The sequence below is a fragment of the Pseudoalteromonas sp. C2R02 genome (genome assembly GCF_018860845.1).
In the GTDB taxonomy this organism is placed as follows: Bacteria; Pseudomonadota; Gammaproteobacteria; order Enterobacterales; family Alteromonadaceae; genus Pseudoalteromonas.
The window spans coordinates 57672-115342 of record NZ_JAHKQC010000013.1 but is presented as its reverse complement, the minus strand read 5'-3'; the positions used below and the strand labels follow the sequence as shown (position 1 = coordinate 115342).

Below are 57671 nucleotides of genomic sequence, written 5' to 3'. Positions count from 1 at the left end.
ATATGCGCAATTGGGAAATGGCATAGTACTGTCGCAACAATTTGATGAGTATAATCGCCTAAGTGAGCAAAAATGGCAAAAACATCAGGCAACTTTTAAGCAAAGGAATTATCAATACGATAGTTTAAATCGCTTAACAAAATTGGCCGAATATAAAGAGAATGATGAACAGCTCAATCATGCCTTTAATTATAATAATTTACATCAGCTCATATGCCACGATAAAACTCATAAAGATGATAACAGCAACAGTGAACTTCATTACCAATCAAAATCATTAAATAATTTTGATACGACTTTTGATAAGGCTTTTGATAATAATACGGCTGATACAACAGTTAATGTAACAAACAAGCAAATAAAACAGCAATATTGTTGGGATGCTTTTGGCAATCCATTAAATACAGATGCATTAAAACACGCCCTGAGACCTAAAGCAGACAAATTTACTGAACAAAGTAATGCGGGCATAACCGAAGTTGAAAAAGATAGATTAAAACAATACCAAGGTGTTGATTATTTTTATGACGGCAGCGGTAATCAAACACGTGCTTGGGGCAATAGTTTAGATCAAAACCGTGTATTTGATGGTTTAAATCAGCTTCGACAAATCACCCATAATAATCAGCTAACGAAATATGAATACGATGCCCTTGGTCGCAGAAGTGCCAAAATTACCGAATCAAACCGTACAGATTTTATTTGGGACGGTGATCAATTAATTGGTGAATCAACCAATGGCGAGTTTATATGGTACGTGTATATACCAGATACATTTGAACCCGTTGCTTTAATCAAAAACAACCAGATATTTTATTACCATTTAGATCAGTTAAGTACGCCGCAGTATTTAACTAATGATCAAGCACAATTAGTTTGGCAAAACAACAGTGATGCATTTGGCAGAGAATTAGGTAAAGGCACTGTAGGTATTGAAAGTAGAGAAGAATATTATCAACCAATTCGTTTTCAAGGCCAGTATTTTGATACTGAGTCAGGTTTGCATTACAATCGCTACCGCTATTATTGCCCACAACAACAAAGGTTTATACATCAAGACCCTATTGGCTTAATAGGTGGTATTAATCATTACCAATATGCGCCAAATCCGGTCAATTGGGTAGATCCTTTAGGGTTGAGTTGTAAAGAAGGAGATATAGATGTTAGTGATGTTGCTATTGGCAGTGCTGATCTTATAGCTACAGGTGTAGTAAATACTGCGATCGATGTTGTGGCTGGTGGCGCTGGCTTAGTTACACTGGCTATATCAGGAGGGAATATAGATGCGGCCACACACACAATAGAGAGTGTTCAAAAAAATCAAATAGGGCCACTTACAGATTCAGGGCTTAAAATATCTAAAAAAATAGCGCCAATAGTGCAAGAATATTATGAAGATAATATGGCAGCTTTAGGTGACACAACTCTTGAAGTTACAGGCTCTCCAACTCTTGCAACCCTTGCACATAAATCAGTTGAAATTGTAGGGACTATGGCTGGTGGAAAAACTATATTAAACAGTGCAAAGGGAGGGGTTTTAAAATCTAAGAAAAAGTTTAATCGCAGACCACCACCAAAATCATTAGATGAGGCAATTTCACGCTTAAAAGAAGCGAGAGAAAGTATCATTAGAAACGGTTACCAACCTAAATACAGTGATGAAGAATTATTAACTATGGCAAAATCTGGGGATGTTGCTAATGAACGTTTTCATGTTAGATTTATGGATGCTGATTATCTTACATATAATGGAAAGCCTGGTAATCTAGGGCAGCCTTTTGAAGGCAAAAGTGGTTATGGCGCGAAATATTGGTCTACAACATTTGATCAATTAGAAGATGCTGACAGTGATCCTAAAATAATAAGTGAAAAATTGGGGCTAGATTACGATCCAAATAAAAAGTTTGTTATGGCTGTTATTGATACTGACCAAACTAAAGAACTTGCAGATACGCACAGTATTATTCCTACTTTTGAAAATCTATCTACCTTTACTAAGGCTGAGCTGCCTGATAATTTTACAAAATCTGAAGTAGATAAGTTAATGACTCCTGAGTTTCAGTCACACTATGCAAAAGAATATCAAGCTGCTTTAGATTCAGGCGTAATGGACAGTGAATGGGATACTGCAGGAGCTTTAAAATATTTCAATAAAACTTCCAATACAACCCAAATGGCAAAATTAATGAAGAAGCGGTTAGAAATGCAAAAAAGTTTAGGCAATAACCAACACTTTTTAGGCAATGGAGTCACCAAAACATTATTGGCTGATGACGGTAAGTTTGGTGCTGTAGAAACTTTTAACTTTGAAAGAAAATTAGTGAACTTAGAAGAGTTTGGCTCAGCACTTAAAATATCAGACACTCTGACACCAATAGGCAAATAATCATGACGGAAATATATTTACAACCTTTAATTGAGATTACTAACCCAGACTCTCCGCCACAAGGCGTTAAACAATTAGCAAGGATTAATGATTCATTAAACTACCCCAAAAGGTTTTATTCATTTTATCGACAAGGTGATTATTTATCGGTTGTTCACCACTGGATAATTACCCCAAAAGGTAAACCTCCCTATTTGACTACAGAGCAATTTGATGCACCACTTGCGTTATTATCTTGGTTTGTGCAGAAACTAGAGTTTTTTATTAAACCTTCTTTTCAAGGAGGCCTACCAGCAAATAAAATTGCAACGGATAAAGAAAGGGTTAATGGGGAATATATAATCTTAGGGCGAGCAATGGATGCTGGTAACAATCGTCGTGAGGGTGGATACACAATAAGTAATTTGAATCGCGATATATATTTAAACAAATATTCGTCGTTTCAAGATATCACTTTTTCAGATAGTTTTTTGTTTCAAGGCGGTTTATTAGAGTTATTTAAAGAACTTGCAACAGAATACGACAAAGGCACTTTATAAATAAATATCATGATAACTCAATATTTATCTCCTGTAATAAACTTTATAAGAGAAGTCTATTCTTTCAATTTTGAAAAAGAAGGTTGGAATGAGAACACATCTAAGAACTCCTGATAAATCCATAGATCTAAAAGGTTAAAACCAAAGAAGAATCATGATAACTATATCTCAAATAAAGCAGTTAATTAACCTAAGCAAAAATAAAAATAGACACTTAAAAATAAAAATAGACACTCATAAATTTTAACCGTCTAAACATTAATGAACTAAGCTTAAATAGTGAGTTCATTAATGTTTGAGGTTAATAATGGCCAGAGCAAGAGAGTCTTTAATTGATTTAGATGCAACCTCTTATTACCACTGCATAAATCGCTGTATTCGTAGAAGTTACTTATGTGGCGATGATAAATACTCGGGTAATAACTTTGACCATCGTAGAGGTTGGTTAGTCGAGCGGATAAAATTACTCGCGACCATTTTCTCCATTGATATTGCTGCTTATGCGATTCTGTCTAATCATTATCATCTTGTGTTAAAGGTAAATCGTGATGAAGCATTAGCTTGCAGTGATGATGAGGTGATTGCCCGTTGGTATCAGCTTTATCATGGCTGTGTACTCATCGACCGCTACTTAGCAGGTGAAGTGCTAGATGAAGCATGCTTACTTAGAATAAGTGAGGTGGTAAGTAAATGGCGAGCGAGATTGTATGACATCAGTTGGTTTATGCGTAACCTCAATGAATTTATTGCGCGTAAAGCCAATTTAGAAGACAACTGTACAGGCCGGTTCTGGGAAGGGCGGTTTAAATCACAAGCCTTATTAGATGAAACCGCGGTATTAAGTTGCATGATGTATGTTGATTTAAACCCTATTCGCGCCAAAATGGCGGATTCATTACAAAGTAGTGATTTCACTTCGATCCAAGAACGTATCAAGCAATATAAATCATTTCAAAAACAACAGATTAAACTGAATGAAGACGTTACAGTTTTACCGCAACCAAATTCATTATTACCGTTTGGCAAGAATAAAGATAAAGACAGTATTCCTTTCACCTTATTTGATTATTTAGAACTCGCCGAGTTTAGCGGTAAACTCATTTTACCTAATAAGCGAGGTAGCATAGATAGCAATAGGCCTGCGCTATTAAAAATACTCGACATTGAGTCCGATAGTTGGATAAATACTATTAAGCACTTTAGGCGACAATATGCGAATTTTGCGGGTTCAAAAACATCATTAATAAAATGTGCACACGCTCATCATCACAGCTGGTATAAGGGTTGTGCTTAGTTATTAAAATAAAATTTTAAAAGAAAGCAGCTGTTGATAAGTAGCTGACTTTTCATCATGCCTGAAATTTAGTTAAAGTATTTATTCCTGTACATATCAAATAATGGCCAATTAAAAGACATAAAAATGTTTATAACTTGCTAAAATTAACTCCTTATAAGAGTAGGGGTGTTTAAATTCAATAAGATAGGTATGGCTGTCCAATTTTGGTCGGTAGAAAACAACGACAAAGTGATTGGTGGTAAATTACAATCGCTCCCCAAAGGATAATAAACAATGTTAAAACTAAACGAATATAATTTTAAATTTGAAAAGTTATTTAAAAAAGCTCCTATTACCATAGCTATAAGACTAGAGGACATGGCTGACGCATCTATTGCTGTAGAGGATAAGGTAGACGCAGTATGGATCCTGACAGGAAAATACCAACAACTCGCTTACGCTAATTATGTATTAGAAAATAATGATGAAGTTAAACCTTACCTAGAAAAAGCAGCACCCTTTGCCTTTTTAAGTGGCTTTGATCCAGAGCTTAAAGCACAGAATAACGAATGGACTATTCAAAATGAATTAACTCTGACTTTGCTTTTTGGAGATAAATCAATAATTGGCCAATTGAATGAGTTCAAGTTGAAATTATTAACTTTCCACCCCCAGATTCGATGACTCAATATGTAGCACCTCATGGTTATCCTGGTAATTGGTTTGATCCTTTGTCAAATCAAAGTCCTGATATGTTAGGCATTAGTGTCGAAGGAAGGACATTGAAATCATTTAAAGTTGTAGAGGGAACTGGTTTAAAATCAATAGCGAAACCTGTAATCGATACTTGGACTACTCCGGAAAAACCAATACTTACGAACGGTAGCGGTACACAAGTTTTAGTTAATGATGCAACTAAAAATATGATATCAAAAATAAATTTTAAAGGTCTTTAAATGAACTTCAATAAACTAACAAAAACTGCAAACTTTGCTAAAAATAAAATAACATCAAGCAGAGTTCTAGACCAAAAAAATCCGATCATAATATCGATAATTCAACAACTATCTTTTATAACTAAACACTCATGCCAAGGAGTCGATCCTAGAACTCGATTAAGAAATGGTCAGACGTTTACTTACAGTGTACTTGCATCTAGAGAGCTTTGTAGTCCAGAAGAGCTAAAGATTAAACAACTTTTAGATGCTGTATCTCATGTGATGTATAGCGATGATTATTAAAAAAGGAAATTACACTATTGTGCTTATCTCTGTTAAAAGTATGTAAAACAAGTATTATCAGTTATTGGTGAACGCGGAAAAGATAGATTATTTGATAATATTGCCATTGCGCTAGGTGATAGTAATAAAAAAATCGCTAATGAGCTCTATTACCCAGAGATTTACCAAACATTAAGTGATGCTTGGAGTGCGCCTCATGTAAACAAAGCTACCTTTCTTGACCAGTTCGTTAAACTATGGTATGAAAGTCTAATAGAAGCAGATTGGCATTAAAGCCATGATTGTGACTGTAAATTCGAATACACAGATTACTATATAGGTTATTGGTGTTTTGAACATGCTTTAGTTGCTAACTTGTTAAACATACCCAGAACGCAATTGGGACATAACTCAATGATAGCAGTAGATGGTTTGTAACATTCTCTGATGAATAGTTTTTATGAGTGTGTTAGTAGAAACTAAAAAAACTATTTTGGCTTTGATTACTCTGATTTTGGGTTAATGTTTTTATACCTTATCAACATGCCCACATGCATTATTCAATTTTCACTTTATTACCACATGTTTGGTTAATAGATAATAGTAGCCAAGGTTGGAAAAAAGCTTTTACCTTGATACGGGTAAATTATTAATCCAAGGAAGTCAATGTGTTTTTATTTAGGGTAATAATCGTTATTTTTTGTTTGAATGTTAACTCTGTATTTGCTGATTCGTTTGAAAGCAAACTTGTTTATGCAGCCATCGAGCGTACATTACATAATATAAAATACGATGGTTCTTATTTTTCTATTGATTATCCAAATGGAGACGTACCTAATCATATCGGTGTATGTACCGATGTCGTAATTAGAGCTTACAGAGCATTAGGAGTTGATTTACAAAACAAGTACACGAAGATATGAGTTTGAACTTTTCAGCCTACCCATCAAAACGTATTTGGGGATTGTCTAAACCAGATAAAAACATTGATCACCGAAGAGTTCCTAATTTACGTGTCTTTTTTAGTCGTCATGGCCAAGAGTTACCGGTTAGTACTACGAAACAAAATTATCTACCGGGAGATATTGTAACTTGGTTATTGCCTGGGAACTTACCTCATATAGGTATTGTTGTTGAAGGGCCTTTACCAAATAATAAAAGCCCTTTTATAGTCCATAATATAGGTGCAGGTCCGAAAAAAGAAAATGTAATTTTTGATTATAAAATTACAGGTCATTATCGTTATCATCCTGATAAATGAACTATTGATAATGCGATACAAATAAAATAAGTGCTAATTTTATTTATTCAAAGTTTACTGAAGTAAGTTGTACTTAAAGGCATAATAGGTACAATTTGCAAACTATAATAATTTAGGAAGCTTCTATGGGTCTTATAATTGGGCCAATTTTTTTATTTTGGTTGGCAATGACAATTTATTCATCTGTAATTGGGTATAAGTTATTAAATTCTGCATCTAATTTGATGAATGGCAGCATATTCGTTTTAGTTGCATTATTTTTTGCTACAAGTTTTTTAATTTATGGTTTTTCTACTTTTAAGTCACATAAAACTTTGGGTAGTTTTGATATTGTTTTTTATTTCATTTTAAATAAGTTCACTTTTATACTGTTTGTGATAGCGCTAGTGCTACATTGGTTTGGTGGTAATGTTCTCGATTCATTTATGTTAAAAACCATTCCATTCATTGTTATGTTTTCTATCTCATCAAGCGCTGTTACAGGTGTAATATTATCTGAACTTTTTATGGATAAATATAATATCAAACGCACTTATTAATATTTATAAATAAGAGATTTTTATATTTTCATTGTCAATCTAAAATAGGTACTGTAAAATTTGTTCATATTTTAGAAACTATTAAGTCATTTAATAATTAGTATCTAGCAAAATGAGTAATCAATATCGCTAGAGTAACGGATGCTTAAATTATTCAACGGATGAATATGATCTTTTCTCACTTAAACAATAAAAAACGAATAATCTTGTCATTGTTATTTATTGTCACTTCATGTTCATTTCTTCTAACAACACAGGTAGCTGCTGATATGTTTGGTATTTTTAAAAAATATGATGTTCATTTAAGTCCTGAGGTACGTGGACAAATTTTATTAAATGGTGAACCTATCAGTAATCAAGAAGTGCTTAGAGGTTTAACATATGGTGATGATAAAGAAATTATAGATAAAACTTTAACAGACGCAGATGGTAACTTTTATTTACCAGAAAAAATAATTCGTTCAAGAAAACCAGGCTCTATGTTCGACGAATCGAGAACTCGGCAAGTTATAGTGACCCACCATAATGAGAAAGACTTAATGCTTTGGTATACGCAGAGTATTGGCATTGAACCAAATAAAGCGCTTTCTGAAAAATTAAACAAACTCAATTGTGATCTGACTAATTCTGAAGAAGAACTTGAATTTAAAAGTTATGAATATCCACAGTCAGGTTATCTATTACATAGTATTTGCCGTTGGTAATTTCACATAACACTCTAACAATATTAACAGATTAAAAGGATTTGATTTATGTCGACTATCACCCCTAGGATTGCTTCTCTTGCGGCTGAAACTGCTTATGATATTCAAGAAAAATCTTCTTTGGGTGGATTTCGATTAGGAAAAAATGCCAAAGAACTTGAGCGTTTCTTTGATTTTAATTTGTCACAAGGTCCTATTAAAGGTGTATCTGGTGGCTTTTTTTCGCATCTTTTTAATAAAACCACTGGCTTTGCTTTAATAGGTGAAGGTAAAGGACCTTACAAAAATGACTATGTGGTTGCTGTAAGAGGCACAGCGTCATTGCAGGATGGTTTAACTGATGCACATTTTGGCTTAACAGGTTCAGAGACGGGCGCCATAGTGCATGCTGGCTTTAATAAAACCTTTAATACTATGAAACCAGCTTTAAAAGAATATTTTTCAAGTCGATTAACAAATATGGCTGGTGGCACAATACATTGTGTTGGTCACAGTTTAGGCGGCGCACTTGCCGGATTAACAGCTGATTGGCTTAAGAGTAGTTATTCATTGCCTGTTAATTTATACACTTTTGGCGCACCTAGAGTTGGTTTAAAAGGCTTTTCATCTAAAACAACAGCAAGAGTAGATAATATTTTTCGGTGTACACATGGCGCTGATCCAGTTCCAAAAGTACCGCTTTGGCCATTCACACATGCGCCATATAACGGTATGGAGTATAGATTAAACAGTGGTCAAGGTTTTAGTCCAAGCGCACACAAAATGGGTGCGAATGGCAACCCCGGTTATGTTAACTCTGCTAACAGCCAAGACTGGCATGCGTTACAGAAAAAATCTAATAGCTTTTTAAATAATGCTGTTCGTCTAAAATATGAAGCACGTCATCAAGCATCATATAGTGGTTATTGGGCTGACAAAATTAGTGCCGCTTTAATTACTTTATTAAAAGATGCAGGTTATTACAGTGCAATCATGGCGCAAGCAACAATAGGCACAGCATTAACTTTTTATGATTTAGTTGCTAGAACACTGGTCAAGGTAGTACAAGCCTCAGCTAAATTTGCAGACCAAACTGCTGGATTGTTAGGGCATATGTTAGTTTTTGCTGGACAAAGTGCGGTAAAGGTAGCTGAGTTAACTTATGAATTTATTAAGTGGGTTTTTGATAAAACGTTAGGTGTTTTATACCGTTCAGTTAAATCTGCAATCAATGGTGCCATTTAATATATTGATATCACATAACTAGGTTATGTATTAAATATTTATAAACATTTTAAATTATTAGTAAACAAGGACAACAAATGAAAATAGCTTACGCGGCAATTACTTTTTTACTACTAGGTTGTGCTGCAAGTCAACAAGAGCAGCAAGAACCGGTAGAAGTTAACGAGCCAACGCCTGTAGTAGAGAATATTGAAACAGAATTGCCTAATGGTGATGTTAAATTAACTGTTTTAGTTTCACAAAATGATGCTCGCATTAGAATTATGAACATTAAGCCTAAATACCAGCAAGGAATAGAGCTTAAAAAAGGCAAGTACGATGTAGAAGTTACAAAAGATAACCATAAAACATTTCGTAAATGGGTATCAATTGAGAAGCACACAACGTTAAACGTCAACCTTGAGCAGATCCTGTAACAAATCTCATGTTTAATTATATATAAAATAATTAAGCTAAATGAATGAGCCTACAATAAGTTATATTTATTGTGGGCTTTTTTATCTACTAAATTGAAGATAGTTAAATATTCGCCAAAATAAACAAAATTTCATATCTCACGTTACTGAGTCTGTGATTTAATGAGTAGCTGCGCTATAATATGCCGCAAATTATTTTGAGTATCTTTAATACTTAAATAATCATTAATTAATAAATAGGACTTCATGTGATTCAAGCTAATAACATCACCATGCAATTTGGCGCTAAGCCTTTGTTTGAAAATATATCAGTTAAATTTGGCGAAGGTAACCGCTATGGTTTAATTGGTGCTAATGGCTGTGGTAAATCTACATTCATGAAAATTTTAAGTGGTGAATTAGAGCCATCATCAGGCAATGTAAGCACAGATCCTAATGAAAGAGTTGCAAAACTAAATCAGGATCAATTCGCTTATGAAGAATATAGTGTAATTGATACTGTGATCATGGGTCATAAAGAGCTTTGGGAAATAAAACAAGAGCGTGATCGTATCTATTCTTTACCAGAAATGAGTGAAGAAGACGGTATGAAAGTAGCTGACCTTGAAACCGAATTTGCTGAAATGGATGGCTATTCTGCAGAATCAAAAGCTGCTGAATTATTATCTGGTGTTGGTATTCCTGAATCAATGCATTACGGCTTAATGTCTGAAGTGGCTCCTGGTCGTAAACTTCGAGTGCTATTAACACAAGTTCTGTTCTCTGATCCTGATATTATGTTACTGGATGAGCCAACAAATAACTTAGATATTCACTCTATCAGTTGGTTAGAAGAAGTTTTAAAACAACGTAACTGTACTATGATTATCATCTCGCATGATCGCCATTTCCTAAACTCAGTTTGTACACATATGGCTGATATAGATTACGGTGAGTTACGTTTATTTCCTGGTAACTACGATGAGTACATGTTTGCAGCTAACCAAGCTCGTGAGCAATTATTAGCTGATAACGCTAAAAAGAAAACACAAATTGCTGATTTACAGCAATTCGTAGCACGGTTTTCTGCAAATGCTTCAAAAGCTAAACAAGCGACATCTCGTGCTAAACAGCTAGATAAAATTGAATTAGCAGAAGTTAAAGCGTCAAGTCGTCAAAATCCTTTCTTACGTTTCGAGCAAGAAAAACCTCTATTTAGAAATGCGTTAGAGCTTGATAATCTAGCACAAGGCTATGATCAACAATTATTCTCAGGACTTGATGGCCTAGTAGAAGTGGGTGAACGTATTGCAATTATCGGTGAGAATGGGGCTGGTAAAACAACATTATTAAATACACTTGCAAGTAAAAAAGCACCGACTTCTGGTGAATTTAAATGGTCTGAAAATGCTAATATTGGCTATTACGCACAAGATCATGCAGAAGATTTTGAAAAAGACCAAAACTTATTTCAGTGGATGGAACAATGGCAGCAAGAAGGTGACGATGAACAAGTTGTTCGTGGTTACTTAGGTCGTTTATTATTCTCTCAAAATGATATTTCAAAGTCAGTAAATGTCATATCTGGTGGTGAACAAGGTCGTATGTTGTTTGGTAAGCTAATGATGCATAAACACAATATATTACTAATGGATGAGCCAACAAACCACATGGATATGGAATCTATTGAGTCTTTAAACACTGCACTTGAAAAATATGAAGGCACATTATTTTTTGTAAGTCATGACAGAATATTTGTATCATCACTTGCAACGCGTATTTGGGAAATCAAAGACGGAAAGATTATTGACTTTAGAGGCAACTATGAAGAGTACTTAGCTTCACAAGGCCTTGAAGGTTAATAAGTCAAATAGTGTAAATAATATTTGCACGCTGAACATCACAATGTAGTACTAAAATAGAACCATAATTTAAATAAAAGTTATATCAAATACTCACTTTTGGGTATTTGATGGTTGAGTATTTTTGAGGAGCATAGAATGACAGTAGGTATTATAATGGGGTCAAAATCAGATTGGCCAACAATGCAACATGCAGCAGATATGTTAGAAAGTTTTGGCATTGCTTACGAAACTAAAGTTGTGTCTGCTCACCGTACACCTCAATTATTATGTGATTATGCAAGTTCTGCTGCAGAACGTGGTATTAAAGTAATTATCGCGGGTGCGGGTGGTGCTGCACATTTACCAGGTATGGCTGCTGCTTTTACAAGTCTTCCAGTACTGGGTGTTCCAGTTAAATCAAAAGCGTTAAATGGTGTCGATTCACTACTATCAATCTGTCAAATGCCTAAAGGTGTTGCTGTGGGTACTTTAGCGATAGGTGATCCTGGTGCTGCAAATGCAGGTTTGCTTGCTGCTCAAATTTTAGGTTGTCAAAATCCTGAAATCTTTGAGAAAATTGAAGCTTTCCGCAAAAAACAAACTGATACTATTTTAGATAATCCAAATCCTCAAGGCGAATAGCATGAAGATACTGGTTTTAGGATCAGGCCAATTAGCTAGAATGATGAGCTTGGCAGGTGCACCACTCGATCTAAATGTAACTGCATATGATGTAGGTACAAAAAATATAATTCATCCTTTAACGGGTGAGATATATGCTCAAGATTTACAGGCAAGCATTGCTGAAGTTGACGTGATCACAGCTGAATTCGAACACATTCCTCATGACGTTTTAGAACTATGTTGCCAAAGCGGTAAGTTTTACCCAGGTAAACAAGCGATTAAAACAGGTGGCGATCGTGCGATTGAAAAAGCTTTATTAGATGAATCTAATGTACCTTGTGCACCTTATAAACTTATTACAGAAAAGTCACATTTGATTGAAGCTGTTGCTTTACTAGGCAAACCTCTAGTTATTAAAACTTGCCAGGCTGGTTATGATGGTAAAGGTCAGTGGCGATTAAAATCAGATGATCAAATCGAACAAATTTGGTCAGAAATGGCTGACTTTATTGCTACAGGCACTGACAGCTTACCTCATACAATTATTGCTGAAAAGATGATCCCATTTTGTCGTGAAGTATCGGTTATTGGTGCTCGTGACAAACAAGGTAATATGGCTATTTATCCGGTAACTGAAAATGAACATACCAATGGGGTATTAACATTATCAATTGCCAGTGAGATTTGCGAAAAAATTCAGTTGCAAGGTGAATCAGCTTTTAAAAAACTTGCAACAAAAATGGATTATGTTGGTGTTTTAGCGATAGAGTTTTTCGATGTTGATGGCACACTAATGGTTAACGAAATTGCACCTCGTGTACATAATTCAGGACATTGGACACAACAAGGGTGTGCTTCAAGTCAGTTTGAAAATCATATGCGTGCAGTTTGTGGATTGCCATTAGGTAGTGCAGAGTTATTGCGCCCTTCAGCGATGATAAATGTCTTAGGCCAATCATCTATACCAACACAAGTATTAACTACACCTGATGTATTAAGTCATTGGTATGGTAAAAGTCAAAAACCAGGTCGTAAGATGGGTCATATTAATATTTCAGCTCCGACCAATGAAGCACTAGCTCAAAAACTTGAATCATTAGCTAAAGTATTACCTGAAGAAGACTATCCTGGAATTTTAAAAGCAGCAACTTTATTAAGAAGTTAACACTACAAAAGTAAATTCCATTTAAAGACCGGAGATTTCTCCGGTTTTTTGTTTCTAAAAGATTAAATAATCCGCATTTTTAATAAACATGCAGATAAAACACCTAATTAATCACCTTAACCTGCATAATTTAACGATGAAAGTATATTTTTGTGAGCAAATTGAAAAATGTTCATATTATTTCCTATCAACACAGTGTTATAGTATTTGACCAAGTCATTAACAAATATTTTAAGATGAAAAATAACAAAACGATAGTCGTAAAACTAGGTACAAGTGTTTTAACGGGCAATGGCTATCATCTAGATACGCGTCATATGGTAGAACTGGTAAGACAGTGTGCTTTAATGATGGAACAAGGACATAAAATAATATTAGTCTCCAGTGGCGCAATAGCTGCTGGTAGATCACAGCTAGTAAACCACAAATCAGATTTAGAATATGATAAAGACGTGCTAGCAGCTGTAGGGCAAAGTAACCTCATACAAACATGGCAAACCTTATTTAATCTTTATAATATCCCCGTAGGGCAAATGCTACTAACTCGCGCAGATTTAGAAGATAGGGAAAGATATTTGCGCGCTAAACATACCTTAAACTCTCTTATAAATCATAACATTTTACCGATAGTGAATGAAAATGACGCTGTATGTATTGAAGAAATCAAAGTGGGTGATAACGATAACTTATCAGCTTTGACAGCTATTTTAGCTAAAGCTGACGAACTGTATTTACTCACAGATCAATCAGGCTTATTCTCATGTGATCCAAGAAAAAATAAAGATGCTGAATTAATTTCTACAGTTAGTAAAATCGATAACAAGTTAAAATCTATTGCAGGTGGCAGTGGCAGTGATGTTGGTACTGGAGGTATGGCGACTAAATTACAAGCTGCAGAAATCGCTACACGCTCAGGTGTTGAAGTAATTATAGCCAAAGGTAGAGAGCCTAATATTATTACAGATTTAGTGAATGAAAAAACTGTTGGCACACGTTTTAAAGTGATGGATGACATTGTTGAAGGACGTAAACAATGGATTTTGGCCGGTCCAACTGCTTTAGGTAGTGTAATTGTTGATGATGGTGCTCAAAATGCGCTTTTAAATAAAGGATCAAGCCTATTAGCTAAAGGAGTATTGAGTATTAAAGGCGAATTTAATTCTTCATCTTTAATTGAAATTAAAAATTTGAATGATAAAACTATTGCTAAAGGTATCACAAGCTATAATTCAGTTGAACTTCAAAAAATCAAAGGCTTGCATTCAGAAGATATAAAAAAAGAGCTGGGTTTTATAAACGGAACAACCATCATTCATAGAGATGACCTTGTAGTCATTGAAAATTAAAGTTTTAAATAGAATCACTCAACGGGAATGAATAATGTTAACAAATATCGCTGAAGCTGCAAAACTGGCAAGTTTTGATTTATTACAGGCTTCAACTATTCAAAAAAATGCTGCTTTGACAGCAATCAAAAATCATATTTTAGATAATAAAGAAACAATATTATCTTCAAATGAATTAGATATGAATGCAGGAAGAACTAATGGTTTAAATGAATCTTTATTAGATAGGTTATTACTCACATCTGAGCGCTTAGATGCAATTTGTGCTGATATAGACACTGTTATAAACCTTGATGACCCTGTCGGTGCTGAATTTGATGGTAAACAACTTGAAAATGGATTATTTCTTAAAAAACGTACGGTACCTTTAGGTGTAATTGGTGTTATTTATGAAGCGCGACCCAATGTGACAATAGATATTGCAAGCCTTACTTTAAAGACAGGGAATGCATGTATTTTACGTGGTGGTAAAGAGACGCTTAATTCAAATATCACTTTAATAAAAATTATAAAACAAGCACTTGTATCAGTTGGTTTTAATGAAAATTGTGTACAATTAATTGAAGATCCCGATCGCGCGCTGATACTTGAACTACTTAAAATGGACAAGTACATCGATATGATCATTCCACGTGGTGGTCAAAAATTACAACAAGTATGTACTGAAAACAGCACAATTCCAGTGATCACTGGCGGTATTGGTATATGCCATCTATTTGTTGATTCTGATGTCGATCAATCTAAAGCGTTAGCTGTTATTGAAAATGCAAAAATACAACGACCAAGTGTATGTAATGCTTTGGATACACTATTAGTACATAAAGAAGTTGCACACACTTTTATCCCTAAATTAGTTGCTAGCCTTGGAAAAAAGGATGTGTTCTTAAAAGGGTGCCCAGAAAGCATTACTATTGATAAGCGTATTGCTCCGATTGAGATTGATGGTTACGATACTGAATGGTTGAGTCTTACTCTAGGTATAAAAGTGGTTGATAGCGTACAAGACGCTATTTTACATATTAGAGCACATTCAACAGCGCACTCTGACGGTATATTAACGAAAAATATAAAAAATGCAGATTTATTTGTAATGGCTGTTAATTCTGCAGCTGTTTATGTTAATGCCAGTACACGTTTTAGTGATGGCTCTCAATTTGGCCTAGGAGCTGAAGTTGCGGTTTCTACACAAAAATTACATGCGAGGGGTCCAATGGGCTTAGGTGCACTCACGACATACAAATGGATTGGTCAAGGTGATAATCTTATACGCAGTTAGTCATTACAATTGAGAAATGATTAGTGATATCATTTCGAAAAGAATATTGATATAAAGGTAGTGAAAACTGCCTTTTTTATTACCTAAAATTAAACTGATTAGTGATGCCTGAAAAGAAAAAAATTCACAACTTTTATATTAATGAAGAACAATCCATATATTTGTTGTCTCATACGGACGCAAAAAAACATAAACAATGGTTAAAAATTTGTATTAAACAGCTTGAACTACTCGGTTATAAAGATGTAGAAGAAATAGGCTTTGGTGCTTTTGGTTTTGTATTCTCAGGCACTGATGTTCATGTCACCCCCCCAAGCCAATGGGTATTTAAGTTCTCACGTATTACCCTAGCACAAAGTGTTAGAGATAAACTTGAAGATGAAGCTTATATGTTATCTCAAGTTGATAACCCTTTAGTTCCAAAATTTTATGCATTTGAGAGAATAAAGAAGCAAGGCATACTTATGATGGCAAGGGCTCCTGGTATTAATTTAGAACAGGTTTCACTTAATAAAGGCAAATTATCAGCACGATTTATAACCGATCTTGCACTTAAATTAAGAAATGTATTAGTTGATTTAAGAGAGAATAAGCAAGGTATGACGCTTAGTCCAATAGTTCACGGAGATGTCAAACCGTCTAACTTAGTATGGTTAGAGCAATCTGACCAATTGTCTTTAGTTGATTGGGGCTCCTCTGTTTTTGCACAACAAGATAGCTATGGTAATGGTGTTGCGTCAAATATTATGGACTTAATGTCATCTGATACACAGCATTCAAATGCAAGAATGGGAGATGTTTATTTTATTGGTGATGAACAAATGGAGGGCGCTAAATCATCGCCAAGGTTTGATGAACAAGGTGTTGCTTCAACACTTTATGCCTTAGCATCAGCGCAATCTTGTCGATTTGGTGCACAAGTGATCCCAGCATCCAGTTTAGGTTTACCGGTTGAACTAGCCAAAGTAATTGATGGTATGTTGTCAAAAGACAAAGTAATACGCGATAAAGCTGGTGATTACTTTATGAAAAACATGCCAAATATGGCAAAAGCCTACCTGCCAGAAATAGCACAAAAAGAAACTAAGTCATTTATACCTTTTTGGCACAACGAATTAAAAGACTTACCTGACACAGTTGTGTATAGCTCGCGTAAATCTTTTTTAAGGATTGCTGATAAAAAACAGGCTTTATTAGATGTTAATGATGCCCAGTTAGACAGGTATTATAGAGAATTTTTACTTGATACGGGCGATACCGAAAAAGCTTTCCTAGCTTCAATTAGTAGATTAGCAAAGTTTCCTGTTGTAGGGGGATTGAGTTTTCATTGGAAAGAAAAACAGTTGTTTATTGAATCTAGCTTAATTTTACATCAAAAAAATCTAGAGCATTCATTTTCTTCAGCGATTAATAACACAGTTAAACTTGCACAGGGGATACAGCAACAAGGTCTATTTAAATGTTGTTTATTTGATGCAAGAAAAACAATACAAATAGAAAAAAATGTCAAAGGAAATTTTATATTTGATGAAATTCCGCAATTAGAATATCAAGTAATGAGTTCTGTGGCTTTAAACGAATTAAATAGGCCACATTCGTATTTTGAGGATGGTAATGACCCTGATGAGCAATTAAAACTGCCGAAAGAAGTATTAAAATGTGTGTTTGCATTAAACCAAATACATCATACAGGTTGTATTATATTTGAATCACTTCCTGATCGATTAAAAGTACATCACTATTACAGGTTATTAGATCCAGACAAAGAAACACAATTTTCAAACCTATTACAAAAGATCATGCAAAATATTGTAAAAATAAAATCAGTCGGCGTAGCTGGATTTATGAAATTACCATATAAAAATACACGTGAATTTGATTTATGTGACCAACAACCTGAGAGTTTCTTTCCAAGAAATCCAAAGAAAATAAATTGAACTTTTTGAAATATTTGTAGAAGCAAGCACTTACAAAAATTGTCAAAAAAACTTATTAAATTTGTAAAAAAGATCATTGATCTTACCTTATATATATGTTTTTCTAGTAGTCAGACACAATGATAATCTTAATTATTAAATAATTATTTAAAAATAAAATACTTTAATAATCAAAGTGTTATTTATTATTGTTCTTTTTATAAAGTTTATTTGTTGAAATTAACGTATTTATTAACTATTTGTTAAACAGTGGTGTGTTAAACATCACACATATCAATAATAAGGTGAGGACGTTACCTATGAAGAGACAGAAACGAGATCGTCTTGAGAGAGCACATACTCAAGGCTTTAAAGCGGGTTTAGCTGGACGATCGAAAGAAATGTGTCCGTATCAAAGTTTAGACCCAAGATCTCAGTGGCTCGGGGGTTGGCGAGAAGCCATAGAAAGTCGCAATATGTTTAAAGTATAAATTTATTAAAGTTTTAAACAAAAAAGAATTGGAGAAAATGTCCCGAAAGGGACATTTTTGATTTGAATAAAATATTTAACGAAGTCAATAAAACAAGAAGTCAATCATTACCCTAAATGTGTAAACAGATTTCAGAACAAGACATTAGACATAAAAAAGCCGCTCACTTAATGTGAACGGCTTTTTTGTGTTTATATATTTTAACTCAAGCTTAGAAACTAGTTGTATCTTGGAATAAACCTACTTTTAAATCTTTCGCTTCATAAATTACACGTCCGTCAACTGAAACAGTACCGTCAGCTAGGCCCATAAATAATTTACGTTTGATTACACGCTTCATATCTAAACGGTAAGTCACTTTTTTGTTAGTCGGTAAGATCTGGCCTGTGAATTTAACTTCGCCAACACCTAAAGCACGACCAGAACCTGGACCACCAGACCATCCTAAGAAGAAACCAACTAATTGCCACATTGCATCAAGGCCTAAACAACCAGGCATTACAGGGTCGCCTTTAAAGTGACAATCAAAGAACCATAGAGAAGGGTCGATATCAAGCTCAGCAATGATTACACCTTTACCGTGTTCGCCACCATCATCATTGATTTCGATGATACGGTCCATCATTAGCATATTATCACTTGGTAAACGGCAGTTACCTTCACCAAATAATTCACCATTACCACATTGGATCAGTTCTTCTTTTGTATAACTATTTTGTTGTTCCATTGTCTACTTCTTTCACTTGTTCAATAAAATTGCCGCTACTTTAGCGAACAGTTGTAAGCTTAACAACTCCGAACAGTTGTTTTTTGATAAAAAAAGCATAAAAAGGGGAGTTTTTGCTGTATTTATCACCCTTGTAACAATTATAATGATGCCTGAATAATTTTCATTTAAATAATTAAGCTAATAGGCAATCCATGATCCTTTTTGTAAACGACCTTACTGTTATTGATTTTTCTTATCTTTGTGATCAAAGAGGTGCAGTAGGTGAAAGTTGGATCGTCGATATGACACTTCATGGTGATTTAAATGACGAGTCCATGGTATTAGATTTTGGATTAGTTAAAAAACAAATCAAAACAATCATTGATGATACATTAGATCATAAACTTGCATTAACCAATAAAACAATAGTGAAAACTTTAGAGTCAAATACACAAACAAATGTAAGTTTTAAATACTCTGACCATAAAACTATTAACATCAGTGCACCTTCACAAGCTTTCTGTTCACTAGACAGCGAACATATAGATGAGAAAGTAGTATCAAAGTTTTTGATAGATCAAATAATGCCTAAAATGCCAAGTAATATTAAAAAAATTGAACTTGATCTTAGAGCTGAACACATAAATGGTTTTTATTATCATTATAGCCATGGCCTTAAAAAGCATGATGGTAACTGCCAGCGTATCGTTCATGGTCATAGATCAACAATTGGCATTTTTGAAAATGATATAAAAAGTGTTCGTCTTCAAAAAGAATGGGCCCTTAGATGGGAAGATATTTATTTAGGAAGTAAAGAAGATTTAATTGCTGCGGAATCACTTAAGTTTATAAAACCTGTTGAGGACGCTCTTAATTTTGCTTACGTTGCACCACAAGGTTATTTTGAATTAAGTATCAGTCAGTCTGATTGTGAGATTTTACCTGTAGATACAACTGTTGAGTGCATCGCTCAATACATCGCTAACGAACTTAAAATAAGTAATCAAGCCTCTGACTTTAAAGTTGTGGCATATGAAGGTGTAGGCAAAGGCGCAATTGCATACGCATAATTTTTAATATTAGATATGCCAAAGGTAATAGATAACATGCTCAAAAAAACATTACTATCAATTGCGATTTTAATAAACTTTCCTGTTAGTGCACTTGAACTCAAAGGTAATTTAATTCAAGGTGGTATGGTGACAGGTTCACTTCCTGATGCACAGTCGGTAAAGCTTAATGACACTGAGCTTAAACTGTCAAAAAAAGGTTTATTTGTATTTGGTTTTGGTCGTGATGCAAAATTAAACCATAGGCTTACCTGGAAAGATTCAGATGGCTCAGAGCATAACCAATCATTTATTATCACAAAACGCGATTATAAAATTGATAAAATAGAGGGGGTGGCAAAAAAATATGTCTCTCCACCTAAATCAGTATTAGCAAGAACAAAAAAAGAAGCACAAGCAGTAAGAAAAGCCAGAAATGTTTTATCTAATAGATTAGATTTTCTTAAACCTGTTTACAGACCGGCTTCAGGTAGGATCTCTGGCGTTTATGGTAGTCAAAGATACTTTAATGGCACACCTAAAAGACCTCATTTTGGTTTAGATATTGCCAACAAAACTGGCACGCAAGTTTATTCTCCTTTACCTGGAAAAGTCGTTTTTGCGAATTCTGATTTATATTATTCTGGTGGTACTTTGATCATAGATCATGGTTTTGGTATCACTTCAACTTATATTCATCTAAGTGAAGTGACTGCAAAATTAGGTCAAGAAATTAACACCGGAGATAAAATCGCAAAAATAGGTGCAACAGGGCGTGTTACTGGACCACATTTAGATTGGCGTTTAAACTGGAAGCAAGTCCGTTTAGATCCTGAGCTTGTTATGAGTCACGTGTCTGCCAGTAAATTTACAAATAAATAATATTAATAATTTGTTTTTGAAACAACTCAAAATGTGCATTCTGCTAAAATTACATTATATAAATTAAAAGTATTATTTGAACTTAATGAACAAACAGCAAATTATTGATCAGCGTATACAAGATTCCATTACTAAAATTACTAAAACAGTTTTTCCAAGTAGAACAAATCATCACAATACATTATTTGGTGGCGATGCCTTAGCTTGGATGGATGAAGTTGCTTTTATTTGTGCAACACGATTTTGCCGTAAACCATTAGTAACCATATCTTCAGATCGTGTTGACTTTAAAGAAGCAATTCCTGCAGGGACATTTGCTGAATTAGTTGCAACTGTTGCACACGTTGGTAATACAAGTTTGAAAGTTGATATACAAATATTCTTAGAAACGATGCATAAAGATGATAAACATTTAGCAATAACCGGCTCTTTTACATTTGTAGCAGTTAATGATGAGCATAAACCAACACCCGTTGTATGCGATTATATGTTAAATGGATTTAATGACTAGATATCATGCTTAAATTGTTCTAGTGTAAATACACTAGAACAATAATAAGGCAAAAATATGAAAAACCTCAATCAATGGTTTGATTTATATGGTCAAAGCCATCAAAACAATACCAATATCATAATTCACAAAATCGCAGTTCCCATTATCTATTTAAGCGTTATAGGATTCATTTACTCAATACCATCACTTATCGGCACTATTATATTAAGCGTTTGTATAGTGGGTGCAATGACATTTTACTTTACACTAAATAAATTATTAGGCTTATATATGTGTTTTTATACAGGGATCTCTTTGGTTATCATACAGTTTATGACTCCCTATGTATTTGAAATATCTGCTGGTTTATTCATCATAGCTTGGATATTTCAATTTGTGGGCCATAAAATTGAAGGTAAAAAACCTTCGTTTATAGATGATTTAAGCTTTTTGCTAATTGGGCCTGCTTGGGTGTTTAAAGACCTCTTTAAATTAAGCAATCAAAATTAATTCTTAGTTATTATTTTTACCAAATGTTTAGCATATTTTTGATTATCAATAGTTAAAGGTATTTGTTTATACCGAGTATCAATATATAAATTTATAAATTGATTAATATATTTTGATTTAATCTCAAACTTGTTAACCAATAATAATAAATAAGCTTGCGGAGTTACACCAGATCCTAAAGGGATCTGGTTTTTCTCACCCCATAGTTTTAAATCATTAAATTCACGTTCTAAGGGTTTATTAAATTTTTCTCTTTTTGTCCAAATCATAAAAGCATAAATAGAAATCAAAATTGAAGCCAATCCAGATAAAATACTTGCCGCAATTTTTAATGATAGATTAGATTCAAAAATACTTTCTAATAATCCTTTTTGTTCTTGTGAATTAAAACCTAATATCCAGTTTGTCCACATAAAATCTATTGAATCTAAATTAAGCCTAACCCAATTTAACATAGGGAAGTTTTGTAGACTTAACAAACCAAAATCTAAGTTACGTAAAAACTCTTCTTTATTTGCTTCACTTTGAGATAAAGATCCATAGAGTCTATCAGGGGATACAACAGATGTTGCATCAAATCGCGTCCAGCCCTTATTTTCTAACCATACTTCGGTCCAAGCATGGGCATCATATTGAAAAACACTTAAATAATTTTTATCCGTTGATAGTTCTCCACCAAGATAGCCCGATACTACACGAGCTGGTATACCGACACTTCTAAACATAAAAGCAGATACACTGGCATAATGACCGCAAAACCCTTTTTTTGACTCAAGAAGAAATTGGTCTAATTTATTAGTGCCATAAAGTGCAGGGGGCTCTAAGGTATATACAAATTTTTGATTGATAAAATATTGATACAGGTTATTAAAAAACATTTCATCCGTGTCAGATATCTGCTGAATCTCTTTAGCGATTAAAATGCTTCTTGGATTAGAACCAGATATTAAACTCAAATTAATATTACGATCATAAGAGCTAAGTTTTTGAATGTTGTTTAAATTGAAACTTGAAACATTATATTTAAAAGTTTGCGATAAGTTTTTATTCCGTGCTAATAAACCTGCATATTTATTTTCAACAAATTGTGTATTACTTCGGGAATAATCTAATGCATATAGCCAATGCAAACCTGATTTTTCAGCAATAATCTCATATTTATATTCTGAATCCGAATTAGTAATGTTATTTCTATTTTTCGTTTTTGCTCTATGTGTAATCTTCCATGTTTGCTCCGAAAACTCTTCATGTACCATGGAGCGCCAATAGTAAGGTGCAGAAGGTTTTTTATCTTTAAAATTAGCTCTAAAAACCAGTTCACTAGAATTGGAAAGTTTTGAAATACTAAAGGGGTCAATATTTTCATTTAATCCGGTTTTTGCAATCCCTGGCCCTGGTAAACTCCAAAACGAAGGTAATCTTGGTAATAATATAAACAATAAAAATGCAATTGGTAAACTCATTAATAAAGATTTACTTGCTAGACTTAAGGCGTTTTTTAATTTTTGATTAGGTCTAATGATTAAATTTAACGTTGCTATATTTGCTATGAAAAAGATAAAAGTTAATAAGCTTGTATATAAAGATTGTTGATATAAATAGACACTCGCAATTAAAAATAACTGGATTAAACAAACTGTTTTAAAATGGAATAAAGTTGTTGAAATTAATTGTTTCAATACAGTAGACAATAACAACATAGCCACAAATAAATTAACCGTATCGCTAAAACCTATATCTATAAATAAACCTGCAGAAGTCAACATTGCTAAAATATTTCCGGCGATAACGCCTGGTTTTTTAACTTGATTAAGTGCGATCGCTAACGACCAAAGCGCTAATAACAAAACAACAGAAATAAATGTCAGAGATATAAATTCAGATAGTAAAAAAACAATTATGATAAGTGTAATAGACTGTAATAATTCTATTTTTTTGTAATTAATTGATGAAAAGGAGATGTTCAATTTATTATGCCTCACTTAACGCTCTTAAACATAATTCTAAATGATGGAAACCTTTTGCAGCGGGTATTTTACATTTTGGCAAGTTGAGTCCAAAGGTTAATTCATCATGATGGGCTTGATTCAATAAATAGCTTAAATGTTTCAATTTAGTTTCAAAATCTCCAGGCATATCTGATAAATTAAAAATAAAATCACCCGAGTAAGATTCTGTAAATTCTTTAACTAAAAATTGTTGCGTTTTTGCATAGTGCTTCCATGAAACTCGTGAAAAAGATTCGCCAACTTGATGCTCTCTAATAGCATAAAATTCATTAGATCCTTTTACAAAAAGATCATCTTTTTGATCGCCTTGGTCTGATAAGGTCATAGCATGCGATATTATTGGTAATGGAGTAGGGTAGATATATACCGTTTTTGGAAAAATACTATAGCTAAATACAGACATCAAACCAAATGGATAACGGGATAATATTTTTAATCGGGTCACTTTATGTTTACCACGTTTTAAGCCAGTTACTTGTATCTTTATATTTTTTTGATCTTTACTGATAGTTTCAATGAGTGTTTCATTATTTTGAGACTGAATTATTAAACTATATGCCATACTTGAATTTGAAATCAAAAATGACAAATTATAACCTGTTTTCTCAATGCCATCTTCTGCAGAAGAGAACGTTATTTGCGTATTCATCAAATTAAAATAGCTCTGCAAAATACTAATAATAAAAAATGATATTAATAAATATGCACTTAATAAAATAAGATTGTTTTGATAGTTACTTCCTAAAACAAAAATCAATATATTAAAACATAAAAATGATAATCCAAATTTAGAGGGAACAACATAAATATTATGATGTTTTAAAACTAAATTGCTTTTATTATGTTTACGCTTTAACAATGTATTATTGATAAATTGATTTAGTTTGTTTTTAAATTCGTTAAATATTGATTTCATCTAAACTGGCACTTTAACTTCTTTTAGCAACTCTGATGCAAGCTCTCCTTGGTTTATACCCGAATTTACATTTAGTCGATGTTCAACAACACTTGGAAATATAACTTGAACATCATCAGGCGTGACAAAATCGCGACCATTTATAAATGCCCATGCTTGAGCTGCACGGCTCAGAGCTATACTGGCTCTAGGTGATAAAGGCATTGGATATCGTCCAACTAATCGGCTGTGATTAACCAATGCTAAAATATAATCAAGAACTGGCTCGCTGAGTTTTACTAATTTTACTATATTTTGTAAGTCTTTGAATTGGTTCTCTTTTAACCTTATTTTAATATTGTTTATCTTGTTATCTACACCTAGAATTATCTTTTTCTCAGCTTCAATTCCCGGGTAACCAAGTGTAATACGCATTAAAAACCTGTCCAATTGTGATTCAGGTAAAGGATAAGTACCAGCTTGATGAATGGGGTTCTGCGTTGCGATTACAAAAAATGGTTGTGGTAATAAGTAACTATGTCCATCAACACTGACTTGATTTTCTTCCATGGCTTCTAATAATGCACTTTGAGTTTTTGGGCCTGCACGATTTATTTCATCAGCGAGAATAACTTGATTAAAAATAGGGCCTTTATGAAAGCTAAATGCTTGTGTTTTTATATCAAAGATTGATGTACCAATAATATCGGATGGTAATAAATCACTTGTAAACTGGATCCTCTGATATGAAAGACCTAAAGAGATTGCTAAAGCATGTGATAAAGATGTTTTTCCCATGCCAGGTAAATCTTCAATCAACAAATGACCTTGTGCTAATAAACAAGATATGGCTAATTTAATTTGTTTTTCTTTACCAAAAATAACTGATGAGATGTCAGTTAATACTGAGTTTATTATTGAATTCATAAATTTATACATCAAACGATAATTATTTTTATATTAAGCTAAGAATTAAATTAGCTCAAGATAATGATTATCATAATCTTAAAACAGCAAAATGTCCGATACTGTCTAGTACTGGACATTTAAACAGTAATCAGTAAATCAGCATATCTGAGCAAAGGAGTACTAACTATTAGTATGTCCGTATATATATTTAATAGCCTATAAATGACGTTATGTTAAATAGCCTTTTAAAATGTTTATATAAAGCTAAGCATCTAAATATATTCAAATAAACACGCCTACTTTGTTATTTAATACTATAGTTTATATAAGGATTTTATATATTGGCTTGGTTTCTTGAATTTAGATTATACGGATGAACTTAATGAACTTTCAGATTTTAGTAAACTACATGTTTTAATCATTGATGATAATCCTCTTATCCATAATACGTTGAAACGTAGTTTTGTTGAACTGGGGATCCACAATATAAAATGTGCACAAAATTCTGCTTATGCACTGAGATTATGTGAAGAAATTCATTTTCATATTGTAATTTGTGCGTTTAATGTGACAAGTGATAAAGATGGATTTCATTTACTTGAAGAATTAAAGTTTAAAGGATTTGTATCTAAGTGCACTGTGCTTATATTTTTAAGTTCAGAAACCAGTGAAACTTTAGTTAATTGTATCGTTGAACTTCAACCTGATGATTTTTGGGTTAAGCCATTACAACCCTTAGCTGTTCAAGAACGGTTGAAATATATATTACAAGTTAAGAAAAAACTATATAACATCTATTTTGCGATTGATACTCATGAATATTCAACTGCAATTTATTATGCCGACCGGCACTTAAAGGATCCTAATTTAAAAAAATATCATTTAAACATTCTTAGAATGCGTGGTGAAAGTTTAATTGATCTTATGGAGTTTGAAGATGCTGAAATGTTTTACCGTAGCCTACTTAATAAAATTAAAATATCATGGATTTATTTAGGTTTTGTTAAATCCCTTCTTAAGCAGCATAAGATTTCAGAAATTGAAGATTTGTTAGAAACACTAATTAGTCAACCTGATACACGTTTTGCAACTTATGATCTACTAGCACAATATCATATAGAGAATGAAGAGTATGATTTAGCTTATGATGAAATTAAGAAAGCGACTGAATTGGCGCCAAGAAATATTGAAAGAAACAAAAAATCTTGGGATTTAGCCCGCTTAACGCATGATTATGAAGGCCAATTCAATGCAACAAAAAACATGGCTAAATATGCAAAAAATTCTATTCATGACAATCCTGAACTTCAGCTTAATGTGATAAGGGCTGGAGTTGATTACGCTTCAACAGTAACAGATGAAAAAACTTTTAGTATATTAAACCAAACAGATACATTTATGTATACCCTTGAACATGATTATGATGATATAACTATGTATAAAGAAGCGATTATTGTGATTAAAGCGCGACTTCATGCTTTAAAAGATGAAAAATCAATGGCTCAAAGATTAATAGACAATAACATTAGTTTAAAACCTAGTCCTTCTATTGAAGAAAATTTAGATAAAGTTAAGATATTTCATGAGCTTGGACAAAGAGAAGAGTCTGTTATTTTGTTAAATTCAATAAAAAATCAAGTTATGGGAGATTGTTTTGCCAGCCAAGTTGTGAACAAGTATGTTGAGCAAGAAAGCGAAGAAAGAACTGAAATTCATTTTACACCTAAACAATTAAATACCATGGCAGTTGAATTTTATAAAAAGAATAAAATGCGCCCTGCTCTAAATTCTTTATCACAGGCATTAAAAATTGCACCACATAATCATAGTATAGCTATCAGTTTACTTAAAGTTTTACTGACAATGAAACGTGATGGTCAGTTAATGGCTGATAATTTCGAAATTGCAGACTCAGTTATTATAATGATGGAGAAACAGAAACTTGAAGTAAATGAAGAGAAAATGTTTAAAGTTTTAAAAGATAAATGGCAAGATGGTATTGATGAGATAAGGCCAAAACCTTTTGAAGCGGTTGATAAAGTAAAAATAAATGACGGTTTATAAGACCATCATTTATTAATGAACTTATATTAACGTCTTCTTCTATTATTACCTGTTTTTTCACCACTTGCACGTTTTTTAGTTCTGCGTTTTTGAGCTGAACGAGTATTTTTAAAGTCATCTTTAGCTGGTTTTTTTGTTAAGTCAGGTTCATAACCTGGAAGCCATTGCTGTGGAAGGCGATCTTTTATCACGGCTTCAACTTCTTCTAATAACCAATTTTCGTCAGGACTTAATAAACTTATCGCTAATCCTGTACTCCCTGCCCGACCTGTACGCCCTATTCTATGGATATAATCTTCTGCTATATAAGGTAGTTCATAGTTAATTACGTACGAAAGTTGTTCAATATCTAAACCTCGAGCGGCAACATCAGTAGCAACTAATACACGAGTTTTACCAGATTTAAATTCTAATAATGCTTTTTCACGTGCACCTTGAGATTTATCTCCATGAATTGATTGTGTTTTTAACCCATCTTTACACATCTCTTTAGCAAGCGCATCCGCTCCTTGTTTTGTTCGTGTAAAAATCAAAACTTGTTGCCAATTTTTAGATCCTATTAAATGAGATACTAATTCCCTTTTTCTATCAGCATCAACATTATATACAACTTGCTCCACTTGTGTGGTCGCTTTGTTTCTTTCGTTAACTTCTATCAACTCAGGGTTTTTAAGTAATGTTTTACTTAATTTAAAAATCGCTTCGTCGAAGGTCGCTGAAAATAATAATGTTTGGCGCTTAGGTGGTAGTCGTTTTAAAATCCTATTAATTTCATCTATAAAACCCATATCTAGCATACGGTCTGCTTCGTCAAATACTAAATATTCAACATGACTTAAATCTACTGTACCATTTACAATATGATCAAATAAGCGACCAGGCGTTGCAACTAATATATCAGCACCTGTTTTTAACGCTTTTACTTGTGTTTTTATACTGACACCACCGTAGGCTAAAGTAGATTTTATATCAGTAAATTGTGCGTAAGTTTCAAAGCTATTATGTACTTGTTGCGCTAACTCACGTGTTGGTGTCAAAACTAATGTTTTTATTGCAAGGTTCTGTTGTTTGTTTTCTAAAATCTTTTGTAATAGTGGTAAAGCAAAAGCAGCTGTTTTTCCAGTACCAGTTTGAGCGCCGGCCATAACATCTTTACCCTTTAAAACTGCTGGGATAGCTGAAGCCTGTATAGGTGTTGGTTCTTTATAGCCTTGTGCTACTACTGCTTTTAATAAATCTTCGTTTATGCCTAAGGTTGAAAAACCCATATATTACTCCACCTATACTAATTTTGTCCGCAGTTTAACAGAACTTATATCAGATCAAAGTGTTTTGTTGCCTTTGTTTGTCCATTAACTAATATTTCTATTTTATGTGTGCCGATATAGTATTTTCTTGTCGATATTTCCTTAAACGAATGTTTCTTAAATAAATCCACATCAGCTTTTGCCTCTATCGTAAATGATTTTAATTTAAACACTTTTGCATTTGTTTTACCGTTTTTTTTAACAAAATGAATTGCAAAATCGACAACAATTTTTTGGTTTCTATCACTGTGTGATGTTAAGTTAAAATCAAAATTTAAGTCTTCTCCTCTATTTATTTTATGATTGTTTAACTTGAAGTCTTTAATTTTCACTTGTGGATTATCAGTGTAACCGAGTAATGGGAACACATCTTCATTACCCATTTTTACTAAACTACGTGTAGCATGCTGAATAACCCATTTTTCTTGTTTGTTTAGTTTATGTTTTTGCCATTGTTTGCATACTTTAATAACAACATCGGGATTGTCCTTTGCAATGTCGTTTAAATGATTTGCCACCGAACGCCTAACATACAAACTTGGATCTGACTTCAGATGTGTTAATAAATTTAGGTTGGGAGTAGGATCGACTATAAATGATTTAAGTTGTAAGCCCCAAGGTAATCTAGGTCTTGTACCTTCAGATACCAGTCGCCTAACATGTTCATCTTCATCATTTATCCATATTCTAAACTGTTCAAAACAATATTCTGGATACTTAACAATAAATGGTCTGATTGCAAATTCAGATGAAAATAAACATGTGAGGTTTTTTAGTAAATTTAATGACGTTTCTTTATGCGCTAGTCCATAAGTACTGACGTAATCTATAATTGGCCAAGCTGCGAAACTATTATAACTATCATCTGGATCACCATAGTCCCAATTTGATTTTACAGATAATAAAATTTCAGCCGTTGTATCAAAGTCATCAGGTAAAAAAATATGCATAACGTGAATTAAGTGAGTTACCCGCTGTTTCAACTCTAGGTTATCTAAGCCTAACAAGGCATGTGTTTTAAATGTATGTTGATCAAAGTCTGACATAGATTTTGATAAAACATAAGCGATACGATTTACTGCTTGCTCAGATAAATTATTTTTCAAGGTGATGAACTTTATTAAGTTAAGTTCAATTACTTTATCACTAGCTCTAATTGATAAACAAGTGCTTGATGATCACTTCCTTTTATTTTCATGTGTTTATAATCTTTTAATGAAAAGCCTTGATTATAAAAGCAATGATCAATAAAACTAGTTATGAGGGATTTAGGGAAATCGTTTTGTAATTTCCATGATGTTAAATAACCTTGTCCTTGATAGCATGGTGTAAAATTTTTTATTTTTGGAAAATTAAATGACCAAGGGGATATATTAATATCTCCCGCGATCAAAGTAAATTTTGACTTATTGGCTTCAACTAAAGTAGTTAACTTTTTTAATGTAGTGTTTCTGTCATTCCATTTGGCATTACTTCTAGGTGATGGCGGGTGAAGTAAAAAGCTATGGATAATTGTATTTATATTTTTATCATAAAATTTTAACTCTAAAATTTCAGCCGACTTAGTTTTAGATTTATGTAGGTGCGAATAAATAATCGGATATTTACTAATTACGCCTATCCCAGATGGGAAGCCCTGTAGTTCATCATAACCATACATATAGTTGCCGTTGGCGAATTGTAAGAACTTTTCTCTATTACGATCACTGTATTCAAAGATAAAAATAAAATCACTATTTAAAGATTTAGTTTTATCAAAAAATTTTTCTATATGCTTATTGTAATAAGATAAATTCGCTTGAATAAATTGATAACTTTTTGATTTCTGAATTTCATTTGGTTTACTAAAATAAAAACTAGGAATAAGATGATATAAAACTAAAAAGACACTTGGAATAATAAATATAAGTGAGCGGTATTTAAAACTTATAATTAAAAATGGCGTTGCTATCATTAGCAACGCGATACAAATGAAAATTAGATTAGATAAATTATCAAGCCACCAAGGTAAATCAAAGAATGGTATCGTTAATAGACTCATTAGCGAAAAATAAAAAAATAACAGAAGAAATTTTAACAAATATAAAACCTTGGTTCTAAAGGTGTTATTTAATTATAGCGCTAAATCTTAAAACCGTAATTTTTACTTCACAGATCTTAATTGTTTATCTAAATATTTTCGGATAGATTTAGAAGCCGCAAAGAAAGCAAAACTACCGGTAACCATAGTTGCTGAACCAAAACCGTTAGCACAATCCATCGTTAAAGACCCATCAGCATTTTGTTTAGTATTACATACTGAACCATCTTTACTTGGATAAACTAATTGTTCCGTAGAAAAGACACAGTCTATACCAAATTTTCGTTTTGGATTTGTAGTGAAGTTATATTGTTTTCTAAGTAAATATCTTACTTTAGACAGTAAGGGGTCATTTGTTGTTTTGGCAACATCACCAAATTTTATTTCACTAGGATCAGTTTGTCCACCCGCACCACCCATAGTAATTATCGGTAATTTGTTGCGTTTACAATGATAAATTAGCGCAGCTTTTACCTTTACTTGATCAATACAGTCGATTACATAATCAAAACCATTGATATATTCAAATAAGTTATCCGTTGTTAAAAAGTCATCAATTTCAGTGACATTTATTTCAGGATTAATTTGTTTGAGCCGTGCTGACATAGCTTCGGTTTTTGACTCTCCAATTGTATCTGTTAGCGCATGGATCTGTCGATTGATATTGGTTACACATAAATCATCAAGATCAATTAATGTAATATTTCCTAAACCCGTTCTAGCGAGTGCTTCAGCAACCCAACTGCCAACACCACCAATACCAATGACACAAAAGTGAGCTTGTATCAGTAAATCAGCTTGTTGCTCACCATATAATCTTTGAATTCCACCAAAACGCATTTTACTATTTTCATTCATACTATTATCTTCATTTTGTTAACTTACCAATCTAAATTCCAAGGCTGTGACAAGTGTTGATTCAACATTTTAAATTCATTAGACACATAGTGTTCACCTTGTTCAGGCCAGTTTATCAGTTGGATTGTTTCACTGTTCCACTTAAATTTTAGCGCAAATGCATGTAAATAAACTCGGTCAGTTTGTTCTTTACATGCGTAAAGTGCATCTCCTAAAATTGGAGAACTTAAACTTTTTAAGGCAACTCTTAATTGATGTGTCTTACCTGTATAAGGTTTAAGTAAAAAAGCGCGAATTCCAGGTTTTACTGAGTAAGAATAAAAACGTGTTACTGCAGGATTTGTATTCGAGTTTAGTAATTTAAAAGCACCTCTACGGGATTTTGCCATATCGCCTTTTATCCAACCCTGCTTTTTTTTGGGTTTTTGAGCACTTAATGCAATATAAAACTTTTCAATTTGTTTTTCATTCTGGCTATTTGTTGTAAACAGCTCAGTAAACTTTGCGGCAGCAACTTTATTTTTAGCTAAAATAATTAGGCCTGATGTCACCTTGTCTAATCTATGGACGGAAAATAGTTTTGTTTGTAATTGTTGTTCTGCTTTTACAACAAAGCCAGGACCGTCTTCACTATGAAAACTTAAACCTGGCGGTTTTACAAAAATGACAAAATCGTTATGATCATAAACGATATTAAGTAGTTCTAACATCAATATATATTATGAACTTTTAGCTGAAAGATAACTGACAACACGCTCTAGATCTTCTGGTGTATCAACACCCGCTTCAGGAGTAATCTTAGCTGTTTGAACTTTTATTTTTTTACCGTGAAACAAAACCCTTAATTGCTCAAGCGCTTCAATCTTCTCAAGTGGTGAAGGTTCCAGTGTGATATATTCATTAATAAAGCCAGCCCTATAAGCATAAATACCAACATGTCTTTGATAAAAATCACCAATTTCATTATTTTTTTTATTGCTTGTATCATTCGCTAAAAAACGTTCTCTGTCGTAAGGAATGGTTGCTCGAGAAAAATAAAGTGCATTATTATCATTATCGCTAACAACTTTTACTGCATTAGGGTTAAAAGCTTCTTCTACCTCATTAATATCAACACTTAATGTTGCCATTGGTGCTGATGAATCAGCTAATAAAGCAGCGACTTGGTCAACATTTTCGTGGGCTAATAGCGGCTCATCGCCTTGAACATTCACTACGATAGTATCTTTAGATAAATTTAAAATATCTACTACTTCAGCAAGTCTTTCAGTGCCAGATTCATGTGAATCTTTAGTCATAACAACTTGAGCATTAAAACCCTGAGCTATATTAAAGACATCTTGATGGTCTGTTGCGATCACAACTTTACTTGCACCTGACTGACATGCTTTTTCATAAACATGTTGAATCATAGGTTTACCACAGATATCTGCTAAAGGCTTGCCTGGTAATCTACTTGATGCAAAACGCGCTGGAATGACAACTACGAATGCCATTTTTCAACCTCTTCATGGCTAAGCTCTCGTGCTTGAGTCTCAAGTAAAACAGGAATATCATCATTAATTGGATACGCAAGTTTTGCCTGTGTACTTATTAATTCACTATTTTCTTTATCTAAGATCAATTTACCTTTAGTGACAGGGCAAGCCAGTATTTCTAATAGTTTTTTATCAAAAGCCATAAGGTTCTCTTTTCTCTTTTTAAGTGAGCGTATTAAGTAATTTTATTAATTTTTCATGTGTTAGAGCATTGGGTTTGGCATCTACTTTTAGATAATACCAATTATCCTTTGCGAATGACTTACATTTTACCGCATCTTTTTCTGTCATGAAAATATTTATATTTGAATCATGTGTAAAATCATCAATTGTAAATTTATGATGATCTCTAAAGTGATGTTTTTCTATAATATTGATATTAGCTTGTGTCAGTGAAGTTTCGAATCTCGCTGGGTTACCAATAGCCGATACCGCAATACCACTTTTTTGTGCTTTTTTAAATTTAGCAGGTTTATTATCTTTAACGTGATAAAAACCGCCTTGCTCTAGTACATAATGAAGTGGTGAATCACCACCATTTTCAATTACTAAATCAATTGATTTTAATCTACTTTTAGTTTCTCTCAGTGGACCTGCTGGCATTAAAAGTCCATTACCAAACTGACGTTTGCTATCAACAATGCACAACTCTAGATGTCTACCCATTTTATAATGCTGCATACCATCATCTGAAATGATCACATCAGGTTGATGTTTATCAATCGCTAGTTTTATATTCTCAACACGATTTGGTCCAACAATTACTGGGTAATGTGTTCTTTTTGCAATTAATACAGGTTCATCTCCGCACTCGTATGGCGAAGAGTGCTGGTCAACCTCACAGGGATATGACTCACTTGTACCGCCATACCCTCTGCTGATCACAACAACATTTTTATTCAAGTTTTTATAGTATTCACATAACCAAATAACCATAGGTGTTTTACCGTTGCCACCTACACTAATATTACCAACAACGATTAAAGGTACATGTGAAGTAATTGTTTTTTTAATTTTTAATTTAAATAATACTTTTCTTAAATTTGATAACAAGCAAAATATTAAAGATAAAGGCAATAATAGCCAAGTTAAAGGGTTTAAATACCACTGTTTTTTATACCAACTTTTTTCTATTAAACTCATCCGTTTTCACCGGATTGAATTTTGCTTAATCCAGCATAAGCACCATCTAGTGCCAGTAAATCATTATGTGTTCCCTGCTCTATAACTTTACCTGAATCTATCACATAGATTTGATCTGCATTTTCTATAGTAGATAACCTATGTGCAATAACGATTGAAGTTTTATTTTGCATCAACTCGCTTAATGCTTTCTGGATCAATTTTTCAGACTCTGTATCTAATGCTGATGTTGCTTCATCTAATATTAAAATAGGTGCATTTTTTACTAAAGCGCGGGCAATGGCAATTCTTTGTCTCTGTCCACCAGATAACATTACGCCATCTTCACCTGCCATGGTATTTAAACCCTCAGGTAAATCCTTTACAAACTCCCAAACATGGGCTTTTTTACACACTTCTACAAGTTGTTGGTCTGTTAACTTAGTCTTATGCCCGTAACAAATATTGTTCTTAATCGAGTCATTAAATAGAATAACTTGTTGGGATACGATTGAAAATTGTGCTCTTAAATCTTTTAATTGATATTCATCAACGGCAACTTTATCAAGCAAGATAGTGCCAGATGTTGATACATCATAAAAACGCGGTAATAAATTTGATACGGTTGATTTACCTGAACCTGAGCGACCAACTAAAGCAATACTCGTACCTGGCTGTATAGTAAGGTTAAGCTTATTTAAGACTGGTTCATCTTTTGAAGGATAAGCAAAAGTTAAGTCTTTAATTTCAATTAAGCCTTGAGATTTTGAAATTGACTTTAAACCTGTGTCTTTTTCTACTGGGGTATCTAAGATCTCAAAGATACTTTGTGCTGCTGAAAGACCACGTTGAAAATCACTGTTAACATTAGCTAGTTGCTTTAGAGGTCGTAACATCATCATCATTGATGTTAATAATGCAGTAAAAGAGCCTGCTGTTATCGAATTAACCATAGAAGGTTGCGCCATTAAATATAAAATAACAGCCATAGAACTTGCAGCTAATAACTGAATAACAGAAACACTTAATGCTTTAGTAGCATCCATTTTGACTCTTTGTTGCCTATTTTTGTTATTCACTTTTGAAAAATTTTCAATTTCAATTTCTTGCCCAGCAAAATTATGAATTACTTTATGTCCTTTTAGCATTTGCTCGGAGCTACGGGTAACATCTCCCATCGCATTTTGAATATTAGTTGATATTTTTCTAAAGCGTTTTGAAACTATCGTAACAACAAGGGCCACTAACGGCATAATAATGAGAAATATAAGCGACAGCTTCCAACTAACATAAAACATACCTGCAAGTAAGAATATAACAAAGGCACCTTCTCTGACTAAAATTAACATGCCTTTGGTTATAGCTTGTTGAACTTGTTCAGTATCAAAAGTTATTTTAGAAATTAAACTACCAGTAGAGTGTTTATCATGAAAAGAAACAGGCAAATGTAACATATGCTCAAATAACTCTTGCCTCAAACTTCTTACGACCTGAGAGCCAACATAACTTAAGCTGTAGCTTGATATGTAGTTAAATAACCCTCTGAAAAAAACTAATAACATGACAATCATTGGTGCCATCAACAAAGTTTCTGATTTAAGTTCTGTATTTTTACCACTGAGACCTAAATCTATAAATGGTTGCATAAGTTGAATAAATAAAGCATCCATTGCTGAATACCCTAACATGCCAAAAATAGAAAAAGCAGCGACAACTTTAAATTTTTTGACATAACTTAATAAGCGTTTGAAATGTAATGATGAGGTTGAACTCATTAAAATACTCTCTGATAATTATATAAAATACGATCAAGAAGTACTATTGTATCCTTGCATCTAATAAAACCCAAATTCTATTACAAATAAGTATGGGTTAATTCACCAAAAACCAATAACTTTGCTTACTTCTCGTACTTTCAATTAGATATTCATGCTCAAATATTTTTATTCTAATATGACCTGATATTCCTGTGATTAATTGTTGTACATTCAGGTCTGCATATCTTTGTATTATTTCATAGTGAGGCATTAACCAACGGCCATTAAATGCACTTGAATGTATTACCCAAGTTGGAGATACTTGTTTTATAAATTCTATACTAGAAGACGTTTTACTCCCATGATGTGGGCTTATCAAAATTGTGGATTTGATATCTGTTAAAGACTTTATCAAATCTATTTCTGCATTTTTATGGATATCTCCAGGCAATAGTATAGAAAACCGACCATCAGTTATTCTGACAACACAGGAGTTATTATTAGTTAACTTACTTATTGTTTTAGGTCCAATATTGTTTATAGTTAACATGCCAAATTCACTTTTACCTAACTTACACGCTGTGATGTTCTGGTTTTCATCCAGTGGTGTTAGTAATGTCCCTAGTAAACCATAATTTGCCCATTCTTGTAGACCGCCTGAATGGTCATTATCTTTATGGCTGATCAAAGTATGTTCTACAGTTAATTTTTGTCCTTCAATATAAGGGATGATTTGGGTTTGAGCGACACTCATACCTGAACTATATTTAGCTGCAAGGTCGTATACATAGGTTTTATTATTTTGTGATATTAATATACTGAGTCCATGACCAACATCTAAAATATCAACTTGCCATAAAGGCGATTCGTAAGATAGCTTGTTTGCTAATAAAGTACAAAGCGGGATTAATAACATCCATGTTAGACGATAACTAAACATCAATAAAATCAGATATATTAATATTAAAGATTGCCAGCTTAACTCTCCTAGTTGAAACCACACTCCAGACAAGTCAAGTGAAGTTATATATAAAAATAATTCAGATAAAATATAATCTAAATACAATAATAACTTTTCTGAACAATTGATAATAGAAGAAAAAATAATCGTGATAAGACTAGGCAAAATAAAAAACGCCATTAAAGGAATAGCAATTAAATTAACAAGTATTCCTGCAATACTGGCACCATCAGATAAAAACCATACTAGCGGTAATAAACCTATAGTAAGATTAAACTGAATTATCATGAGCCATAAAAATCGTTTAAAATATGTATCGTGATTTAATCCTATATTTGTATAACTAAAAATTAATATATAAACCGCTAAGAATGAAAAATATATACCAGGATTTAAAAGCTGAAATGGGTTCATCAGTAACGAGATAATCAGTGCTAGTTGTAACGCTTTGTAGCTAACGTATTGATAACCTCTCAAATACATTAATGAAAATACACATAACATGATTAGTGCGCGAATTGCAGAAACCGTACAACCACTTAGCAATGTATAAATAACAGAAAATACCAAGCCCGAACATGTGTATAATATATTTAGGTTATATTTTTGATTTACTTGGATACTAAGTAATCTAAAGGTAAATTTTAGACAATAAAAACCAATAGCAAATATCATCCCAATATGTAGACCCGAAATTGCAAACAAATGACTTATTCCGAGTATTTTAAACTGCTCTTTATTTTTAATTGAGATCAAAGATTTGTTACCAAATAATACGGCTTGGTAAAACCAGTTGTTACTAGATTCGTTAAATATACTTGATACATCGTACTTTAGTTTTTGTATTTTACTTAGAGGATTATCTTTAATAACTTGAATATTAAACTTAGAATCTATATACCCTTTCGCTTTAATATGGTTGTAAAAAGCCCATAATTCTCCATTAGTATTTCCAAAGTTTTGCAAAGTTCTAAAGGGTCTAAGCTTAGCATTACCAGTAATAATGTCAGAAGGTAAAAGCTTATTTTTTGTTTTATACCAAGCTAAATTTACAAATACGGTTTGTTTGATTTCCTTTGAATTTAGATTTAGTAGCTTAGCTTTAAAATATAATGGTACATTTGAATCACGCTCTTTATTTGTAGAATGTGCATATACTTTAACGATCTGTGCTCTAAACTGATAGCTTTTAGCTTTTTTATAATGAGGTAACTCCCAGCTATAAAATATATGGTAATAAACCATTAAATACACTGCTGCTGTTAAAATACTAAGAGATAAAATTATAAAGCGTTTAAAATATAGGCTTAATAGAAAAATAGATGCAAATATTGTAAAAAAGACTGGAGTATTAAACTCAAACAGCGACAATAAGCACCCAAAAACAAATCCACAACAGATTTGACACAAAGGAAACATTTTAGCGTCATGGCAAAAAAAATTATTCAACGCTTTTTACCAGATCACGATAAGATTAAAAATAATAAGTCACTTAAAATATTTGGTTCATTATTACATGATGCAAACTTATGGCATTTGAATCGACGCTCTGCAAGAGGTGCTTTTGCAATTGGTTTATTTTTTGCCTTCATACCCGTTCCTTTTCAAATGCTGTTAGCTGCTGCGCTTGCAATTCCTTTTCGTGTAAACTTACCGCTTTCGGTTGCTTTAGTTTGGATCACCAACCCGTTGACCATGCCTCCTATTTTTTATGGTTCATACTTAGTTGGTTCAACAGTGCTTGGGCAAAATAGTCAAGATTTTTCATTTGAGCCAACAGTTCAATGGCTCCTTGATAGCTTATCAACTATTGGTCCTGCTTTTATGCTAGGAAGTTTAATTTGTGCATCCATAGCTGCTTTAATCGGATATTTTGGCAGTGATATCTTATGGCAAACTTCTGTGAGAAGAGCTTGGAAAAACCGCCATAAATAAAGACTAGTTTAATTTCATATAATTAAAAATAAAAAACCGCAATTTAGCGGTTTCTTTTATTTAATTATTTTACTTGAAACTTATAAACAAAATCTTCTCCGAATTGCGACTAATGGGAGTAGTAATAGACTTAAGAACCCAAAACTTGCGCCTTGTCTTTCATAAGTTTCAGATGCTTGAGTTGGACATTTTTCAATTTCACCTTCAATTGGTACAAGTTTAACTGCAACAACAACACTTTCAAACTCTTCTTGACCTGTACTATCAATTACAATGTTACCTTGCGAATCACGTTTTTTAGCTGTTTTAGTTGCAGAGCCAATAATTTCATTTTTTTCATTTATACCTGTGGCTTCAGCAACAACGTAAGGATATTTATCTTCACCATTGCTCGCATAACACGGTAATAAATCATTAATGTTAGTGAACTTTTCTGCATGAATCTCATACATAAAAGCTTCTCTTCTTCGGTTAGAAGAGGTATTCGTATCTGTTTCACCTTCACCAACAACAATACCTTGATTGTTTATATCTCTTGCGATTGAACTTGAGCTTGAGAAATAATCTTCAGGAAACATTGTTTGACCTGTATTAATATCATGGTAATAAAATTTTGTACGAGGTGATCCACTAATTGTTTTGTTCATGTATCCAACAATAATATTATTATCATTAATATCAGAAGCTTGACCAGATAACATATCCTTATTCTGAGTTATATATGAAAAAACTTCACCATCTTTGAAATATACTGGCATGATGTCAAACCTGTTATCATTGTCAAACCTCCTCACATGAGAATACCCTGCAGCGATACCTTCTGCATTAACAGTTAAAGCAGTACTTTTAAATGCAAAATCTTCATCTTCTTCAGGTGTGAGTGCTAAGCCCAAAGTTTCAGTATTTGTAAGGTTAAACTCAGAGTCTAAAGTCCATTTAACAGCACGACGATCAAATAATTCATTTGATTGATTTTTATAAAGCCATACACATACAGCTTCAGGTTCATCTTTGCCATCACAGTTATCGTCTAAGTTATTTTGTCGATCTTCTGGTATACCTGTAGAAACATCACCTACCAATACATAACCGCCGCCATCTCTTTGTGAGATATCGGTGATAATGCTCATCCCACCATGTTCATTAAATTCTGGTTCAATGATCATTTGACTACCATCTGGCTTAATTACTATGCCACGGCTTTCAAATTCACGAAGGTAGAATAGTTCTTCTTGAGTTTCGCCATCTGGCGTAAACATTTCTTTGGTATAAGCTGAGCTACCCCAACCTACTTTTACGCCATTTTCTGAAATTGCAGTTAAGTTATTTCTCACTGAACGACTTAGACCATCGTATTGGTAATCACCAGAGTCGATAAGCAGTTGTGAGTCAAAGATAACTTGCTCTTGAGTAACACTGTCAAACGAAACAACAGCAGTGTCATCTACTTTTTGCCAGTTTGGATCGCTTCTTTTACCTGATAAGAAAGTAAGCATAAAGCTAAGAGCATCTGCGTTTATATTACCAGACTCTATATCTTGTAAAGTGAATGTAATTTGTTTGTCTATGCTTTCTTCGTATTTCTCTTGATTTTTCCAAGCATTGTCTAAGCTATTGTCTTCAAAATCAATTGCACTGATATCAATTGGTAAATTATAGTTACCACGAACAGCGCCAATAGCCGTGCCTTCGTTATTAAAATCTGTTACATAACTGAGCTTTGCTGTTTTAACTGAGCTAAACTCAATCAGTTTATAAGTTGCAGCTTGCCCGTTAAAGCATGCTAAAGTAAATATTAAGATAATGTTCTTTTTCATATATGCCTTCAAATGTTCTTCCTTGCGACAATCGCAACATAGAGTTCATTTAAGACCTAAGTGTACCTATATCGTTCCCTTTTAATTTTAATATATTACAATTACTTACAAAAAAACCGCAATTAAGCGGTTTTGTTATTTAACTCTTTTACGTAAAATTTATGAAAAGAATCTTCTACGAATTAAGACTAATGGGAGCAGTAATACACTTAAGAAACCAAAGCTTCCGCCTTGTCTTTCATAAGTTTCAGATGCTTGAGTTGGACATTTTTCAATATCACCTTCAATTGGTACAAGTTTAACTGCAACAACAACACTTTCAAACTCTTCTTGACCTGCACTATCAATTACAATGTTACCTTGTGCATCACGTTTTTTAACTGTTTTTGTTGCAGATCCAATGATTTCATTATTTTCATTGATGCCTGTTGCTTCAGCGACAACGTAAGGATATCTATCTTCACCATTACTTGCATAACACGGTAGTAAATCATTTATGTTAGTGAATTTTTCTGCATGAATCTCATACATAAAAGCTTCTCTTCTACGGTTAGAAGAGGTATTCGTTTCTGTCTCACCTTCACCCACAATTATGCCTTGATTGTTTATGTCTCTTGCGATTGAACTTGAGCTAGAGAAATAATCTTCTGGGAACATTGTTTGACCAGTATTAATATCATGGTAATAAAATTTTGTACGAGTTGTACCACTAATTGTTTTATTCGCGTAACCAACAATTATATTATTATCATTAATATCAGAAGCTTGACCTGCTAACCAATCATCTTCTTGTTTAATAAATTGAATAGCCTCACCATCTTTAAAGTAAACTGGCATTGTGTCAATTCTGTTGTCATTATTGTACCTTCTGACATGAGAGTAACCTGCAGCGATACCTTCTGCATTAACGGTTAAAGCAGTACTTTTAAATGCAAAATCTTCATCTTCTTCAGGTGTTAATGCTAAGCCCAAAGTCTCAGTATTTGTAAGGTTAAACTCAGAGTCTAAAGTCCACTTTACAGCGCGACGATCAAATAATTCATTTGATTGATTTTTATAAAGCCATACACATACAGCTTCAGGTTCATCTTTGCCATCACAGTTATCGTCTAAGTTCTTTTGTCGATCTTCTGGAATACCTGTAGACACATCACCAACTAATACATAACCGCCGCCATCTCTTTGTGAGATATCGGTGATAATGCTCAACCCACCATGCTCATTAAATTCTGGTTCAATGACCATTTGACTACCATCAGGCTTAATTACTATGCCACGGCTTTCAAATTCACGAAGGTAGAAAAGTTCTTCTTGAGTTTCACCATCTGGCGTGAACATTTCTTTGGTATAAGCTGGGCTACCCCAACCTACCTTTACGCCATTTTCAGAAATTGCAGTTAAGTTATTTCTCACAGAACGACTCAGACCATCATATTGGTAATCACCAGAGTCGATAAGCAATTGAGAATCAAAAATAACTTGCTCTTGAACGCCACTTTCAAACGACGCCACAACAGCGTCATCTATTTTTTGCCAATTAGGATCACTTCTTTTACCAGATAAGAATGACAACATAAAACTAAGGGCATCTGCGTTAATATTACCAGATTCAATATCTTGCAAAGTAAAAGTAATCTGTTTGTCTATGCTTTCTTCATATTTCTCTTGATTTTTCCAAGCATTGTCTAGGCTATTGTCTTCAAAATCTATCGCACTGATATCAATTGGTAAATTATAGTTACCGCGAATTGCACCTATCGCTGTACCTTCATCATTAAAATCTGTTACGTAACTGTGTTTTGCTGTTTCTGCACTACCTAACTCAACAACTTTATATGTGGCAGCATGTATTTGCGGGCTTAAAACACCCGCGACCGCTAATGCGATTAATTTATTTTTCATTATGACCTACTACTAACCTTTTAATTCTTCTAATTCTTCCCAGCGCTCAAACGCAACTTCGAGTTTGGACTCGGCTTGGGCCAATTCGTTCAATTTAACTTGAGTAATATCACTTGATTGTTTGTAAAAATCAGCGGCTGTTACTTCAGTTTGTAGTGCTTCAACATCATTTTCTAATGTTTCAAGTAGTGCTGGTAATTGTTCTAGCTCTAATTGTAATTTGTATGATAGCTTTTTAGGTTTACTATCTGAAGATGCTTTTGTATTAGTTTGTAATTGTTTTGTATTAGTTTGTTTTTTTACGTCAGATGCTTGTGAAGTTTTTTTTGCTTGTTCTTCTTTATACTGCTTATGCTCTTGATAGTCTGTGTAACCCCCAACTATTTCAGAAACAACACCATTACCTTCAAAACCCCAAATGCTACCACAGGTATTATCAATAAATTCACGGTCATGACTTACAACAAGTACTGTACCATCATATTTATCTACAATTTCCTCTAAAAGTTCAAGCGTTTCAACATCTAAATCATTTGTTGGTTCATCAAGAACAAGTATATTAGAAGGTTTTAAGAATAATTTAGCAAGTAATAAGCGGTTTTTTTCTCCACCTGATAAGGCTTTTACAGGTGTACGTGCTCTTGCCGGTGGGAATAAGAAATCTTGTAAGTAACCAAGCACATGGCGATGTTTTCCGCCGACTAATACTTCTTGTTTACCTTCAGCAACATTTTCTTGTACAGTTGCTTCTTCATCTAATACCGCACGATACTGATCAAAATAAGCTACATCTAGATTTGTACCTTGTTTTATAGTACCGCTTTGTGCTTCTAATTGACCAAAAAGTAATTTCAATAAAGTTGTTTTACCAATACCGTTTGGTCCAACTAAACCTATCTTATCGCCTCGAATGACCAAAGTAGAAAAGTCTTTAACGATAGTTAAATCTTTAAATGCATGACATAGGTTTTCTGCTTCAAAAACAAGCTTTCCAGATCTTTGTGCTATTTCGACATTAAAATCAGCTTTACCTACTTTTTCTATACGCTGTTTACGCTCATTTCTAAGCGCTTGTAATGAACGTACTCTCCCTTCGTTTCTAGTTCTGCGTGCCTTAACACCCTGACGGATCCACGTTTCTTCTTCGGCAAGTTTCTTATCAAATAACGCGTTTTGTTGCTCTTCTACTTTTAAATCATGCTCTTTTTGCTCTAGGTATAATGCATAATCACCAGGATAAGACACTAATTTGCTGCGATCTAAATCTAAGATACGTGTTGCTAATGAACGAATGAAAGCACGGTCATGTGAAATAAATACAATAGCGCCTTTAAATTCTTTTAAGAATTTTTCTAGCCACATAACACTTGCTAAATCCAAGTGGTTAGTTGGTTCATCGAGTAAAAGTAGGTCTGGTTCGCATACTAATGCTTTCGCCAATGCGACTTTACGTAACCAACCACCAGAAAGAGATTCAAGCTTAGCTTCAGGGTCAATTTTTAATTGGCTTAATACAAGATTTATTTGAGAATCAAAACGCCAACCGTCTCTTGCTTCTAATTCATCAGACAGTCGTTCCAATTTTTTTAATAATTGATCTGTACAGTCTGTTTGCAGTTCTGTACTGACATGATGATAATCAATTAATAATTGCGCCATGCCAGGTAAACCTTGGGCAACATAATCAAAAACAGTACCTTGTGCACCTTTTGGTGGATCTTGCTCAAGTCGCGAAACCTTAAGGTCATTTACGCGATTGATATTCCCATCATCTAAAACAACTTCACCATCAAGTATTTTTAGCAATGTTGATTTACCGGCGCCGTTGCGACCTACGATACAAACTCGCTCACCTTGTTCAATAATTGCTTCTGCATTATCTAGTAAACAGTGTGTACCAAATGCTAATCTAGCGCCTGTTATTCTTATTAAGTCCATTACAAACCTTTTATATCTTGTTCATTAAACGGCCAAAATAATTTATTACCGTTTTGATTATTTTCTATTACTGGGATCGAAGTTTGATAAAGCGCCATATGCGCTTTACTATCAATAATATCTACAAGTTGAATTTTTGATGCGTCTACTACTTGTATTAATAACTCATAGGCTTGCTCACATAAGTGGCATCCTTGAGTATGATATAAAGTGATATTAAACACGGGTTATCAACCAGCTATTATGTATATTCTTGTTGCGTTTAAAGTCTGGAGATAGAGTTTTATCGCTGATGTTTTTAGCCTTTAAACCTAAAGCAGTTAATGCCTCTTCATCCATTTTAAAGCCACGCTTATTGTTAGAGAAAAACAATACGCCATCTTCACTTAAAATATTTTTAGTGGTTTCAAATAACTTGATATGATCTCTTTGTACGTCAAACGCGTCAGTCATACGTTTTGAGTTTGAGAATGTAGGCGGATCTAAGAAAATCAAATCATATTCACCTTGTGCTTGCTCTAACCATGATAAGCAATCAGCTTGGAAGAATCTGTATCTTGGGTTTTGAATATTGTTTAATTCAAAGTTTTCTTTACCCCAATTGATATATGTTTTAGACATATCAACTGTAGTAATAGATTTAGCACCACCAATTGCAGCTTGAACTGATGCAGTTCCTGTATATGCAAATAAGTTTAAGAAACGCTTGTCTTGTGAATTTTGCTGAATATATTGGCGTGCTAAACGGTGATCTAAAAATAACCCCGTATCTAGATAGTCAAATAAATTAACTTTAAATTTAGCCCCATACTCAGTCACAACCATAGATTGATCTTGCTGAGCGATTGTACGGTACTGAGAGTCACCTTTTTGCTTTTTACGTACTTTAACAACGATTTTTTCAGCTGGAATATCCAACTGTTTACCAGTTAAATAGATAATGTCTTGCAAACGTTTATTCGATACTTCTTCATTCACATCTTTTGGTGCTGCATATTCATAGATAACAGCATGATCATTATAAATATCAACGGCAACGTTATATTGTGGAATATCTGCATCGTATAAACGATAAGTAGTCACTGCGTGTTGTTTTAACCAGTTTTTTAAACCTTGTTTATTTTTCTTTAAACGGTTTGCAAATGCTGTTGAATCTTCGTAATTAAGTTCAGTTGAGTGTGTAGATTCGATAATTTGTTTTTCATCAAGAATATAAGTGTTTAATACACAATCAATTGGACCATTCTTAAATTTGTAACGCTTATGACGTACAATTTTTAATAATTTTGATAATGCTTCATCTGAGCTTAATAATGCAAGGTACCAATCAGCGTAATATTTTTTAAATGCAATACCCATATTACGATATAAATTAATTAGTTCAGCTGTACCGCCCATACGCTCACCATAAGGTAAGTTAGAAAGCACAACACCTGCTCGTTTTGAAACTGGTTTAAGGTTTGCAGCATCACCTTTACTGAATTTAATAAGATGTTCAACACCTGCAGCTCTTGCATTATTTTGTGCTTTAGAAAGCACAAAACCATCTATATCTTGACCAATCAAGTATAATTTTTTAGGTGATTCTTGTGATATAAGTTCTTCACGCACTTCTAGGTATTGTGATTCATTAAAATTTGGTAAACGTTCAAAAGCAAATTGTTCTTTTTTTAGACCAGGGGCTTCGTTATTGGCCATGCCTGCGGCTTCAATCAATAAAGTACCTGAACCACAACACGGGTCAAATAATGGCTGAGATACATCATTTAACCAGCCACTGCGCTGAATTAAAGCTGCAGCTAAATGCTCTTTTATTGGTGCACGCCCTTGGCCTTGACGGTACCCACGCTGAGAAAGACCAGTACCTGAGTAATCAATATAAAGATCTAATTTATTTTGATGGTAACGTGCTGCAATTCGAACTTGTGCATTTTGTTTATCAACATCAGGACGTGTTTCATACAGATCTTGGAAGTAATCAACTATGGCATCTTTTATCACTAGACTTGAAAACTGGGTATTTTTTAATTCAGTATTTGTACCAGAAAAATCGATCGCAAAAGTGGTTGTAGGCGTTAACCATTCACCCCATGCTTGATAACGGGCTAAATTATACAAATCAGTTTTATTTTTAACGTTTTCTTTTTCTGCAATCTTCATCAAAATTCTAGTAGCAAAACGTGTAGATAAACACACTTTTTGCGCAAGTGGTAAATCAGCTTCAAAAACAACCGAACCGACACTTTGTTTGCCAATTTGGACCCCTAACTGTTTTAATTCGTCAGCTAAAAGATTTTCTATACCAATTGAAGTTAACGCGATAAATTGCAAAGTGATTCCTTAATAATAATACTAATTTTATATACCTATAAGCGCTAAGTATAATTTTGGATGGCAGTATAACAAAATTTAGCCCAAAGGACTTATTTTTAAATAGGTGAAAGATATAAAATTTAATTAGAAGTTTATAATTGGATTATTACTGATATCAGCACTATGTTTTAGGTAATTATATTAACATTATTTTTATTCCTTTAAATTCAAGGGTAATAAATGAAGATATCTCTTAAAACTAAGCTCATTTTTATTTTTACTGGTATGATGTTATTGACAGTATCTTCAGAAATAATTCGTATTTACTACTTTAAATTACCACAACTTTACTCCTTAGAAGCTTCAGCTGACAAAAAGGATATTATGCGTTTGATTCTGCGGCTCACGAGCTTGCAGTTGTAAATTATGATAACGCGGTTTGGAATGATACATATAATTATGTAGAAAATAGAGATAACAAATATATTACAAATAATTTTGTTCAAGACACTTATACAAGCCTCAATATCAATGGGATTCATATCTATGATAAACAAGGAGTATTAGTTTGGGGAAAGACACTCAATAACTCAAAAAATAAAACAATTCAATTTTCTGCTTTTGACTTACCTAGTAGTTTTGTTGAAAAAAATTTATTATTTTCTTCACAATTAACTAAACCTCACACTAAAAGTGGATATACATTCCTAGAAAATAAACTTGTACAATTTTCTGCCACCAGCATTTTTAAAGCTAATCTAAAAGGAGTATCAAACGGTACGATGATTTTTTGGAGATTTGTAGATCCTAATTTACAAAGGGATTTACAAAAAAGATCAGGAATTATGTTTGATATTGAAATTGTTGAAAACACTTTAAAAAAGAAATCAAAAAAAATAACTTTAGGGAGCTATATTTCTAATTCATATAGAAATAAACTCGGTGAAATTGCTGATTACTACCCTCTGGTTACTGAGGATTCTAAGATATTATTTTATTACACCTCTCCTCAAAGGTTATTCAGCACGGCATTACTAAATAGTGAAACTTTTCTAAAAATAATCTTTTTTTCAATTTGCTTATTAGTTTTTTTTATAATTATTCATAAAGATATTACTTCTCCCATCCTTGATGCTCAGAAGTTAATTCATCGTATCATCAAAGATAAAACAATAAAGTTTTCAACAGACAGAACTGATGAGCTTGGAAGTTTGTTTAATTTAATCGATAGGTTATTAGAAGACGTTCACTCTAAAGAGCAAGAGTTGCAATCTCATAACATACGCTTGCAAAAATTATCAACAACAGATGGGTTAACTAATATAGCCAATCGTCGCTCATTTGATATGTATATGAATCAGTTATTAATTTCAAACTCCAGATCTGGCGATGTTTCATTATTAGTATGTGATGTCGATTACTTTAAAAGGTTTAATGATTATTATGGACATGCTGCGGGTGATAATACCTTAAAACAAATTGCTCAGTGCTTACTGCACAATTTACACAGTAATACTGATTTCGTGGCAAGGTACGGTGGAGAAGAATTTGTAATTGTGCTTAATGATACTAGCCAACATCAGGGGATTTGCGTGGGTAATAATTTATTAAAAGCCATACAAAATTTAAATATTACACATGTTTTATCAGATATTTCAGATGTCGTCACAATAAGCATAGGACTACATACATTTGAAAAATCTGCATATACAAAGTATGAATCACTATTTAATAAAGCTGATAAAGCCCTGTATGCTGCAAAAGAACAAGGCCGTAATCAGCTGATCACAAGTTCACAATTGAAAGATCTCTCAACTTAGCTGAGAGAAATTCATTACTTATTAAAGTTGTAATTAAATGTTTTAACTCAATCGCTGTAAATTATTATCTTTAACTCTAAATTTATGGATTTTTACCATTTCGAGATAAGTTAACTTGTCATCATAAAAACTTATTTGAGCAGTATTGACACCTTTTACCTTAGCATTTACATTATGAAAACTGACATCCATATTTTCTGCATCAAGTTCTACAATTGCAATTCCATGCTCCCACATTTTTGAAAATACCAAAGAATCTGCAATATCAGCTCTTTGTGTCGCCGTTGTTGCTAATGTATCAAAGAATACAGGTAACTCTTTCACGACAGGCGAAACATCTCCTAGTTGTGACAATAATTGATTCATTCCTTGTTCTAAAAAGGTACCAAATGTTGCTGAAGATATTGAAGAGGTGGTGAAATTAAACGATTTATTCCCTGTTACTGAATTCGCTTTATGCTCTGTGACATAACTACTATGTACATCGCCTCCTAATGTTACAACAGAATTGGCACTAAGAATATTTTCAATTAAACTCGATTTAAATTGTGGAAAACCATCCCATTGATCAACTTCAATATAAAACCTTTGTTTAAATGCTGCAGGTACAGCATCTGAGGCAAGCGCAGCTTCTAGTAATTCAAAACCTGAGTTTGCCCTACTTGAAGATAAATCAAATATTAGAGGAGAAAAAGAAACAGAACTGCCTAACAGCTTCCATGTGCTGTTTGATGAAGCAAATGTTGTTGCTAACCAGTTGGTTTGTGTTTCATCATATGCTGATTGAACTGACGAACCATTTGATTGCGCCACATACTCTTTAAAACCAGCATATAAGTCATAGGTATCTTTAATTACAAAGTACCTGCTGCCTAAGTAGTTAAATAATGATGTTTTACCCATAGTATAAAAAGCTAAACCTTGATTTACGCCTTGCTCTGGCAAAGCCGGCAATTGCTGAATTGGATGTTCAGATGGTAAAGTTGCTTTAGTACCTTCTAATACTTGATTTAAATAACTTGTAGCTAGGTTTCCTTTAATTACATCAATTGCTCTTTGTTGCCCTTGTATATAGGCATCTTGTTGCGACATTTCAATCTTAGCCATTAATGAATCTGCATACATGGCTGCAAATATTTCAATAAAGGCCGATTTATAAGGAGTAAACATAACATCATCTATATTGACATAAGGTGACATTTGGGAAATAACTGCACTTATGTTAGCAGTATCCATACCCGTTGCTTGTAAAAATCCAGATAAGGTTATTTGATCGATTTCTACGCTTCCTGGGAAGGCATCTTCTGCAATGATATGATCAGGTCTATTGGTTCTAAAATCAGTCATCGCGATATGACAGTGTTTACCAAAGTGAAAATCTCTGTAAATTTTTGTATTTGGAAATAAATGAATTTCTTCTATTTTAAGTTCACCAGAACTAAGTTCTTCTGAAATATGTGTTTGTTCATGATCTATAGGCATATAATCAAAGTAGGCTATCTCTGAATTACGTTTCCTTTGAGTTTGTTGTTCTATTTGTGCACCATCTAAATTTGTCGCATGATCACCCCAACTATCATCTGAGAATTCATGATCATCCCAAATTGCTATCATAGGAAAGCGCTCATGAATTTTTTGTAGTAATGGATCTGTACGATAAGTTTTATATAATTGACGATAATTATCTAAACTTGCTGCAGCTTGATATTTATTTTCACCAACACCTAAGTTTAAAACACCTTCTTGATCAGTAAACTCTATTTTACGTTCGTGATCCGTTGATTGAAATAATGGGTCACCGGTGGTTTCGTAGATATAGTCTCCAAGGTGTATTACAAATTCCAAATCATCTTGTTCAAGCAAAGATAAATAATTGTTGTAATAACGTCCTATATAATCTTGACATGATACGTAAGCAAATTTGACATTTGTATCGCTATCTTTAGAAGGTGCCGTTTTTGTTCTACCAATATTGCTTGTATATTTTTTGTTTTCAACAACATGAATAAAGCGGTAAAAGTAATACTTTGCTTGCTCTAAATCTGTAACTCGTATTTTTAAACAGTGATCTGAAGATGCGACTGCTGTTAATTCTTGTTCAACAACAAGTTGAGAAAAATCATCTGTTTTAGATACTTGAAGGATTACGTCTGTATCTTCACCAGTATTGTTATCAATTCTGGTCCATAATATGACAGAGTTTTCTTTTGGATCACCAGATACTACTGATTGAGGAAAATACATACTACCATCTAGAATATCTGGTACTTGAGGTTTAATTACCACATCAGGTGTTTCATCTTTGTTATCTGAACTTCCACACCCTAAAATACTAGTAGTAATAACCGTCCCCGCACTGACAACCATTGTTTTAATAAACTTGCGTCTTGTAAACTGCATTGTGTATCCCTTTTTATTATTTGTTATTGATAATTATTGTGGGTAACCCGTAATTTTTTTTATTTGTGTATAGATAGGTTTTAACTGTTGATACATTTTTAGATATACCTGAGTGTATAACTTGTCATAAAGGACGACGTTTTCCTTTATAGGTGTAAATGAATCTACAATATGTGTCATATTTTGTGTCGCTTGTTGATAGTTATCATAAAAACCACAACCAACAGCTGCATTTATTGCAGCGCCTAATCCTGAAGTTTCAAAAGTGTGAGGTCTATGAGTAGATAAATTAAAAATATCTGCACTTAATTGCATAGCTGCATCTGATTGTGACCCCCCTCCTGATATCACTAAACTTGTAATTTTAGATTTTTGGCGCTTTTCTAAAGTATGTTTACCTTCTCTGAGTGCATATGCGAGTCCCTCTAAAATAGAGCGGTAAATGTGCGCGCGTGTATGCACATCACCAAATCCTAAAATAGCGCCCTTTGCTTCTAAATTTTTAATCCCAGGCGACCAGTACGGTTGTAACATTAAACCTAAAGAACCAGGTGGTACTTGTTTTACTAAGTCATCGAATAAGCTTTCGGGTGATACGCCTAAATTTTTTGCTTTTTCTATCTCACTTTGACCAAACTCTTTTTTAAACCAATTAACCATCCAAAAGCCCCTATAAATCATTATTTCACTGTTGTAATGGTTTGGAATAGCTGAAGGATATGGTGGGATAAAAGCTTGAGGCTCTATATATTTTGGATTGTTAGTATTGATTGTGGCGGTTGTGCCATAACTTAAACTTGCTGTAGAAGGTTCAGAACAGCCTGAGCCTAATACTTCACACGCTTTATCAGATGCAGCAGCAATTAATTTAGTGCCTTGAGAGATCCCTGTTACATCAGATGCTTTTTTATTGATCAAGCCTAGTAGTTCACCAGGTTTTACAAGTTCTGGTAGCATGGATGGTTTTATATCTAATGCATGCCATTTCCAATCTTTTTTGCTCGCCCATTGTTGTTTTTTATAATCAAATGGTAAGTAACCAACAATTGAACCGATAGAATCTTTAAACTCTCCTGTTAATTTATGTGTTAAATATCCAGATAATAATAAATACTTGTCTGTTTTATGCCAAATATCAGCTTGGTTTTGTTTAATCCAATTAATTTGTGCTTTTTGTCTAAAATAATCAATTGCTTTTGACTGTCTAATACATTTGAAAGCGGCAGACCAATACCATGGCATTTTTTTATTTAAATTTGCTACACGTTGATCTAACCATAAAATACAAGGTCTTAAAGGTTTATTATATTTATCTAAGTTAATAACAGAACCACGCTGTGTGGTGAGTGATACTGCACTGATCTTCTTTTGATAGTTATGCTTTATTACATCGGCTTGTTGCCATAACTGCTGGCAACAGAGTGCTAAGTTTTGCCAAAAAGATTCCACTTTTTGCTCAGCCCAACCAGGTTTATCCGAGAAATAAGGTTCAAATTCAATTTTACTTTTAGCTAATAGATTTCCTTTTAAATCGAATATTAAAGCACGAATACTTTGCGTGCCATTATCTATTGTGAGAATAAACTTGTCATCATGCTGGTTCATTTAGCTTAATCCCTTTATCATAAATTAAGTGGTTAAAACTATAATGTGAATTGTAGATATCTATGTATCGGTTTAATTCTTCAAGCCACTTATTAGCATCCCAATTTAGATATTTCATACACCAGGGCTTTATTGTTTCCAAATGTTCAATTGCGCCATTTGGTAATACATTACCGATGCGTGTACGTCTTAATAATAAGTCATCTAAGTGAACAACTTGTTCATGCTTAATTGACCACAAAAGTTCAGCCCATAAAGTTAGGCTATAAGATATTGGTTTTACGAGCTCAGAATTTGACTCAATAATAAATTGATTAACTAAACGACCATAAACCCCTGTTAAACGATCAGAGATTTGTTTTGATAAGTTATTTTCAATTAATGAAATTTGTTCATCAAAAGCAGAATAATTATAATTATTAAAGCGCAGGTTTAATAATCCACAGGCAGTTTCTATTACTTGCCTTGCTATCACTCTAAATGTAGTTAATTTACCTCCCGCAATATTTATGACACCTTGTTCATGCCATATACTATGATCTCTTTTCTCTTTAGAGGGATCAATTCCTCCCCCATTAGTAACCACAGGTCGAACACCTGAGAATGTTGAAATCAAATCTAGATCGTTTAATTTGATATCTTCAAATTGATGTTTTACACACTCAATTAGATAATCGAATTCATTTTGACTTATATTGGGTTCAACATTTAAATCATATTTATGCTCAACATCTGTTGTGCCAACAATTGTGGTATTTTGCCAAGGATATATTTGTACAGGTCGTTTATCTTTTGGGTGCCTTACAGAGATTGCACTGGCAACCGGTAAACTCCAATTTGATACCACTAAGTGACTGCCACGTAATGCTCTGAGTTTAACTATTGGGTTTGATAAGTTAAATTGACTCGCTTGGGCACCAGTCGCATTAATAACAACTTTTGATTTTATAGGTATATTTTGCCCATCAAGTTGAACCTGAACGCCTTTAACACCATTACGCTTATAATTGAGCTTTGTTACCTTTGTATAATTAATGGCTAATGCTTTATTGTTATCTGTTTGTGCTTCTTGTAGTAATCTCAATACCAATCGGCAGTCATCTGTCATCGCATCAACAAATTGACTGCCTCCCTTTGAATATTTTGTTTTTACTTTAGGAGCAAAATAGCTGTATTGAGCTTTAGGTAAATAATTGTGTTGTTTTATACCAGCGATAAAATCATAAACCGATAGTAAGCTATTAAATATCCAAGGCTGTGGGAATTGTTTTTTATAGTGACTCATTAAAAAACTTTGATTAAAAACCAAACCATTAGAATGTTCAACCAAATGTTGACGCTCTTTTACAGATTCAACAGTTAATTTTATTTGGCCGTCAGCAATATAGCGTAAACCACCATGTACCATTTTTGAAGAACGACTAGAACTTCCCCACGAAAAATCCCTTTGCTCAACTAATAACACCTTTAAACCTAATTGACTCGCCAGTTTTAATATTCCAGCACCGGTGATCCCACCGCCAATAATGATGATATCCCAATTATCTTGTTGGCGTATTACATTAACTCTTTGGTTGCGAGATAAATTAAAGTTATCAATCATTTAGTAAAGTGCCCGGATTAAGCTGTTTGTCAGGATCAAAGTGCTCACATAAGTTTTCGATGACTTTTATACCCAAAGGCCCCTTTTCTACTTCTAAATATGGCGCATGATCTTTACCTACACCGTGTTGATGGCTGATAGTGCCTTTATTATTGACGATTTTGTTACTGGTGCTATTTTTCAGTAATTGCCAAGTTTTATATGTTTCATCAAAAGTAGTGTCATTAGCAAATACATACGTGGTATATAAACTACAACCTTGACCATAAACGTGGGAAAGATGGGTAAATACATGTATTTTTTTACCATCTATGGTTGTAAGTAAGTTGTTTTCTACTTTATCCAATAATGAATCCACATTTTGCCAATCTGTAGCTGTTTCTAATGTATCTACACTATAACCTTGTTGCCAAAGGGCATCTCTTAGATATGGAAATTTAAAACGATTTTGAGCCCACCTATTACCTAAGAATGTACCTGTGGATATACCTTTATATTTTTTAACGAGAGATTTTATTTGTGATTGCGTCGCTTTAACTTGTTTTTTACTTCCTGTAATACCAAATGTCAGCATGCATTTATCATTTTTGCAGTGTCTTAAATTTAAATATTGTTCTAAGTAGGCTATGGATTTTTCATGCCCAGCTAGTTTCAGCTGTGTTTGTGTTTCTATAGCGTTACTTACTCTAAGCATAGATAGGGAAATTTTATCTTGAACTGCTTGCTGGCAAAACTCAGTAGCTAATTGCCAGTTTGGGAAAAAGATAACGGAGAATTTTTCTTTATCAGGAAGCTTTGTAACACGTACTTTAACTTCGCTAATGATGCCGAAACGTCCTTCACTACCAAGAATAATCTCTCGTAGATCTGGACCTGCCGACGATGCTGGAAATGTTGGTATTTCAAGCGTACCATTGAAAGTTTCAATGCTACCGCCTGCAAACATTTGTTCTATGCGGCCATATCTAAGAGATTGTTGACCACTAGAGCGACTGGCAACCCAACCACCTACCGTTGATAATTCGAATGATTGTGGGAAGTGTCCTAATGTATATCCCTTAGCACGTAATTGGGCTTCTACCATAGGTCCTGGAGTCCCAGCACCAAAAGTGGCGATATGACTTTTAATATCTAAGTCAACTAAGCGGTTCATGCGAGACATATCGACAGTGATCACGGCGCGTTTAGAGTCTTTTACATTAATATGCCCAGCGACACTCGTGCCGCCTCCATACGGAATTAGTTCAAGATTATGTAATTTAGCTAATGCTAAAATATCTTTAACCTCTTGATTATTTGTTGGATAACAAACACCATCAGGAAAGTATTTGATATTACCACTGCGGGTAGATAGATAATCAGCTAGAGATTGACCTGTAGCATGACGAACCCGATCTTCTAGATCTGTACAAATAAGTTTATGATTTGGTGCTTTTGATTTTGGTACTTTTGCAATCACCTCTTTAAGGCTCGCATCTATAAGTTTTTGACCTGAACCGAGTATACTTTGTAAAAATACACCAGCTGAATCAGGTAAATCCATACTATTACTTTCATCACCCCAACCATTCCAACGTCTCATTCTATAACCAAATATTAAAAACAATATCTATAGCTTAATTGGATTGAGATGTTAATAGTATGTCATTAAAAGACATTTACAGGGTCATAAATGGACATAATTACAATTTAATGCTCTTTTTTCGGTGCTGTATGGATAACCAGTGTATTGTGATTTTTACCATATGCACGATATAAATTAAGAATTGTGCTTTATTAATGGTAACTGATTTGTAACTATATTAATCAATTAAACGAATAGCTAAATAATTGTATTGGAACATAACTTTAAGGATTTTCATGATTGATGGTTTAAGCTTGATAGCAGTTAAAATGAAATGGGCTAAGCCACTCATAAATACAATCTTATTAATATCCTTATGTATATTTGTCTTTATCATTTTTGGTAGCACTTCATTTGCAGCTGATGATACATATTTGATACCCAGCTTAATGGCCTTGATTTGGTCACTTTTAGTATGTTCTTTTCTCTATACTTTTCCATATGTACCATGTAAATCGACAAAAAATGATAGTTTTATTAATCGTTTCAAAATTAAATTATTAAGAGGTTATTACTATTTACTAGCCGTTATTTCAGGTTTAGCCAGCTTTACCGTATTGTTGTTATCATTTCGTATGATAACAATATGGCTAAGAACATATATTTAACTAAAAATAATTGATTTATAGCATGAAGCCCCATCATTATATCAAATAACTAGTAGCTATAAATGTGTATATATTTTTTACTTCGACAGAGATGTTCTTTGGGTTCTAAATGATTCTTAAATACATAAATATTGTTAAAATTTAATCCGATTTTAAGAAATTCAATTGAAAATAAGCTTTAACCTAAGTTAAAGCTTATTAATAGTCGGGGGACTAATTACTTATTTTAATGGCTTTAAACCTTTAATTGGCTTTACAGGATACTCAAACCCCATTTTTTGTTAAATTAGTTGTTAATTGAGATGCATATTTTTATCTTAGTTTAAATAGGTCACAATTTATTTTTTGCCAAGTTGGCCAAAGCGTTTATTAAATTGTGCTACTCGTCCATCACTTTGATTTACTCTTTGCTTTCCTGTGTAAAAAGGATGTGATTCACTCGAAATATCAATTGTAACATAAGGCATTTTTTTACCTTGGTATTCAATTGTTCGAGAAGTTTTTATGGTAGAACCAACAACAAAATAACTGTCTGCTGCTGTATCGTGAAATACGACTTTTTGATATGAAGGATGAATATTTGGTTTCATAGAAAACTCAATTTGTTATAATATAACATTACTTTAATTGTTATATTATAACATTGCAAGCTTAATTGACATTTATTATCATTTGACCTGTGAATGTTAAGAGATGTTTTCTCTCTCTAACTTTTCAATTCTTAATAGTTTTTCTAAAACATGATTATTAAGTAATA

Annotated in this window: 50 protein-coding genes and 2 pseudogenes (2 of these 52 cut by a window edge); 27 read left to right on the top strand and 25 right to left on the bottom strand. The window is 33.3% G+C overall.

What is annotated here, in order from left to right; genetic code table 11:
• The 19 genes and pseudogenes from KO527_RS03365 to rmf form a co-directional block, all read left to right on the top strand.
• Positions 1-2386: the end of an RHS repeat-associated core domain-containing protein gene (locus KO527_RS03365; protein WP_216038968.1), read on the top strand. It extends 2582 nt beyond the left edge of the window; only the last 2386 of its 4968 coding nucleotides appear in the window; its start codon lies off the left edge, out of view; it ends in the stop codon at positions 2384-2386.
• 2 nt (positions 2387-2388) lie between these two features.
• The gene (locus tag KO527_RS03360) at positions 2389-2925 is read left to right on the top strand and encodes a hypothetical protein (protein WP_216038967.1); all 537 of its coding nucleotides are present in this window, start codon (positions 2389-2391) and stop codon (positions 2923-2925) included.
• A gap of 307 nt (positions 2926-3232) precedes the next feature.
• Positions 3233-4219 (top strand): transposase, encoded by a 987-nt coding sequence (locus tag KO527_RS03355; RefSeq protein ID WP_216038966.1) that lies wholly within the window; start codon positions 3233-3235, stop codon positions 4217-4219.
• Between the two features lie 276 nt (positions 4220-4495).
• Complete coding sequence (locus KO527_RS03350) at positions 4496-4885, top strand: hypothetical protein (protein ID WP_216038965.1); 390 nt, start codon at positions 4496-4498, stop codon at positions 4883-4885.
• Complete coding sequence (locus KO527_RS03345; protein ID WP_216038964.1) at positions 4882-5157, top strand: hypothetical protein; 276 nt, start codon at positions 4882-4884, stop codon at positions 5155-5157. Before KO527_RS03350 ends, KO527_RS03345 begins: the two co-directional genes overlap by 4 nt.
• Positions 5158-5442, top strand: coding sequence for a hypothetical protein (locus KO527_RS03340; protein ID WP_216038963.1), 285 nt, complete (start codon positions 5158-5160; stop codon positions 5440-5442). It abuts the gene before it with no gap.
• A gap of 63 nt (positions 5443-5505) precedes the next feature.
• A complete protein-coding gene (locus KO527_RS25770; RefSeq protein WP_354668600.1) occupies positions 5506-5715 on the top strand; it encodes a PoNe immunity protein domain-containing protein in 210 nt (69 codons plus the stop codon).
• Between the two features lie 401 nt (positions 5716-6116).
• Positions 6117-6682, top strand: a pseudogene (locus tag KO527_RS03330) (DUF1287 domain-containing protein).
• Positions 6683-6807: 125 nt separating this feature from the next.
• Positions 6808-7221 (top strand): hypothetical protein, encoded by a 414-nt coding sequence (locus KO527_RS03325; RefSeq protein ID WP_216038962.1) that lies wholly within the window; start codon positions 6808-6810, stop codon positions 7219-7221.
• A gap of 167 nt (positions 7222-7388) precedes the next feature.
• Positions 7389-7925 carry a transthyretin-like family protein gene (locus KO527_RS03320; RefSeq protein WP_252733383.1) on the top strand — a complete coding sequence of 179 codons (537 nt, stop codon included), beginning with the start codon at positions 7389-7391 and terminating at the stop codon, positions 7923-7925.
• 48 nt (positions 7926-7973) lie between these two features.
• Positions 7974-9149: a lipase family protein gene (locus tag KO527_RS03315; RefSeq protein ID WP_216038961.1), complete on the top strand. Its 1176-nt coding sequence runs from the start codon at positions 7974-7976 to the stop codon at positions 9147-9149.
• A 77-nt stretch (positions 9150-9226) separates the two neighbouring features.
• Positions 9227-9565 carry a PEGA domain-containing protein gene (locus KO527_RS03310; protein WP_216038960.1) on the top strand — a complete coding sequence of 113 codons (339 nt, stop codon included), beginning with the start codon at positions 9227-9229 and terminating at the stop codon, positions 9563-9565.
• A gap of 248 nt (positions 9566-9813) precedes the next feature.
• Positions 9814-11406 (top strand): ABC-F family ATPase, encoded by a 1593-nt coding sequence (locus KO527_RS03305; RefSeq protein ID WP_216038959.1) that lies wholly within the window; start codon positions 9814-9816, stop codon positions 11404-11406.
• Positions 11407-11544: 138 nt separating this feature from the next.
• The gene (purE, locus tag KO527_RS03300; protein WP_042144325.1) at positions 11545-12030 is read left to right on the top strand and encodes a 5-(carboxyamino)imidazole ribonucleotide mutase; all 486 of its coding nucleotides are present in this window, start codon (positions 11545-11547) and stop codon (positions 12028-12030) included.
• Between the two features lies 1 nt (position 12031).
• Complete coding sequence (locus tag KO527_RS03295; protein WP_216038958.1) at positions 12032-13177, top strand: 5-(carboxyamino)imidazole ribonucleotide synthase; 1146 nt, start codon at positions 12032-12034, stop codon at positions 13175-13177.
• Positions 13178-13413: 236 nt separating this feature from the next.
• Positions 13414-14523, top strand: a complete 1110-nt coding sequence (proB, locus tag KO527_RS03290) for a glutamate 5-kinase (RefSeq protein WP_216038957.1) — start codon at positions 13414-13416, stop codon at positions 14521-14523.
• Between the two features lie 34 nt (positions 14524-14557).
• Entirely contained in the window at positions 14558-15799 is a 1242-nt protein-coding gene (locus KO527_RS03285; protein ID WP_216038956.1) for a glutamate-5-semialdehyde dehydrogenase, read from the top strand.
• Between the two features lie 104 nt (positions 15800-15903).
• Positions 15904-17736 carry a serine/threonine protein kinase gene (locus KO527_RS03280; RefSeq protein WP_216038955.1) on the top strand — a complete coding sequence of 611 codons (1833 nt, stop codon included), beginning with the start codon at positions 15904-15906 and terminating at the stop codon, positions 17734-17736.
• Positions 17737-18035: 299 nt separating this feature from the next.
• Positions 18036-18206 (top strand): ribosome modulation factor, encoded by a 171-nt coding sequence (rmf, locus tag KO527_RS03275; RefSeq protein WP_042144332.1) that lies wholly within the window; start codon positions 18036-18038, stop codon positions 18204-18206.
• 211 nt (positions 18207-18417) lie between these two features.
• Here rmf and fabA read toward each other — a convergent pair whose 3' ends face one another.
• Entirely contained in the window at positions 18418-18933 is a 516-nt protein-coding gene (gene fabA, locus KO527_RS03270; RefSeq protein WP_216038954.1) for a bifunctional 3-hydroxydecanoyl-ACP dehydratase/trans-2-decenoyl-ACP isomerase, read from the bottom strand.
• A 194-nt stretch (positions 18934-19127) separates the two neighbouring features.
• Between fabA and KO527_RS03265 the strand changes: the two genes are divergently transcribed.
• The 4 genes from KO527_RS03265 to KO527_RS03250 all read left to right on the top strand — a co-directional run bounded on the left by KO527_RS03265 (position 19128) and on the right by KO527_RS03250 (position 21849).
• Positions 19128-19985 carry a 6-carboxytetrahydropterin synthase gene (locus KO527_RS03265; protein WP_216038953.1) on the top strand — a complete coding sequence of 286 codons (858 nt, stop codon included), beginning with the start codon at positions 19128-19130 and terminating at the stop codon, positions 19983-19985.
• Between the two features lie 36 nt (positions 19986-20021).
• The gene (locus KO527_RS03260; RefSeq protein ID WP_216038952.1) at positions 20022-20846 is read left to right on the top strand and encodes a M23 family metallopeptidase; all 825 of its coding nucleotides are present in this window, start codon (positions 20022-20024) and stop codon (positions 20844-20846) included.
• Between the two features lie 76 nt (positions 20847-20922).
• Positions 20923-21357, top strand: coding sequence for an acyl-CoA thioesterase (locus tag KO527_RS03255; protein ID WP_216038951.1), 435 nt, complete (start codon positions 20923-20925; stop codon positions 21355-21357).
• A 57-nt stretch (positions 21358-21414) separates the two neighbouring features.
• The gene (locus KO527_RS03250; protein ID WP_216038950.1) at positions 21415-21849 is read left to right on the top strand and encodes an Mpo1-like protein; all 435 of its coding nucleotides are present in this window, start codon (positions 21415-21417) and stop codon (positions 21847-21849) included.
• On the opposite strand, the gene KO527_RS03245 is transcribed toward KO527_RS03250, so the two are convergent.
• The 3 genes from KO527_RS03245 to KO527_RS03235 all read right to left on the bottom strand — a co-directional run bounded on the left by KO527_RS03245 (position 21846) and on the right by KO527_RS03235 (position 25680).
• Positions 21846-23816 carry a DUF3488 and transglutaminase-like domain-containing protein gene (locus KO527_RS03245; protein WP_216038949.1) on the bottom strand — a complete coding sequence of 657 codons (1971 nt, stop codon included), beginning with the start codon at positions 23814-23816 and terminating at the stop codon, positions 21846-21848. The genes KO527_RS03250 and KO527_RS03245 overlap by 4 nt on opposite strands.
• Positions 23817-23820: 4 nt before the next feature.
• The gene (locus tag KO527_RS03240; protein ID WP_216038948.1) at positions 23821-24507 is read right to left on the bottom strand and encodes a DUF58 domain-containing protein; all 687 of its coding nucleotides are present in this window, start codon (positions 24505-24507) and stop codon (positions 23821-23823) included.
• A 267-nt stretch (positions 24508-24774) separates the two neighbouring features.
• Positions 24775-25680, bottom strand: coding sequence for a MoxR family ATPase (locus KO527_RS03235; RefSeq protein ID WP_216038947.1), 906 nt, complete (start codon positions 25678-25680; stop codon positions 24775-24777).
• Between the two features lie 336 nt (positions 25681-26016).
• On the opposite strand from KO527_RS03235, the gene KO527_RS03230 reads away from it, so the two are divergent.
• Complete coding sequence (locus KO527_RS03230; protein WP_216038946.1) at positions 26017-27726, top strand: response regulator; 1710 nt, start codon at positions 26017-26019, stop codon at positions 27724-27726.
• A 26-nt stretch (positions 27727-27752) separates the two neighbouring features.
• On the opposite strand, the gene KO527_RS03225 is transcribed toward KO527_RS03230, so the two are convergent.
• The 10 genes from KO527_RS03225 to KO527_RS03180 form a co-directional block, all read right to left on the bottom strand.
• Positions 27753-28994, bottom strand: coding sequence for a DEAD/DEAH box helicase (locus KO527_RS03225; protein ID WP_216038945.1), 1242 nt, complete (start codon positions 28992-28994; stop codon positions 27753-27755).
• A 44-nt stretch (positions 28995-29038) separates the two neighbouring features.
• A complete protein-coding gene (locus tag KO527_RS03220; RefSeq protein ID WP_216038944.1) occupies positions 29039-30139 on the bottom strand; it encodes a DNA alkylation repair protein in 1101 nt (366 codons plus the stop codon).
• A gap of 29 nt (positions 30140-30168) precedes the next feature.
• On the bottom strand, positions 30169-31113 hold the full coding sequence (locus KO527_RS03215) for an endonuclease/exonuclease/phosphatase family protein (RefSeq protein WP_216038943.1): 945 nt from the start codon (positions 31111-31113) through the stop codon (positions 30169-30171).
• A 63-nt stretch (positions 31114-31176) separates the two neighbouring features.
• Complete coding sequence (gene tcdA / locus KO527_RS03210; protein WP_216038942.1) at positions 31177-31971, bottom strand: tRNA cyclic N6-threonylcarbamoyladenosine(37) synthase TcdA; 795 nt, start codon at positions 31969-31971, stop codon at positions 31177-31179.
• Positions 31972-31994: 23 nt separating this feature from the next.
• Entirely contained in the window at positions 31995-32681 is a 687-nt protein-coding gene (locus KO527_RS03205; RefSeq protein ID WP_216038941.1) for a TIGR01621 family pseudouridine synthase, read from the bottom strand.
• 9 nt (positions 32682-32690) lie between these two features.
• Complete coding sequence (gene kdsB, locus KO527_RS03200; RefSeq protein WP_216038940.1) at positions 32691-33467, bottom strand: 3-deoxy-manno-octulosonate cytidylyltransferase; 777 nt, start codon at positions 33465-33467, stop codon at positions 32691-32693.
• Positions 33455-33652: a Trm112 family protein gene (locus KO527_RS03195; RefSeq protein ID WP_216038939.1), complete on the bottom strand. Its 198-nt coding sequence runs from the start codon at positions 33650-33652 to the stop codon at positions 33455-33457. Before KO527_RS03195 ends, kdsB begins: the two co-directional genes overlap by 13 nt.
• 19 nt (positions 33653-33671) lie before the next feature.
• A complete protein-coding gene (lpxK, locus tag KO527_RS03190; protein ID WP_216038938.1) occupies positions 33672-34652 on the bottom strand; it encodes a tetraacyldisaccharide 4'-kinase in 981 nt (326 codons plus the stop codon).
• A complete protein-coding gene (gene msbA, locus KO527_RS03185; RefSeq protein WP_216038937.1) occupies positions 34649-36406 on the bottom strand; it encodes a lipid A export permease/ATP-binding protein MsbA in 1758 nt (585 codons plus the stop codon). Before msbA ends, lpxK begins: the two co-directional genes overlap by 4 nt.
• 97 nt (positions 36407-36503) lie before the next feature.
• Positions 36504-38720 (bottom strand): DNA internalization-related competence protein ComEC/Rec2, encoded by a 2217-nt coding sequence (locus tag KO527_RS03180; protein WP_216038936.1) that lies wholly within the window; start codon positions 38718-38720, stop codon positions 36504-36506.
• 57 nt (positions 38721-38777) lie between these two features.
• On the opposite strand from KO527_RS03180, the gene KO527_RS03175 reads away from it, so the two are divergent.
• The gene (locus KO527_RS03175; RefSeq protein ID WP_216038935.1) at positions 38778-39284 is read left to right on the top strand and encodes a DUF2062 domain-containing protein; all 507 of its coding nucleotides are present in this window, start codon (positions 38778-38780) and stop codon (positions 39282-39284) included.
• An 80-nt stretch (positions 39285-39364) separates the two neighbouring features.
• Here the strand turns inward: KO527_RS03175 and KO527_RS03170 are convergent, their stop codons facing one another.
• From KO527_RS03170 to rlmKL, 5 genes are all read right to left on the bottom strand, one after another.
• Complete coding sequence (locus tag KO527_RS03170; protein WP_216038934.1) at positions 39365-41101, bottom strand: DUF3466 family protein; 1737 nt, start codon at positions 41099-41101, stop codon at positions 39365-39367.
• Between the two features lie 159 nt (positions 41102-41260).
• Positions 41261-43003: a DUF3466 family protein gene (locus tag KO527_RS03165; protein WP_216038933.1), complete on the bottom strand. Its 1743-nt coding sequence runs from the start codon at positions 43001-43003 to the stop codon at positions 41261-41263.
• A gap of 12 nt (positions 43004-43015) precedes the next feature.
• Positions 43016-44941, bottom strand: a complete 1926-nt coding sequence (locus tag KO527_RS03160) for an ABC transporter ATP-binding protein (RefSeq protein ID WP_216038932.1) — start codon at positions 44939-44941, stop codon at positions 43016-43018.
• Positions 44941-45165: a glutaredoxin family protein gene (locus KO527_RS03155; protein WP_216038931.1), complete on the bottom strand. Its 225-nt coding sequence runs from the start codon at positions 45163-45165 to the stop codon at positions 44941-44943. The genes KO527_RS03160 and KO527_RS03155 overlap by 1 nt, the downstream gene beginning before the upstream one ends.
• Positions 45158-47272 (bottom strand): bifunctional 23S rRNA (guanine(2069)-N(7))-methyltransferase RlmK/23S rRNA (guanine(2445)-N(2))-methyltransferase RlmL, encoded by a 2115-nt coding sequence (rlmKL, locus tag KO527_RS03150; RefSeq protein WP_216038930.1) that lies wholly within the window; start codon positions 47270-47272, stop codon positions 45158-45160. Before rlmKL ends, KO527_RS03155 begins: the two co-directional genes overlap by 8 nt.
• Before the next feature lie 386 nt (positions 47273-47658).
• On the opposite strand from rlmKL, the pseudogene KO527_RS25765 reads away from it, so the two are divergent.
• Positions 47659-48096, top strand: a pseudogene (locus KO527_RS25765) (CHASE4 domain-containing protein); the annotation flags it as partial.
• Between the two features lie 3 nt (positions 48097-48099).
• Positions 48100-49074 carry a GGDEF domain-containing protein gene (locus KO527_RS26220; RefSeq protein WP_289847651.1) on the top strand — a complete coding sequence of 325 codons (975 nt, stop codon included), beginning with the start codon at positions 48100-48102 and terminating at the stop codon, positions 49072-49074.
• Between the two features lie 42 nt (positions 49075-49116).
• Here KO527_RS26220 and KO527_RS03140 read toward each other — a convergent pair whose 3' ends face one another.
• From KO527_RS03140 to KO527_RS03115, 6 genes are all read right to left on the bottom strand, one after another.
• Positions 49117-51474 carry an alkaline phosphatase D family protein gene (locus tag KO527_RS03140; protein ID WP_216038928.1) on the bottom strand — a complete coding sequence of 786 codons (2358 nt, stop codon included), beginning with the start codon at positions 51472-51474 and terminating at the stop codon, positions 49117-49119.
• A 33-nt stretch (positions 51475-51507) separates the two neighbouring features.
• Positions 51508-53079, bottom strand: a complete 1572-nt coding sequence (locus KO527_RS03135) for an FGGY-family carbohydrate kinase (RefSeq protein WP_216038927.1) — start codon at positions 53077-53079, stop codon at positions 51508-51510.
• The gene (locus KO527_RS03130) at positions 53066-54682 is read right to left on the bottom strand and encodes a glycerol-3-phosphate dehydrogenase/oxidase (protein ID WP_216038926.1); all 1617 of its coding nucleotides are present in this window, start codon (positions 54680-54682) and stop codon (positions 53066-53068) included. Before KO527_RS03130 ends, KO527_RS03135 begins: the two co-directional genes overlap by 14 nt.
• Positions 54675-56264 carry an FAD-binding oxidoreductase gene (locus KO527_RS03125; RefSeq protein ID WP_216038925.1) on the bottom strand — a complete coding sequence of 530 codons (1590 nt, stop codon included), beginning with the start codon at positions 56262-56264 and terminating at the stop codon, positions 54675-54677. Before KO527_RS03125 ends, KO527_RS03130 begins: the two co-directional genes overlap by 8 nt.
• A 988-nt stretch (positions 56265-57252) precedes the next feature.
• The gene (locus tag KO527_RS03120) at positions 57253-57504 is read right to left on the bottom strand and encodes a type B 50S ribosomal protein L31 (protein WP_216038924.1); all 252 of its coding nucleotides are present in this window, start codon (positions 57502-57504) and stop codon (positions 57253-57255) included.
• Positions 57505-57600: 96 nt separating this feature from the next.
• On the bottom strand, positions 57601-57671 hold the final stretch of the coding sequence (locus KO527_RS03115; RefSeq protein WP_216038923.1) for a hypothetical protein. The gene runs 229 nt beyond the window's last position; the window shows 71 of its 300 coding nt (coding positions 230-300); its start codon lies beyond the right edge, outside the window; the stop codon is at positions 57601-57603.

What these genes read in the sequence shown, in the direction of transcription:
- KO527_RS03315 (WP_216038961.1), top strand. Translation starts at nt 7,974, where the DNA reads ATGTCGACTATCACCCCTAGGATTGCTTCTCTTGCGGCTGAAACTGCT.
- KO527_RS03140 (WP_216038928.1), bottom strand. Translation starts at nt 51,474, where the DNA reads ATGCAGTTTACAAGACGCAAGTTTATTAAAACAATGGTTGTCAGTGCG.
- KO527_RS03350 (WP_216038965.1), top strand. Translation starts at nt 4,496, where the DNA reads ATGTTAAAACTAAACGAATATAATTTTAAATTTGAAAAGTTATTTAAA.
- KO527_RS03130 (WP_216038926.1), bottom strand. Translation starts at nt 54,682, where the DNA reads ATGATTGATAACTTTAATTTATCTCGCAACCAAAGAGTTAATGTAATA.
- KO527_RS03240 (WP_216038948.1), bottom strand. Translation starts at nt 24,507, where the DNA reads ATGAATACGCAAATAACGTTCTCTTCTGCAGAAGATGGCATTGAGAAA.
- KO527_RS03355 (WP_216038966.1), top strand. Translation starts at nt 3,233, where the DNA reads ATGGCCAGAGCAAGAGAGTCTTTAATTGATTTAGATGCAACCTCTTAT.
- KO527_RS03225 (WP_216038945.1), bottom strand. Translation starts at nt 28,994, where the DNA reads ATGGGTTTTTCAACCTTAGGCATAAACGAAGATTTATTAAAAGCAGTA.
- lpxK (WP_216038938.1), bottom strand. Translation starts at nt 34,652, where the DNA reads ATGAGTTTAATAGAAAAAAGTTGGTATAAAAAACAGTGGTATTTAAAC.
- KO527_RS03235 (WP_216038947.1), bottom strand. Translation starts at nt 25,680, where the DNA reads ATGAATTCAATAATAAACTCAGTATTAACTGACATCTCATCAGTTATT.
- purE (WP_042144325.1), top strand. Translation starts at nt 11,545, where the DNA reads ATGACAGTAGGTATTATAATGGGGTCAAAATCAGATTGGCCAACAATG.
- KO527_RS03175 (WP_216038935.1), top strand. Translation starts at nt 38,778, where the DNA reads ATGGCAAAAAAAATTATTCAACGCTTTTTACCAGATCACGATAAGATT.
- KO527_RS03135 (WP_216038927.1), bottom strand. Translation starts at nt 53,079, where the DNA reads ATGAACCAGCATGATGACAAGTTTATTCTCACAATAGATAATGGCACG.
- KO527_RS03170 (WP_216038934.1), bottom strand. Translation starts at nt 41,101, where the DNA reads ATGAAAAAGAACATTATCTTAATATTTACTTTAGCATGCTTTAACGGG.
- KO527_RS03360 (WP_216038967.1), top strand. Translation starts at nt 2,389, where the DNA reads ATGACGGAAATATATTTACAACCTTTAATTGAGATTACTAACCCAGAC.
- kdsB (WP_216038940.1), bottom strand. Translation starts at nt 33,467, where the DNA reads ATGGCATTCGTAGTTGTCATTCCAGCGCGTTTTGCATCAAGTAGATTA.
- KO527_RS03280 (WP_216038955.1), top strand. Translation starts at nt 15,904, where the DNA reads ATGCCTGAAAAGAAAAAAATTCACAACTTTTATATTAATGAAGAACAA.
- KO527_RS26220 (WP_289847651.1), top strand. Translation starts at nt 48,100, where the DNA reads ATGTTTGATATTGAAATTGTTGAAAACACTTTAAAAAAGAAATCAAAA.
- KO527_RS03125 (WP_216038925.1), bottom strand. Translation starts at nt 56,264, where the DNA reads ATGAGACGTTGGAATGGTTGGGGTGATGAAAGTAATAGTATGGATTTA.
- KO527_RS03345 (WP_216038964.1), top strand. Translation starts at nt 4,882, where the DNA reads ATGACTCAATATGTAGCACCTCATGGTTATCCTGGTAATTGGTTTGAT.
- KO527_RS03340 (WP_216038963.1), top strand. Translation starts at nt 5,158, where the DNA reads ATGAACTTCAATAAACTAACAAAAACTGCAAACTTTGCTAAAAATAAA.
- proB (WP_216038957.1), top strand. Translation starts at nt 13,414, where the DNA reads ATGAAAAATAACAAAACGATAGTCGTAAAACTAGGTACAAGTGTTTTA.
- KO527_RS03310 (WP_216038960.1), top strand. Translation starts at nt 9,227, where the DNA reads ATGAAAATAGCTTACGCGGCAATTACTTTTTTACTACTAGGTTGTGCT.
- KO527_RS03285 (WP_216038956.1), top strand. Translation starts at nt 14,558, where the DNA reads ATGTTAACAAATATCGCTGAAGCTGCAAAACTGGCAAGTTTTGATTTA.
- tcdA (WP_216038942.1), bottom strand. Translation starts at nt 31,971, where the DNA reads ATGAATGAAAATAGTAAAATGCGTTTTGGTGGAATTCAAAGATTATAT.
- KO527_RS03120 (WP_216038924.1), bottom strand. Translation starts at nt 57,504, where the DNA reads ATGAAACCAAATATTCATCCTTCATATCAAAAAGTCGTATTTCACGAT.
- KO527_RS03295 (WP_216038958.1), top strand. Translation starts at nt 12,032, where the DNA reads ATGAAGATACTGGTTTTAGGATCAGGCCAATTAGCTAGAATGATGAGC.
- KO527_RS03325 (WP_216038962.1), top strand. Translation starts at nt 6,808, where the DNA reads ATGGGTCTTATAATTGGGCCAATTTTTTTATTTTGGTTGGCAATGACA.
- rmf (WP_042144332.1), top strand. Translation starts at nt 18,036, where the DNA reads ATGAAGAGACAGAAACGAGATCGTCTTGAGAGAGCACATACTCAAGGC.
- KO527_RS03160 (WP_216038932.1), bottom strand. Translation starts at nt 44,941, where the DNA reads ATGGACTTAATAAGAATAACAGGCGCTAGATTAGCATTTGGTACACAC.
- KO527_RS03320 (WP_252733383.1), top strand. Translation starts at nt 7,389, where the DNA reads ATGATCTTTTCTCACTTAAACAATAAAAAACGAATAATCTTGTCATTG.
- msbA (WP_216038937.1), bottom strand. Translation starts at nt 36,406, where the DNA reads ATGAGTTCAACCTCATCATTACATTTCAAACGCTTATTAAGTTATGTC.
- KO527_RS03265 (WP_216038953.1), top strand. Translation starts at nt 19,128, where the DNA reads ATGATCCTTTTTGTAAACGACCTTACTGTTATTGATTTTTCTTATCTT.
- fabA (WP_216038954.1), bottom strand. Translation starts at nt 18,933, where the DNA reads ATGGAACAACAAAATAGTTATACAAAAGAAGAACTGATCCAATGTGGT.
- KO527_RS03205 (WP_216038941.1), bottom strand. Translation starts at nt 32,681, where the DNA reads ATGTTAGAACTACTTAATATCGTTTATGATCATAACGATTTTGTCATT.
- KO527_RS03250 (WP_216038950.1), top strand. Translation starts at nt 21,415, where the DNA reads ATGAAAAACCTCAATCAATGGTTTGATTTATATGGTCAAAGCCATCAA.
- KO527_RS03165 (WP_216038933.1), bottom strand. Translation starts at nt 43,003, where the DNA reads ATGAAAAATAAATTAATCGCATTAGCGGTCGCGGGTGTTTTAAGCCCG.
- KO527_RS03260 (WP_216038952.1), top strand. Translation starts at nt 20,022, where the DNA reads ATGCTCAAAAAAACATTACTATCAATTGCGATTTTAATAAACTTTCCT.
- KO527_RS03195 (WP_216038939.1), bottom strand. Translation starts at nt 33,652, where the DNA reads ATGGCTTTTGATAAAAAACTATTAGAAATACTGGCTTGCCCTGTCACT.